Raw genomic sequence first — 57,671 nt, 5'->3', positions numbered from 1 at the left:
TACGCAAGTCCCGCGCCGGCGCGGCGCGCCATCAGGCGATACGCCGCGTCCGTGACGCCGGCCATCGGCGCCATGAGGTAGCGAGCCGCCTCGAGCCTGGATCGAAGGTCGCTCTCGCAGGGAAACGGGAAGATCTTCTCACCCAGCGCCGCCGCGGGGGAAAACTCGTCCAGCACCTCCGCGGGGGTCTGGGGCTGCATGGGCTCCGTCATTCGTCGTCCACCTTCAGCACGGCGAGGAACGCCTCCTGCGGCACCTCGACCGAGCCGATGGACTTCATGCGCTTCTTGCCCTCCTTCTGCTTCTCGAGCAGCTTGCGCTTGCGGCTGATGTCGCCGCCGTAGCACTTGGCGAGCACGTCCTTGCGGTGCGCCTTCACGGTCGAGCGGCTGATGATCTTGTTGCCGATGGCGCCCTGGATGGGCACCTCGAACTGCTGGCGCGGGATGATCTCCTTGAGCTTGTCGCACAGCGCGCGGGCCATGTCGTACGCCTTGTCGCGGTGCACGATGAAGCTGAGCGCGTCCACCACCTCGCCGGCAAGCAGGATGTCCAGCTTCACCAGGTCGCTCGCGCGGTACTCGCCCATCTCGTAGTCGAGCGAGGCGTAGCCCTTCGTGCGGCTCTTCAGCTGGTCGAAGAAGTCCAGGATCAGCTCGGCCAGCGGGATGTCGAAGTGCATCTCGACCGACTTTTCGGACAGGTACACCATGTCGCGGGTCTCTCCGCGGTGGTCGATCACCAGCTGCATCACGGCGCCCATGAAGTCGGGCGGCACGATGACCTTCGCCTTCAGGTACGGCTCCTCGATTCGCTCGATGCGCGTGACGTCGGGCAGGTCCTGCGGGCTCGTGATCTCTATCATGCTGCCGTCCGTCTTGTACACGTGGTAGTTCACGGACGGGCTCGTGGCGATGAGGTCCAGGCCAAACTCGCGCTCCAGGCGCTCCTTCACGACCTCCATGTGGAGAAGACCGAGGAATCCCACGCGGAAGCCAAAGCCAAGCGCGACGGACGTCTCGGGCGTCCACGTGAGCGACGGGTCGTTCACCTTTAGCTTCTCGAGCGCGTCGCGCAGGTTCTCGTACTGCTTGTTGTCGATGGGGAACAGGCCCGTGAACACCATGGGCTTCGCCTCGTGATAGCCGGGGCACGGCTCCGCGCACGGCCTGTCCTCGTACGTGATGGTGTCGCCGGTCTTCACGAGCGCCGGGTCCTTCAGGCCCGTGACGACATATCCCACCTCGCCCACGCCGAGCTCGTCGAGGGAGGTCTCCAGCGGTCGCTTGCAGCCGACGCCGTCGCACAGGAACGTGTCGCCCAGGGCCATCATCTTCAGGCGGTCGCCCTTGCGCATGACGCCGTCGAACACGCGGACCGTCGCGACGACGCCGCGGTACTCGTCGAAGTACGAGTCCAGGATGAGGGCCTTCAGCGGCGCGTTCGCGTCGCCCTTGGGGGGAGACACCAGGTAGACGATGGCCTCAAGCAGGTCATGGATGCCCTCGCCCGTCTTGCCGGACACGCAGACGGCGTCGTCGGCCGGGATGGCGAGGTCCTCCTCTATCTCCTCCTTCACCTCGTCCGGGTGGGCAGAGGGAAGGTCGATCTTGTTGATGCACGGCACGATGTCCAGGTTCGCGTTCATGGCAAGGTTCGCGTTCGAGACCGTCTGGGCCTCGACGCCCTGCGTGGCGTCCACCACGAGCACGGCGCCCTCGCACGCGGCGAGGGAGCGTGAGACCTCGTACGTGAAGTCCACGTGCCCCGGCGTGTCTATCAGGTTGAACTGGTAGGTGTTGCCGTCGTCGGCCGCGTACATCACGCGGACGGCGTTGCTCTTGATGGTGATGCCACGCTCCTGCTCGATGTCCATCGAGTCGAGCATCTGGGACGACAGGTCCCTCTCGTCCACCGTGTGGGTGAGCTCGAGTATCCTGTCCGAGATGGTCGACTTGCCGTGGTCGATGTGCGCAACGATCGAGAAGTTGCGAATGAGTGAAAGGTCTGTCTTGTTCATGCGACCCATCATAACCCACGAATGCGTTGGACAGAATGTGAATTTATGCCCGCACCTGCGCGCAGGCAAAATGCGCGGCGACACGCGGGGCGCCTTCTGCTATACTCCCTAAGTCGACCTCGCCGTGTCAGGTGTCGGATACCCCACATCCTTCACCTCAAAGAATAGAGGCCTCAAGGATCAGAACCGAAAGGAACCGCACGTGGCTAACATCAAGTCTCAGAAGAAGCGCATCATCACCGCCGAGAAGGCGCGCATGCGCAACAAGGCAGTCCGCTCCGAGCTGAAGACTGCCGTCAAGGACGTCCGCGCCGCCGTCACCGCCAAGGATGCCGACGCCGCACAGGCTGCCGCCAACAAGGCCAACCGCCTCCTCGACAAGGCAGCCTCCAAGGGCATCATCCACAAGAACCAGGCTTCCAACCGCAAGTCTGGCGTGCAGAAGCTGGTCAACTCCCTGAAGTAGGCCCGTTCGACAATCTGTCTTTTCGACCCCGCCCGGAAGGACGGGGTCTTTTTTTGTCTTTCTCATGCGGGAGGTCATCCCACGCAGGTGCCGTGGCGCCATGTCCCGCCAGCCCTGCTTGGCAGAAACAAACCGTGTCGGTAAGCTATGCCCGTCCGCACACGTAGAGGACGAGCAAGACGAACGTTGTCTCCGGGTCATCGCCACCCTTGAGCGCGCGCTCGCACCTCGCGCAGCGCTCGAGCGAGCCCTCGAGCTCGCCGTCCGCGAAGCGTCGTGCCCACGAAAGGTGGTTCTTCACCTGCCACTGCTGCTTGCCGAGCTCGGATGCGAGGAGCCCGCCCTCTCCCCTGGCCGCAAGCGACCTCGCGCACACCAGCTCGCGTATGCGCCCGCACAGAAGCGACGTGAGCGCAATCTGAGACGGGTTCTGCATCAGGTGGTACAGGCCGAGCGCCTTTGCGGCGTCGCGTGCGCACACCGCGTCCAGGAAGTCCCACGGCTTCACCTCGGCCGTCCGCGCGACGTTTCGCTCCACATCTGTGACGGTGATGCGCCCGCTTTCGCGACAGAGCGCCGCAAGGGACCTCAGCTGCGCGTCGATCATCGTGGTCGACTCGCCCACGCGGCTCACGAGCTCCGCCGCGGCCGCCTCGTCCGTCTGCATGCCGTAGTGCGCGGCCATGCGCACGACCGTCGGCGCCAGCTGCCAGCGCTTCTTCGGTGCGCAGTCGATTATCGAATGCTCGCCGACCGCCTTCACGGCCTTGTACAGGCGCGTCGACTTCGCGAGCGTCGTCGCCACGAGGCAGAGCGTGCAGCCGGGGTTCGGGTCCTTGAGGTAGGCGATGATCGCCTCCGATACGGGCTTCGGAAGCTTCTCGGCCTTCGTTATGAGCACGAGCCTGAAGCCCGTCCCCATGGGGATGGTGTTGAGCGAGGCCACGACGTCTCCGGGCACAAGGTCCGGCCCCGCCACGTGCTCGTCCAGGTTGAACGCGGCAAGCCCGGGCTCGAGCCTTCCCTTCAGCCTGGTCACGGCCTGTCGGCTCTTGAGTTCGTCCGAGCCCACTATGAGGTATGCGGGCAAGAGCGCCGCCTTCGCCATGCTTCCTCCCTTCGTCAGGACATCCATACTACACCCGACCGCGCTCACGGGGACCTTTCCGTAAAGACGCGCACGCCCCTCTCGCCCGGCTCCAGCGTCACCGTCCCAACGTCCATCGTGCACAGGAAGCGCGAGCCGGCCCGCTCCAGCACGTACCGGCACTCCGGCGACGGGTGGCCGTAGCGGTTGTGGGCGCCGGCGCTCGCGACGGAGACCTCCGGGGCAAGCTCGCGCGCCTCGTCCGGCGTGACGGAGACCTTCGATCCGTGGTGCCCCACCTTCAGGAAGTCGACGTCTCCCACCCTGCCCGCCGAGAGCGCGCCTGCGGTCTCGTCCTTCTCGGCATCGCCCGTGAGCAGCCCCGACATGGTTCTGGGCCCGTCGTCGTACGTCAGCGCAAGCTCGATGGAGTCCGCGTTCTCGCTTCCGTCCACCGGCTCCTCCGGCCATACCACGCACAGCCTGAAGTCGCCAACCTCAAGCTCGTCGCCCACGCCCACCTCGCGCACGTCCTCCTTCCCGCGTCTCTCGAGCTCCTCCCTGAGCTCGTCCGGAATGTTGCCGCGAACGCCCCTCGCCACAAACACGGCGTCGCACGGCACCTCGCCCAGTACGGCACCCACGCCCCCAAAGTGGTCGTCGTGCATGTGGGTCACCACGACGGCGTCGATGTGCATCACGTGCAGCCGGGCGAGCTCCGCGGCCGCAGCCTGGTCAGGACCGGCGTCCACGAGCACGGCGTAAGCTCCCTGCTGCACGAGGATCGCGTCCCCCTGGCCCACGTCCAGCACGCAGACGCGCGCGGGCGAGAAGAACCTCCACCTCAGCAGCAGGCAGAGCGACACGGCGGCAAGGGAGCCCGTCACCGCGAGCACGGGACCCCGCCTCACCGTCGGCCACCACACGAGGATCGCAGCCGTCACGCCAACCGTAATCATTCCGGCGACCACCATGTCGCAGCTCACGGCGACGCACGCGTACGGCAACCGGCTCATCCAGCCAAGCAACCAAGACACCGCCGTCCCCGCAACGTCGCACGGCACGAGCGGCACGGCCGCAAGCGGAGTCCCGGCAAGGCACGCGACCGTCATGCCGGCGCCCACCATGACCGTGAACGGCAGCGCAAGAGCGAGGTTTGCGAGCGGTGCCACAAGCGAGAGCTGCGAGAACATGGAGCACGTTATCGCCGCCGTCGCGAACTGCGCCACGAGGCACGCAGACAGCGTATCTCGCACGAAGTCCGCGCCACGGTCCACGGCGCACCTCACGGGGCGCGGCACCCGTGCTGGAAGTCGCGGGCGGGCCACTACCTGGCGCAGCACGTAGCCGAAGTAAGGCGAGAGCAGGCAGAGCCCCACGACAGAGGCGACGGACAGCACGAAGCCCACCTGACCCGTGACGGCGGGGTCGACCATCACCATTCCCAGCGCGACGGCGCACACGGCCGAGAGCGAGTGCCCACGACGTCCCGCGAGCCTCGAGCCAAAGGCGACCAGGCACATGAGCCACGAGCGCACCGCAGAGACAGGCGCGCCGCAGAACAGCACGAAGAGCCCCGTCGTCGCCAGCAGTACGAGCGTTCGCGGCACGGGACCGAGCCTGGTACCTCCCAGCAGCCGCTCCACGAGCGCACCCACGATCGCGATGTGGCCGCCGGACACCGCGACGAGGTGCGCGACGCCGCATGCGGCGAACACCTTGTCTATTCCCACCCTCGCCATGGCGTCCTTCGAGCCGCACACGCTGCCTGCCAGTATCGCGCGCGCGGCGGAGCGCTCCGGCTCCATGGCCGCAAGCGCCACCAGCCTCCTCTCGTTCACCCAGGCGCGAGGGCCGGATGCCGGCGTCACCTTCAGCGCGTGCACGACGTTAACCGTCCCGCACACGCCCTGCCGCTCCGACATGAGTCTCCACTCGCCGGTCCCCCTGCTGAACCTCCCCACCGCGCGGATTCGCGTCCCCATGTCGTATCGCTCCTCGCTGCGCACCCACACGTCGCCCAGGCGTGCTCCGCCGCGCCACACGTGGGCGCGGGCGCGGTATCCCTTCGTGCCGAGCGACGCGTCCGCGCACACCTCCAGCTCGCACGACGAGACGGCACTCCGCTCCAACGCGCGGGCGGTTCCTTCCGCCACTTCCACCTGCGCACAGGCAAGGCAGGCGCAGATGCCGCACGTCCCGGCCGCGAGCACGACGCGCGCTATCGCCGCCGTCGCGCGCGAGGCGCTCCCCATGCCGCGTGCCGCCAGCGCCATTGCGGTCACGCATGCCGCGACCGCCGCCCACGGGCGACCCATGCGCAGCCGAAGCGCAAGCACGACCTGCGCCGCCGCGCCGCACGCGCACAGCAGGTAGAGCGAGAAGGGCACGCACGGCCTGTTTGGAACCCACTCGTGGTCAGACACGTATCATCGCCCGCATCCGCTCGAACTTCTTCTCGCCTATGCCCGATACGCGCATGATGTCCTCCGGGCTTGCGAACGGTCCGTTCCTCGTCCGGTCCTCCACGATGGCCGCAGCCGTCGCCTCGCCCACGCCTGGCAGGCGCTGCAGCTCCGTCGCATCTGCGGTGTTGATGTCCACGGTGCCGGAGCCCGCGGAGTCCCCCGTCGCTCCAGCGGCGCCTCCCGCCGTCCCCGCGGCCGCGCCCTCCGTGCCGACGGCGTCTTGCGCCACGTCCTCGGACGCCTCCTCGCCCTGCCTCGGAACGTGCACCTTCTGTCCGTCTGAAAGCGATGCTGCCAGGTTGATCCTCGTGGTGTCCGCGTCCTCCTCAAGGCCACCCGCCGCGCTCACCGCGTCGTTCACCCTCGGGCTCGACGTGTATATCCTGTACACGCCCGGGTTCTCCACTGCCCCGTCTACGTGCACGATCACGGCCGCGACCTTCGTCTCCCCTGTCTTTGCCGCCGGGACGGAGCTTCCCTCGTCTTGTCCCCGCTCCTCGCCCTTGCGCGCGTCCCGTACTCCCTTCGCCCTCTTCTGCGTGACCGCGTCGCCTGCCTCCGCACGCGTCACCTCAAAGCCACCACCCCTTCCGGGAAGCAGCAGAGCGCCTACCACTGCCAGGCACGCCGCCGCCAGCGCCGCAGCAATGACGGGTCCCCTCCGCCCCCTCAGGCCGTATCGTTTAGAAAGCCCTCCCGCAGGCCCCCTTGCCCTTTGCGCCATAGCAAACCACCCCCAGTCCCATCATGGGACCGGGGGTGGCACATGCATCCTGCGTCTCAAATCGGCATTGCAGATGTCTTCCGCCTGTCTGCGCACGTCGCCCAAAGGCAGGTGCGAGAAGATCCGCTTGCCGAGCGCGCACCTACTCCGTGGCCGCGCCCTTCTCGCCCGTCGCGTCCTTATCGCCGCGGCGTTCGAACCGTGCCGGGGCAAGCTCGCGGTGGCGGGCCCTCAGCTGACGGGGCGGCTTGTACGAGGGGCACTGGTCGAAGTCGACGTACTCCACGCTCTGCACCAGCTCCTCGATCATGGCGTCGTGGTCGAAGGAGTCCCACGCCTCGTGCACCATGTCCGGCTTCGCGTGCGTCTCAGGGCGGCGCGGCATGAACAGCGTGCAGCAGTCCGCCGCGTCCTGCGCGGATATGTCGTACGTGCCGATCTCCTCCGCGCGGCGCATGATCTCCTGCTTGTCAGAGCCAATGAGCGGCCGCAGCACGGGCATGCTCACCATCTCGTTCACGACGGAGATGTTCTCGAGCGTCTGCGAGGCTACCTGGCCCAGCGACTCGCCCGTCACCAGCGCCTTCGCGCCCTCCATCCGTGCGATGCGCTCCGCCACGGCAAACATCACCCTGCGGTACGTGATGATGCGCAGGCTCTGCGGCACGCAGAGCGATATCTCGCGCTGCTTCTGGCCAAACGGCACCACGTACAGGCGGCCGACCATGCCGGACGGCGCCATTGCGTTGATGATGTCCTGGCACAGGTACTCGCTTGTGTCCGCCGTCATCGGACGGCCCGAGAAGTGCACGGGCACGCACACGGCGCCACGGCGACCGACCATCCACGTCGCGACGGGAGAGTCGAAGCCGCTGGAGAGCAGCGTCACGACCTTGCCGGCCGTCCCAACGGGAAGGCCGCCCACGCCGACGCCGGTGTCCGTGTACACGTACACGCTCGCGTTCACCACCATCACGATGACCGTGACGTCCGGGTGGTGCATCTCGACCTTCTTGTTGGGGAACTTCTCGCACAGGACGCTTCCCACGAGGCGGTTGATGTCCAGCGTGTGCAGCTCGTAGTTGGTGGACGACCTCCTGGCGTGCACTTTGAACGAGCCGAACTCCCCCGCCTCGCCAAGTGCCCTCACCGCGGCCGCGCAGTACTCCTCTGGGTCCTGGCGGCACACGTACGCAACGGACACCCGCGCGACTCCCGGCACGCGCGATATCGCATGTGCCATGTCGTCGGTGGCCATGCCGTCGGCGGCCGTCACCAGGATGTGGCCGGATATTCTCTTTATGTCCGCCACGTCGAACGACCTCAGGGCCCTGTGCAAGTTCGTAACCAGCTGGTTCTCGAACGTGGAGCGGTTCTTGCCCTTCAGGCCGATCTCGTGGTAGTGGACGAGGCAAACCCTGTCAGCCATGGCTTACAGGTTGTGGTCGACGAGTGCGTTCGAACCCTTGATTTCCTCGTCGAACTCGTCCTTGTCGTAGCCCAGCGTGCCGTCCTCGATCTCGTTCATCGCGACGGACACCGTGTCCTCGCCGCTCACCACGGTCGTGATGTCGTCGAAGTCCTGGATCGCGGTCACGCGCAGGTGCTGCCCGCGGATCATGTTGTTGATGTCGCAGGCGCGCTTGCTCGCAAGGGCGCACAGCAGGAAGGGGTTGTGCTCGGTCTTGGCGAGAAGATCGTCGATCTCTGGCTTGGTAACTGCCATTTAGGAGTTGCCTCCATCCATCTCGTAGCTTTCAAGAACGTTCGCGAGGTCCCTCACGGCGGTTGCGAGGTCGTCGTTCACCACGCGCGCGTCGTAGTCCTTCGCAAGGTCCATCTCGTGGCGGGCGTTCGCAAGGCGAAGCTCGATAGACGCCTCGTCCTCGGTGCCTCGCCCTCTCAGCCGCTGTTCGAGGACCTCCAGCGACGGCGGCTCTATGAACACCAGCACGGCGTCCGGGTAGATGCGCCTCACGTTGAACGCGCCCTGGACGTCGATCTCGAGGATGACGGACTTGCCGGCGGCCATGAGGCCGTCCACCTCGCTGCGCAGGGTACCGTACTTGTGCCCGTGCACGTCGGCCCACTCCAGGAAATCGCCTCTCTCGATGCGACGGTCAAACTCCTCCTCCGAGAGGAAGTGGTACGAGACGTCCGGAATGTCATGGGGCCGAGGCGGACGCGTCGTCGCAGAAACCGTCAGGCCCAGGTCCGGACGCTCTTCTCGCACTGCGGAGACGAGCGTTCCCTTTCCTGCGCCTGACGGTCCGGAGATGACGAATAAACGAGGCTTCCTCATCGCTTACTTGTTGAGCACCTCGAGGAGCTGCTCGCGCTGGCGGGCGCCCAGACCCTTGACGCGGCGCGTGGCAGAGATGCCAAGCTCGTCCATGATCTTGGAGGCCTTGGCCTTGCCATAGCCGGGAAGGGACTCGATGAGGGCGGAGACCTTCATGCGGCTCGCGATGGGATCCTCGGAGTCGAGAACATCCTCCAGGGAGATCTCGCCCTTCTTGATCTTGTCGCGAAGCTCAGCGCGCTCGTGGCGAGCCTGTGCGGCCTTCTCAAGTGCGGCCTTGCGCTGCTCGTCCGTAAGCTGAGGTAGTGCCATGGTTCCTCCAAACAGTAGGTTTCACATCAATGCATGCCCGTTCGCAAATGGGCAGCTCATCAATCGCAAGCACATAGTTTGCCAATTGGGTGCCCATTTTACAAGGGTATTGTTCCCAAATAGGTTCGCGCAGGGTCCTAAAACCACAATTGGGCCCTATTTCTCCACGTAAAGGCGGTAGTTACGCCTCGCAAAGCTCGCTCACGACGGCCTCGTAGGCCTCCACGGGGTCGTCCGCCTGGGTGATCGGCCTTCCGATCACGAGCATCGATGCGCCCGCGCCGATGGCGCTCGCCGGCGTGGCGATGCGCTTCTGGTCGCCCACGGCCGCGCCCTTAGGCCTCACGCCCGGCGTCACGATGAGCGCCTTCGGCCCCAGAAGCTCGCGCATCTGCGCGGCCTCCCGCGGCGAGCAAACGATGCCGTCTGCGCCCGCGCCCACGGACATCCCGGCCAGGCGCTCCACCTCGCGCTCCACGGGCACGTCGATGCCGATCTCTGCAAGCGCGTCCTGGTCCATGCTCGTCAGCACCGATATCGCGACCAGACGCGTCCTGTCACCGCCACGCCGCTCCGCAGAGTCCTCCACGCCGGCGCGCGCCTGGCGCACCATCTCGGACGAGCCCATGCCGTGGATGGAGAGCAGATCCGCCCCCGTGAGCGACGCGGAACGCGCCGCGCCCCTCACCTGGAACGGGATGTCGTGCAGCTTAAGGTCGAGAAACACCTTGAATCCGCGGTCGCGCATCTCCCTCACTATGGAGGGCCCCTCCGCGTAGAACAGCGTCATGCCCACCTTCACCCAGCGTGCCTTGCCCTGAAGGCGCGTCGCAAGGTCGATGGCGGTGTCGCGGTCGCAGTCGAGCGCGATGATGATGGACTCGCGCGCCTCGTCGTCACTTAGCATTCGAAGGCTCCAATCAGCTCGTTGATGTCACTCACGCCCTGGGACTCCGCCCAGGCCTCCAGCTCGCGCTCGACGCGGGGCGCGGCCGTCGGATCCACCAGGTTCGCCGTTCCCACAGATACCGCCGTCGCGCCCGCCAGGATGAACTCCGCCGCGTCCTCGCCGCTCGTGACGCCGCCGATGCCGCAGAGCGGGATGTCGACGGCCTTGTGCGCCTCCCACACCATGCGCACGGCGATCGCGTGTATGGCCGGGCCGGATACGCCCGCAGTCGGGCGCGAGAGCTTGCTTTTGCGCGTGCGCACGTCGATCGCCATCCCGGGGATCGTGTTGATGAGCGAGAGCGCGTCCGCGCCCTCCGCCTCGAGGGCCCGCGCGATCTCGCCCACGTCGTGCGGCGCCATCTTCACCACGATGGGCCGCTTCGTGACCGGCCTCACCGCGGCCATGACCTCAGCCGCGGCGGCGGGCGTAGCGCCCATGGCCGCACCGCCCTTGCTCACGTTCGGGCACGATATGTTGATCTCGAAGCCGGACGCGAACGGCGCCAGCTCCTCGAAGAGCTCCAGCGCCCGCACGTACTCCTCTACGGAGTGTCCGGCCACCTGGCAGATGACCCTGCAGCCGCGCCGCTCCAGTCCCGCGAGGTACTCGCCGTAGCTCGCAACGAAGGCGCTAACGCCGGGGTTCTGGAGCCCCACGGAGTTCATGATGCCCGAGGGCAGCTCGCACATCCTCGGCGCGGGGTTCCCGTCCCACGCCTTGGCCGCGCATCCCTTCGTCGTGATGGCTCCGAGCTCTCCCACGTCGTAGAACCCCTCGAACTGCCAGCCGTTTCCAAATGTGCCGGACGCGGTGTTCACGGGGTTCTTCATCCTTATGCCGCCCAGGTCGACGGCCATGGAGACCTTGCTCACCACGCCACCTCCTCCGCGTCGAACACCGGACCGTCCATGCAGCACGACTTGTAGCCGCCGGCGCGCATGGCGACGTTGCACGTGCTGCACGCGCCGAAGCCGCAGGTCATCATCCGCTCGAGCGACGCCTGGCACGCCACGTGCGCGGCCTCGGCCAGCCGGGCCACCCCGGCCATCATGACTGACGGGCCGCACGTCACCACGAGGTCGTAGTCTCGCTGGGCGAGAAGGTCTTCCATCGCCTGGGTCGTGAAGCCCCTCCGGCCGTACGAGCCGTCGTCGGTCGTGACCACGACGTCGCTCGCGCCGAGGTCGTGCGCGTCCTTCTCGCCCCAGAGGCGGTCCTTCGTCTGCGCACCGAGGATGACGTCCACGTCGCGCCCGGCCGCCACGAGCGCCCGCGCCGCCGCAATGACGGGGGGCGCGCCGACGCCCCCGGCCACGGCGAGCGCACGGCCGCCCGGCGCCACGCGCCAGCCGTTGCCGCACGGGCCCACCACGGTCGAGCCGGACCCCGCGCCCATCCGAGAAAGCCGGCGCGTTCCCTCGCCGACCGCCGCGTACACGAGCTCTATCGTCCCGGCGCCCGCGTCCGCGCCAGCGAACGACAGCGGGATCCTCACGATGTGCGACGCGTCGCCCGGCACGGCGATGTTCATGAACTGGCCGGGCGCGAGCTCGCCCGCGAGCTCCGGCGACTCCATCACCATGCGAAAGACGTCCCTGCCCACGGCCTCGTTCGAGCGCACGCTGAAGTCGTACAGGTGCACCTTGGCACTTGGCTGCACGGCGGCCTCCTTTCAAGAGAATGGTGGCGCGAGGCCCAGCGGCCCGCGCCACCATGATAGTGCGTTACTGGGCCACCACGCCGTTGGCGAGCGTGCGCTTGCCGTCGACGAAGACGTCCGAGGCGACGCCCATGAGCGTGTCGCCCAAAAACGCGGAGTTCTTGGACTTGCTCTCGAAGTAGTCCTCGGTCACGGTGATCTCCTTCTCGGGGTCGATCAGCGTGAGGTCGGCCTTGGAGCCCTTCTCGATCTTCACGTCGGCGAGCCTGAGCACGCGACGCGGGTTGACGGCCATGACCTCGACGAGCCTGCTCCAGCTGATCTCTCTGGTGCGGACCATGTTCGTGAGCATGAGGGGAAGCGAGGTCTCGAGGCCGATGGTCCCGAAGAACGCGATCTCCCACTCGCAGTCCTTCTCGTGCTGGGCGTGGGGCGCGTGGTCCGTCACGAGGCAGTCGATCGAGCCGTCGACGATGCCCTTGCGCAGGGCGAGCATGTCGCTCTTCAGGCGCAGCGGCGGGTTCATCTTCAGGTTGGTGTTGTAGGTGCTGTCGATGTCGTCCTCGTTCAGGAACAGGTGGTGCGGGGTGACCTCGCACGTGACGGGCAGCCCCTCGGCCTTCGCGGCCCTCACCAGGTCCAGGCCCTTCTCGGTGGAGATGTGCGCGATGTGCAGCGGGCAGCCGGTGAGTCGGCAGAGCTCGATGTCGCGGTAGATCTCGAGCTCCTCGCCCAGCGCCGGCCAGCCGAACATGCCAAGGCGCGTGGAGGCCTTGCCCTCGTTGATGACGCCGTGGGCCGTGAGGGACTCGTCCTCGCAGTGCGCGATCGCGACGCGGTCGAACTGCGACACGTAGCCCATGCAGGTGCGCATCATGCCGGCGCCCTGCACGCCGTGGCCGTCGTCGCTGAAGGCGCAGGCGCCCTCGAGCACCATGTCGCCGATCTCCGCGAGGGCCTCGCCCTTCTCGCCGCGGGTGAGCGCGCCGATCGGGCGGATGTGGCAGAGCCCGGCCGCTCGGCCGCGGTCGATCTGGTAGCGGATGCCCGTGCCCGTGTCGGTCACGGGGTCGGTGTTCGGCATGGTCGCCACGTCCGTGAAGCCGCCGTGCGTCGCCGCGCGAGAGCCGGTCTCGATGGTCTCCTTGTACTCGAAGCCGGGGTCGCGGAAGTGCACGTGCATGTCGACGAGGCCGGGAACCAGGTACTTGCCCGCGGCATCGATGACCTCGGCACCCTCGGGGGCCTCCAGGCCATGGCCCACCTCGACGATCTCCTTTCCGTCGAGAAGGACGTCGACTACCTCGTCGAGTCCTATCTGCGGGTCGACGGCGTGTGCGCCCTTAAGCAGAAATGCCATTGTTCTCTCCTCCCAGAAGCAGGTACATCTCGGCCATGCGGGTGAGGACACCGGCGTTGACCTGGTCAAGAATCCTGGAGCGTGCGCAGTCCGCGACGTCCGCGTTGATCTCCATGCCGCGGTTCATGGGGCCGGGGTGGCAGATGATCGCGTTGTCCTTCATGCGGCTGACGCGCTTCATGTCGAGGCCGTACAGGCGGTTGTACTCGCGACGGGACGGGATCGTCGCGCCCTCCATGCGCTCCAGCTGGACGCGGAGCATGTACACGACGTCGACGGAGTCGATGACCTCGTCGAGGCTCCACGTCTGCGGGCAGCCGAACCAGTCGGGGTCGTCCACCTGGAACGTCGGGGGCCCCACGAGCGTGACCTCGGCACCCATGGTCTTGAGCGCGGGGGCGAGCGAGCCGCACACGCGGCTGTGAGCGAGGTCGCCCACGATGGCGACCTTCAGGCCGTCGAGGTGGCCGAAGTGCTTGCGGATGGTGTACAGGTCGAGCATGGCCTGCGTCGGGTGCTGGTGCTTGCCGTCTCCCGCGTTGATGACCACGGCGTCGGTGTTCTCGGTGATCTTCTGCGGGGTGCCGGCGAGCCTCGCGCGGCAGATGAACATGTCGACGTTCATGGCGTCGATGGTCTGGATGGTGTCCGCCAGGCTCTCGCCCTTCACGACGGAGGACGTGCTGCCTCCCATGGACAGCGAGTCCGCGGACAGGCGCTTCTCGGCCAGCTCGAACGAGCTCTTCGTGCGCGTGGACGGCTCCAGGAACAGGTTCACGATCGTGCGACCGCGCAGCGCCGGCACCTTCTTGATCACGCGGCCATTGTTGACGGACTCGAACGCGGCCGCCGTGTCAAGGATCTGCGTGATGTCATCGGCGGTCAGGCTGTACGTGTCGATGAGGTTCTTGACGGATAGCATCTAGTTCGCACCTCCAGCTTTCTTTTCGACGTTGATGTCCCAGATCTCGACGGAGTTGTGATCGTCGAGAGGCTCTATGCACACGCGCACGTCCTCCTCGTGCGAGGACGGTACGTTCTTGCCAACGTAGTCGGCGCGGATGGGCAGCTCGCGGTGGCCGCGGTCCACCATGACCGCCAGCTGGACCGTCTTGGGGCGACCGTAGTCCGTGAGGGCGTTCAGCGCGGCGCGCACGGTGCGGCCCGTGTACAGCACGTCGTCCACCAGGACGATGTTCGCGCCGTCGATGTTGAAGGGGATGTTGGTGCCGTGCAGCACGGGGGCGACGTTGCGCATGAAGTCGTCGCGATAGAAGCTAATGTCGAGGGAGCCGACCTTCGGCCTATTTCCCTCTATGGCCTCGATCGCGTCCGCAAGCCTCGTCGCAAGCGTTTCTCCGCGGCGGATGATGCCGACGAGCGCGATGTCGTCGGAGCCCTCGTTGTGCTCGACGATCTCGTGGGCGATGCGGGTGATGGCCCTCTCCATCGCCTGGCCATCCATGATGACCGCCTTTGGCTTGTTCTCAGCCATGGCACTCCTTCCAAAAAAGACGCCAATGTCCCGTTGGTACACGGTACACAGGCGTCAGGAAGGCGTTCATGGCCCCGCAGGGCATATGTTCCTTGCCGGCGTCTCGCACCGTGCTTAAAGGGTTGCATTCAATATACGCGGAATTTCTTCCAACGCAACGACTAATTTTCCCGCACACGAAACGCGCGTCCGAAGGAACGGAAGGCACGCCTAGAAGCGCGACCTCACCACGCGGCGCACGCAGTTGACGAGCCCGCGCTGCCGCAGGTAGAACGCGGCGACGGTGCCCCTGCGCACGCAGGCGCCCGCGCGAGAGCCCGAAAGGCGGCCCCTCACGTCGCGAAGCACCGCGCCCGTGGCGCCGCCGGCGCCGCGCAGCCGCTCTTCTCCAAAGTAGTCCGCGAGCACGCCCAGGTAGTCGCTCCAGAACTTCGTCTGCTCCGCCTCGGGAAGCGCGCTTGCGTCCAGGAGCACGAGGTCCACGTCCCAGTCGAGCATGCGCCCCGCGCAGACGTCCTGCCACCCGCTCGACTTCCAGTCCGAAAGTATCGCCGCCACGGCGTCGCGGTGCCTGGAGAGCTTCTTCGCGAGGCTCGCCCCGCTCGCGGACGCGGCGTGCATCATGGATGCGTCGGTCATGCGGTACGCGTACAGCTGCCTGGAGCAGAGCAGGATCCTCCGCGCTCGAGGGTACACGTAGAACAGGAAGTACTGGTCGTCTCCGAGCGTGAGCGCCTCGTCGTAGCGCGCACCGACGCGCTCGCAGAACTCGCGCGATAGGGCGCACCGCCACGAGAAGGGCCTGACGTTCTCGGTGAAGAGCACCTCGGGATGGAAGCCCTCGATGAGCGCGTCGCGCGGGCGGAGCCTGTTTGCGATGGCCGCCGGCGTGCGGTCGGCCGGCACGCACGTGAAGCCGAAGCACATGACCTCGCAACCCGTTCGCGCAAAGGAGTCCGAAACGACCTCGCACGCGTCGGGCGCGAGCGTGTCGTCCGCGTCCACGCAGAGAAGGACGTCCCCCGTGGTCCGGTCCATGCCGGCGTTGCGCGCGGCGCCGGCACCGGCGTTTCTCTGGTGGATGACGCGCAGGCGCTCGTCGCGCGCCGCGCACTCGTCCAGGATGCGCGGCGAATCGTCCGTGGAGCCGTCGTCGACGCAGATGACCTCGAGGTCGCGCATGGTCTGTCCCAGCACGGACGCGAGGCACGCCCTAAGGTAGCGCTCCGCGTTGTACACGGGAATCACGATGGACATGCGCGGCATGGCTATCCCCTCCTGCCGCCGAGCGCCTGGGCGAGGCCGGCCGGCCCCGCGAGGTGCAGCGCGAAGCGGGCCTTGGCCGCGGCACCCGGCCCGTGGTAGCGGCTCCTGACGGCGAGGTAGTGGTCCGGGTCGCGAAGGATCGCCCTCAGGTTCGTGGCCTTCCACGCGTCCCAGGCGGGCCAGTCAATCTCTCCCCTGCTCGCGTACGCAGAGAACTCGCTCGCGATACGGTGCGCGAACTCCGGCGCAAGGTCGTCCTTCAGGCGGTCGAGGTTCCACAGGTACGCGTTCAGCTTCGACACCTGGAAGCCCAGACGCATCCTGTCGGCGAAGGCGTCGTCGGCATGCAGGGCGAGCCAGTGCTCTATCTCGTCGTACTCGCCGCAGACCGCGTACGCCTTGCTTTCCGAGTTGATGGAAGATCCCTCGTTGTCCTGGCGGTAGTGGACCACGGGCACGTCCAGAAACACCGCCCGGTCCGTTGAGCAGAGCGCCTTGAACATGAACGACGTGTCCTGGAACGCCGCGCCCGGCGTGGGCAGGAAGCGAATGCCCTCGCGAGAGAGCCACTCCGCGCGGTACAGGCAGCTCCAGTCCGTCGGCTTCAGCAGGTAGCAGAAGTCGTGCTCGCGCGGGCGCACCACCTTGCCCAGCAGCTGCTGCGGGACCTCGTGCTGCACCACGTCGCGGCCGTCGGCAGACCACCAGAGCGAGTACGTGCCCTTTGCGAGGTCCGCCCTGGCACCCTTCGCGGCACGAAGCAGTGTCTCGAGCGCATCCGGGTACATGACGTCGTCGGACTCCAGGATGCCCACGTACTCGCCGCGGGCCTCCTCGAGGCCGCGATTCAGCGTGTCGCCGTAGCCGGAGTTCGCCTTGCGTATCAGCCGGAAGCGCCCGTCCTTCTCGGCGAACTCCGCCGCGATTCCCGCTGAGCCATCGGTCGAGCCGTCGTCCAGGCAGAGGAACTCGTAGTCCCCCTCCTGCGCGCGGAGCGACTCCAGGCATGCCGGGAGGTACCTCTCGACGTTGTAGATGGGTACGAGGACGGATGCGGAAGGCATGGCGCTCCCCTAGTTCCCGAGGCTCTTGTACGCGGCGCACACCTCGTCGGTTGGGCCGACCATGCGCTCCTGGCCCTTCTCTATCCAACAGACGCGGTCGCACAGGCGCTCGACCTGGTCGATGTTGTGGCTGACGAGAAGGACGGTGACGTCGTCGGCGTCGACGAGCTCCTTGATGCGACGCTCGCACTTCTGCTGGAACAGGAAGTCGCCAACGGAGAGCGTCTCGTCGACGATGAGGATGTCCGGCTCCGTAATCGTGGCGATGGCGAAGGCGATGCGCGCCACCATGCCGGAAGAGTAGTTCTTGAGCGGCATGTCCATGAAGTTCTGCAGCTCTGCGAAGTCCACGATGTCCTGAAAGTGCTCGTCGATGAACTCCTTGCGGTAACCCAGGAGCGCACCGTTCAGGTAGATGTTCTCCTTTGCGGTGAGCTCCATATCGAAGCCGGCGCCGAGCTCGATGAGCGGGGCTATGGTGCCGCGCACCGTGCACGTGCCCTCCGACGCCTCGAGCACGCCCGCGATGATCTTGAGCATGGTGGACTTGCCGGAGCCGTTGGTGCCGACGAGGCCGAACGCCTCGCCGCGCTTGACCTTGAAGTTGATGTGGTTGAGCGCGCGGAACTCCTTGAACTTGAGCTCGTGGCGCGCAAGCGCGATGAAATACTCCTTGAGGGAGTTGAACTGCTCGGAGGCGATGTTGAAGATCATGGAGACGTCATCGACGTCGATGACGGTCTCCGCATCCTCGGGCGGGATGCTGGGACGCGTGAGGATTGGCTTTGCCATAGTTTGCACCGATCTGACGGGGACTAGATGTAGAGGATGAACTTGTGCTCGTTCTTGTGGAACACGGCGTAGCCGATGCCAAGCGCCACCAGTGCGAACCCCAGGCACGCAACGTGCATGCCGACGGAGGGCACCGTGTGGTACAGGATGACGTCGCGGATGTAGGTGATGTAGATGTACATGGGGTTGAACTTCTCGGCGACCTGCATCCAGTGCGGCAGGATCTTGAAGGGGTAGAAGAGCGGCGTCGCGTAGGTCCACGCCGTGAGCACGACGCCCCACAGGTGGATGACGTCGCGGAAGAACACGGAGAGCGCGGAGAGCAGAAGCGAGAGGCCGATGCAGAACACCACGAGCGTGAGCAGCGCGAAAGGCATGAGCACCGAGGTCCACGTGAGCGGCACGCGCTCCACGATCATGACGAGCGCGATCGCGATGAGCGAGAAGCCGTAGTTGACGCCGGCAAACAGCACCTTCTGCACGGGGAAGACGTAGCGGTTGATCTTGACCTTCTTCAGCAGCGACGACGCCCAGATGATGGAGCACATGCCCTGGTTCGTCGCGTCGCTCATGAGCTGGAACGCGGTGTTTCCCAGGATGAGGTAGACCGCATAGTTGCCGAGCGACGGGTCGTTGTAGCGCATGAACGAGCCAAACACCGCCGCCATGACGAGCATCATGAGCAGCGGGTTCAGCACGCTCCACACGACGCCGAGTGTGCTCCTGCGATACTTGAGCTTGAAGTCCTTGGAGACGAGCTGCCTCAGGATGAACCAGTCGCGCCTTGACGGTGGGTACCACGCGTCCTTTGCAGAGACTGCCCCGGTATTCTTCTCGGCGTTCAATTTGCCTCCGAAAACGTTGGTCTGCATGACAGGAAAATGCTAGCACAGCCGTGTCCTCGCCATACAAAGAGCGGAGACTCCAAATCGGCAAGGCGCAGGCGAGAAGGGCCAGACAACAAGAAAGGCCGGAAGATCTTCTCTTCCGGCCTCTGATCTGCTGGCTCCCCGGGCAGGGTTCGAACCTGCGACACGCTGATTAACAGTCAGCTGCGCTACCACTGCGCCACCGGGGAAGATGGCTCCCCGGGCAGGGTTCGAACCTGCGACACGCTGATTAACAGTCAGCTGCGCTACCACTGCGCCACCGGGGAATGTCTTAGTGCGGTAGAAACTATAACAGACATCTTGCCGCATGCAAGCAAGAATCGCGGATTTTTTTGCGTCAAAGAGCCTCCACAAACGCGCCTGCGCGTGCGCGTCCGCATCCTCAAAGTCGTGGACGCGCGCCCGCCAACCGGTGCACCGGCGCGCTAATTGTGAAAAGCGGACCAACATATCCGCAGGTCAATGCGGTATAACACGCCCAAGCGCACAGGCGCGTCAATCCGCCGGCACCCGGCAGGCGGAACGTCCGAGTAGGTTTGCTATGGGTCGCAGGCCAATCAGGGTCGTACAGTATGGTTGCGGAAAGATGGCGAAGTATACCATTCGCTACCTGCACGAGCATGGCGCGCAGCTTGTGGTCGCCATCGACACGAACCCCGCTGTCATCGGCATGTACGCGTGAGACTTCGCGGGGCTTCCCGTCAAGCTCGGCGTGAAGCTCTCGGACGACGCGGACGCCGTCCTCGACGGATGCGCCCCCGGCATCGCGATCCTGACGCTCTTCAGCCTGGTGGACGACATCGCTCCCTGCACCACCATCGTGCAGCGCATCCCGACCGTGCTCGCCGCGCCATCCGGCTACCACACCGTTGACGAGCTTGAGCCACTGCGCTACCAGACCGAGCCGATGATGGTCGAGGACCTCGCGTTCTAGCGTCTGCACTGCCGCGTTCCTTGCGCAGGATGGCGTAGCCGCCCCATCGTCGCAAGTAACGAGCCCGATGCAGAGAAGGACCCGCCCCCGTGCATGGGAGCGGGTCCTTCTCGCCTGATGACGCATGTGGTCGGCGCACGGACGCTAGTCCTCGATATAGTCCTTCAGGCGGCCGGAGCGCGACGGATGGCGCAGCTTTGCCAGCGTCTTGCTCTCGATCTGGCGGATGCGCTCGCGCGTTACGCCAAACTCGCGGCCGACCTCCTCGAGCGTGCGAGGATGCCCGTCCTCGAGGCCAAAGCGGAACTTGATGACCTTGCGCTCGCGGTCCGCGAGGCTGTCAAGCACCTGCTCAAGCTGCTCGCGAAGCATGGAGTCGCTCGCGGCCTCCGGAGGCGCGACGGCCGTGGAGTCCTCGATGAAGTCGCCGAGCTGGGAGTCCTCCTCCTCGCCGATTGGCGTCTCGAGCGAGACGGGCTCCTGGCTGATCTTCTGGATCTCGCGCACGCGGTCCGCGGAGATGCCCATCTCCGCGCCGATCTCCTCGGGGGTGGGGTCGCGTCCGAGGTCCTGCAGAAGCTGCCTCTGCACGCGGACGAGCTTGTTGATGGTCTCGACCATGTGGACGGGGATGCGGATGGTGCGCGCCTGGTCCGCGATGGCGCGGGTGATCGCCTGGCGGATCCACCACGTGGCATAGGTGGAGAACTTGAAGCCCTTCGTGTAGTCGAACTTCTCGACCGCACGGATGAGGCCGAGGTTGCCCTCCTGGATGAGGTCGAGGAACAGCATGCCGCGGCCGACGTAGCGCTTGGCGATGGAGACCGTGAGGCGGAGGTTGGCGCTGATGAGCGACTGCTTGGCCTCGAGGCCCACCTGCTCGATGCGCATGAGGCGACGCTGCTCGGCGCGGGTGAGCTCGATCTCGCCGTTCTCCGCGGCCTCGAGCTTCTTGGAGGCCTCGGTGCCGGCCTCGATCTTCATGGCGAGGTTGACCTCCTCTTGGGCGGTCAGCAGGTCTACCTTGCCAATCTCCTTCAGGTACATGCGCACCGGGTCGCCGGTCAGCATCACGGTCGAGCTGTCCGTGCGGCGCGAGCGCGCCCTGGAAGAGCGCTTGCGGGTCTTGCTCTTAGGGGTGGAGGAGCGCAGGATCTCGCTTGCGGCGCGGGCCTCCTTGCGGGCCTCCGCCAGCTCCTCGTCCTCCTCGTCGAGGTCGTCCCCGTCCTCGAGCTCGTCCTCGTCGTCCTCGTCGTCGAGGTCGTCGGACTCGCCCATGGCGGAGCCGCCGTCCTCCGCGTTCGCGATGTCGACGCCCTTGGCGCGGATGGCGTCGTACATGTCCGAAAGCTCGTCGTCGTCCACGTCCACCTCGGCGATGGCCAGCTGGATGTCGTCCTCGGTGATGCTGTTGTTGGAGCCGGACGCCTGCTTCACGAGCTTCTGGACGATGCCGTCAAGCTCGTCAGACAGCTGCGAGGAGCCCTCGGCAGTAGCCTTGTTGTTAGCCACGTATTTCCTTTCTACGCAGATGCGATAGGGAGTTTACCCAAAAATGCCGCCTACACAACGGCAGAAACGCTATTTGACAGCTCATTAATACGCTTTTGGAGCTCCGTCGCCCTCCTGAAGAGCTCTATCTGCCCCTCGTCGGGCACCGTGGACGACGACAGGCGCAGCCTTGCCTTTATCTCGCGCACCTCGCGGCGCTTGCTCCACAGCTCCACGACGTCGAGCAGGAAGTTCGCCCGCTGGTCGGCGGGCATGCGCGACGTGACCTCGAGCCTGCCGCCCGCAAGTATCTGCGGGGCCTCGGCCACTACGCCCGCCGCCGCGCGCACCACGTCCGCGGGCGGCGTGCCCGCGGGGGTCGCGAGCATGGCCCACGCCATGGCCTCGTAGCGCGAGTCGGACCACGTGAACGTGGCGATGCGCTCCCCGTGGCCGCGCATCACGTCCGGGTGCGACGCAATCATGGCGAGAAGCTCGCGCTCCGCGGCCGACTGCATCCTCTCGTCGTTCGAGAGCGCCGCGGTCGAGACGCCCTGCCCTTCTCGCCCAGCGCCTCCGTCCGCGGGCGCGTACGGACCGTCGTAGGCATCGTACGCGCCGTCATCGTAGCCGCTGCCATAGCCGCCTTCCTCATGGTAGGTGGGCGCGTCGTACGGCGGCACGTCACGCGACGACGCGCCTGTCGGCTGCCGGCGCCCATCCGCGCGCCCTCCCCCGTCGCGCTGGCCGGCCTTGCGGCGCTCCGTGGCGGCACGCTCGCGAATGACCTGCTTCACCCGCGCCACGTCGAACCCCAGCATGTCGCCCAGCTGCAGCGCGTAGCCGTCCAGCAGCATGCTGTCGCCCAGGGGCGCAAGGACGCCCGCCATGTCGTTCAGCGCTGCGACGCGCTTTCCGGGGACGGAGAGGTCGTAGCCGGCGAGCCGCTTGCCAAACACGAAGTCCATGAGCGGCTGGGCCGCCTCCAGGATGGGCCGAAGCGCGTCCGCGCCCCGGGCGGAGAGGAACTCCATCGGGTCCAGGTTGTCCGGCAGCACCACGCACAGCATCTCGACGCTCGTCTTGTCGATGTACTGCACGGCGCGCTCCGCGGCGCGCTGCCCGGCCTCGTCGCCGTCGAACATGCAGATGATGCGCCGCTTCGCGAAGCGCTCTATCAGCTTCACGTGGTCCATCGTGAGCGCGGTGCCCAGCGTGGCCACCGTGTTGGCGAACCCCGCCTCGTGCATCGCCATGACATCCGTGTAGCCCTCGCACACGATGCACGTGCCCGTGGCGGCCATGGACTCCTTCGCGCGGTCGAACGCGAACAGGTGCTTGCGCTTCGAGAAGACCGCGGTCTCCTTGGTGTTGAGGTACTTGGGCTTCGCGTCGCCCATGACCCTGCCGCCAAACGCTATGGTACGGCCCTGCTCGTCGTGGATGGGAAACATCACGCGGTCGAAGAACCTGTCGCGGAGCCTTCCGCCCTGCCCCTGCAGCGCAAGGTCCGAAGCCAGGATCTCCTGCATGGAGAAGCCGAGCTTGCGCAGGTGCTCCACGAGCGTCTGGTGCCCGGCCGCGAACCCCAGGCCCCAGCGGCGGCACACGTCCGAGCCAAAGCCGCGGCCGGCCAGGTAGGCGCGCCCGGCGTCCGGCCCCTCGCCGCGGCCGCGCAGCAGCATGGTGTTGTAGAACCGCTCCGCCTCGGTCAGGCACTCTATCAGGCGGTTGCGCCGCGGCCCCTTGCGGGCGGCGCCGCGCTCCTCCGTAAGCTCGATGCCCGCCTTGTCGGCCAGGTAGCGTATGGAGTCGGGAAAGTCCAGGCTCTCGCGCTTCATGACGTAGGCGAACACGTCTCCCCCGGCGCCGCAGCCAAAGCACTTCCACAGCCCCGTGGTGGGGTTCACGTGAAACGACGGGCTCTTCTCGTGGTGGAACGGACAGCAGCCCCAATAGTCCGCGCCGCGGCGCTTCAGCTCCACGGTCTCGCCCACGAGCTGCAGGATGTCCGTCGCCTGCCGCACGCGCTCCTTGTCCTCGTCCGTTATCAAGCGTCCACCCCCACTCCGCAAGAGCCTAGGTTAATTCGTACCCAGTCTATGTTGCCAAGAACCACACGCTCCAGCTCCTCGGTCGAATCGAAGGGCCTGGAGGCGCGCAGCCACCGCGCGAAGAGGACGCTCACCTCGCTTCCGTACAGGTCGCCGGCAAACCCCACGAGGTTCGCCTCGAGGAAGTTGTCCTCCGGCGCGCTGAACGTGGGCGGCTTCCCCACGTTGACCGCCGCCGGCCACGCCGTCCTCCCGTCGCACACCACACACGCGTACACGCCCGCCCTTGGCATGCAGTCCACGGGAGAAGTGCGCACGTTCGCCGTCGGAAAGCCAAACGCGGTGCCCTCGCCGCGGCCGTGCTCCACGGTGCCGCGCACGAAGTGCAGGCGCTCGAGGAGCCCGGCGGCGTCCTCCACCGCGCCCTTGTGCAGAAGGCTGCGGATCCTGGTGCTGGAGACCGGGCTTCCGCCCCGAGTCACGAGGTCGTGGCCGTGCACGGCGCAGCCCAGGCCGTCGCAGAACGCCGCGAGCGCACGCACGTCCCCCCTGCCTCCGGCGCCGACCCTGAAGTTGGTGCCGACGTGGATTGAGGCCGGGCGAACGACCCCGCCAAGCACCTGCGTGACGAAGTCCTGGTAGCCGGTCTGCTCAAGCTCCTCGTCAAAGCGCAGCACCACGACGGCGTCCGCGCCCAGGGACTCGATGGCGCGCACCCTGTCCGCCGTGGCAAGGAGCCTGGTGGACGGCTCCTCCCCCACCAGTAGCACGTCCGGGTCCGGGTCGAACGTCACGACCACGCACGGCAGGCCCCGCTCGTCCGCCTCGCGCCGCGCCGCCGCAATGAGCGCGCGGTGCCCGGCGTGCAGCCCGTCGAACGCGCCGATGGAGATGACGGCGTCGCACCCCGCGGGCAGCTCCGAGCCCTGGCGCACGTAGGCCGTGCCATGCCGCACGTCGCGGCGCACGTACGCCCCGCGGCGCATAAACAGGCCGCCGCGTACCAGGCCGGCGAGCGACTCTTCGTCAAGCGGCAGCTCTTGGCCCAGGACCTCCTCGCTCACCGCGCCACCCCCGTGACGCCGGAGGGGAAGTTGATCTGGCAGCGAAGCCGCTCGCCCTCGCGCTCCCATATGCCCACCAGGGCGTCGCCAAACGTCAGGCACACGCGGCCGCCCTCGGGCAGCCCCGCGTCCGTGCACGTAACGCGCTTGCCGCAGCGCACGTCCGCAAGCTCGTCCACCGTTAGCTCGCGCGCGGGAAGCCCCAGCTTCCGCACGGGGTCGAGCGCGCACTCCGCAAGCGCCCCCGCGCCGCGCCGCTCGAGCTCTTCCAGGGCGATGCAGTCCGCGAGACCGATGCCCCCGGACGCCGTGCGCCTGAGCTCCACCAGGTGCGCGGCGCTCCCGAGCGAGGCGCCCAGGTCGCGCGCGATGCTGCGCACGTACGTGCCCTTCGACACGGTGAACGCGCAGTCCCAGCACGGCTGGCCGTCCGGCCCCTCCGCGACCACGTCCAGAAGCACCGAGCTCATGATCGTCACGTGCCGGCTCTTCAGCTCGACCTCCTGGCCCTTGCGCGCGCGTTCGTACGCCCTGACGCCCCCGACCGATATGGCCGAGAAGGACGGCGGCACCTGGTCCTGCTCGCCCTCGAGCCCGGCCACGACGCCGGCCGCGAACTCGCGCGAGAGGACGTCCGCCGGCGCATCCCTGCGCAGCACGACCTCGCCCTCGGCATCGTCCGTGGCGGTCTGCGTGCCGAACGCGATGCGCGCGACGTAGGACTTCGTGTCCGCCGTCAGCAGGCCCATGAGCCGCGTGCCCTGGCCCACGCCCACGACGAGCACGCCGGACGCGAGCGGGTCCAGCGTGCCGGCATGGCCGACGCGCTTCTCGCCCAGCGCCCTGCGCACGTGGTTCACTACGTCATGGCTGCTCAGGCCCACCGGCTTGTCTATGGCCAGCAGGCAGTTTATTCCGCTTTGTCCTCGCTTCAACTACTCACCGCTTCCAGCCTGCGCGGCCCTGCGCGCCGCGCGGTCAGCCTCGATCAGCCGGGGGTCCAGCCGCTCTCCGATGATGGTGCCGTCCGGGTCGACGTACTCGAACAGCGAGCGCAGCGGCGGCAGCACCGCCGCGAGCGCCTGGTCGATGTCGCCGTCGAACGTGAACCCGGCAGCGGCCTTGTGACCGCCGCCCCCAAGGAGCCTCGCGATCTGCGAGACGTCCTTGTCCGTCTTCGAGCGGATGTTTCCGCGCACCTTGCCGCCGGGCACCTCCTTAAGGAACAGCGCGACCTCAGAGCCGGACACGCTGCGCACGACGTCCACGAGGCCGTCGCACTCGTCCAGGCTCGCGCCCGTGCGCTCCAGGTCCGCGGACGTGGCGTAGCTGTACGTGATCTTTCCGCCCGCGAAGCTCGTGATGCGGCCCATCACGAGCGCCTCGAGGTGCAGGAACGACAGGCTGAAGTTCTGGTACACGTTGAGCGAGAGCTCTGACGGCGACGCGCCGCAGTCCACGAGCAGCGACGCGACGGAGAACGCCTCCGGGTCCGCGTTCTGGTACTGGAAGCGGCCGGTGTCCGTCGCGATGGCGCAGTACAGGCATCGCGCGACGTCGCTCGTAATCTCGACGCCGAGGTACAGGGCAAACTCCGCGACGAGCACGCCCGTGGCGGCCGCGCTCGGGCGGATGAGGCTCGCGTCGGCGTACGGCTCCTCGCACGGGTGGTGGTCGATGATCGCCGTGCGGGCAGACCTGCGCATCACGGGCTCCGCGTCGTTCAGCCTGTGGGCGACGGAGAGGTCGACGCTGACGAACAGGTCGGGGTCGCCCTCGTAGTCGCATGCGCGGACGAGTCCGGCGCTGCCCGGGAGGTACGAGTAGATCCTGGGCACGTCGTCCGCATCCGCCAGCAGTCCGCAGACGCGCTTCTCGGGCCAGCGCATGCCAATGACCCGGGCGAGCCCCAGGGTGGATCCCAGGGCGTCGCCGTCGGGATTGGTGTGCGCGCAGATCGCGATGGTCGAGCTCTTCTCTATGAGGCGCGCTATCTCCGCGAAGCGCGCCTCCTGCTCGGGGTTCTTGCTAAGACCCATGGCCGGGCTACTCGCCTCTCTCCTCGTCGCCCGCGGGCGCCTCGCCTAGGGGATAGCCGTTCTCGTCCTTCTCGACCGAGAGCGTGGGCGGAACGTTCTCGAGCGCGATGGCGATGCGCTCGGCCTCGTCCGCCGTGGTGTCGATCTGGAAGATGAGCTCCGGCGTCACCCGCCAGCCCAGGGCGTGGCCCAAGAGGCTGCGGATGCGGCCCTTCGCCCGCTGGAGGGCGGCCGCCACGGACTCGTAGCGGTCGCGGTCGCAGCTGACGTAGGCCTTCAGCACGGACTTGTCGACCGAGACCTCCACGCCCGTGAGGGTTACGAGCGCGAGGTCGGGGTCGGAAACCTCGAACAGGAGGATGTTGGCGAGCTTCTCGCGCGCGAGGTTGTTCGCGCGTCGGGAATTCTGGTTCTGCTTCATGTCTCTACTCCGTACGTGCTACTTCCTCGATGCGGTAGGACTCGATGACGTCGCCCACGTGGATGTCCTGGAAGTTCTCGAGGCCGATGCCGCACTCGAAGCCGGCCTTGACGGACTTCACGTCGTCCTTGTAGCGGCGCAGCGACGCGAGCTTGCCCTCGTACACGACGATGCCGTCGCGGACGAGCCTGCAGAGGTCGTCGCGCGAGACCTCGCCGTCCTGGACCATGCAGCCCGCGGCGATGCCGACCTTCGGCACCTTGAACGTGTTGCGGACCTCGATGGTCGCGGTCTGGACCTCCTGCTCCGTCGGCTTGAGCATGCCGATGCGGGCGGCGTCGATGTCCTCGATGGCCTTGTAGATGACGCTGTAGGTACGGATCTCGACGCCGTCGCGCTCCGCAGCGGCTTTCGCCTTGGCATCCGGACGCACGCCGAAGCCGATGATGATCGCGTTCGAGGCGTCCGCCAGGGTGACGTCGGTCTCCGTGATGGCACCGACGGCGGAGTGGATCGTGTTGATGCGCACCTCGGACTGGTCCATCTTGTCCAGCGAGTCCTGAAGGGCCTCGATCGAGCCCTGGACGTCCGCCTTGATGATGAGGTTGAGCTCCTTCACCTCGGCGTCGGCCATGGTGTCGAACAGGTTCTCGAGCGTGACGTGCTTGACCTTGTTCTGCTCCTCGATGCGGGCCTTGAGGGCGCGCTCGTCAGCGAGGCTGCGCGCCTCGCGCTCGTCCTGGAACACGCGGAACTCGTCGCCGGCCATGGGGACGCTCTGCAGGCCGAGCACCTCGACCGGCGTCGACGGCGTGGCCTCCTTCACGTTGTTGCCGCGCGAGTCGATCATGGCGCGGATCTTGCCGTAGGACATGCCCGCGACGATCGCGTCACCCACGCGCAGCGTGCCGCGGTTGACCAGCAGCGTCGCGACGGAGCCGCGACCGCGGTCGAGCTTCGCCTCGAGGACGTTGCCGGACGCGAACGTGTCCGGGTTCGCCTTGAGCTCGAGCACGTCGGCCTCGAGCAGGACGGCCTCGAGCAGGTCGTCGATGCCGATCTTCTTCTTCGCGGAGATGTCGACGAACATGTTCTGTCCGCCCCACTCCTCCGGGATGATGCCGTACTCGGTCAGCTCCTGGCGCACGCGCGTCGGGTCGGCACCGGGCTTGTCGATCTTGTTGACGGCCACGATGATGGGGACCTCGGCGGCCTTCGCGTGGTTGATGGACTCGATGGTCTGCGGCATGACGCCGTCGTCGGCGGCGACGATCAGGATGACGATGTCCGTCACCTTCGCGCCACGCGCACGCATGGCGGTGAACGTCTCGTGACCCGGCGTGTCGATGAACGTGATCGTGCGACCGTTGATCTGCACCTGCGAGGCGCCGATGGCCTGCGTGATGCCGCCGGCCTCGCCCGCGGCGACGCCGGTGTGGCGAATCGCGTCCAGAAGCGACGTCTTGCCGTGGTCGACGTGGCCCATGACCGTGACGACGGGCGGACGCGGCTTCAGGTCCTTCGGGTCGTCGTAGAACGAGAAGGAGTTCTCCTCCTCCTTCGTCATGATCTTGATCTCGCGGCCGAGGTCGTCGGCGACGAGCTCGATGAGGTCGTCGGACATGGACTCCGTCACCGTGAGCGGCGTGCCGAGCAGGAACAGGCGCTTGATGATGTCGTTCGCGGGAACGCCGAGAAGATCGGCGAGCTCCGCGACGGTGGAGCCCTGCGGGACCTTGACCGTGTCGAGCTGGGACAGGTCCTGGTCGTTTGCGATGGCCTCCTCTATGCGCTTCTCCTCAGCCTTCTCGGCCTGCTGCTTCTTCCTGCGCTCCTTGCGCTTCTTGCGGCGTCCGGTGGACTCGCGCGTCGCCTCCTCGACGGCCTCGCGCGCCTCCTCCAGGACCTGGTTGTACTCCTCCGCCTCGCGGGCCATGCGGCTGTAGCGGTCCTCGCCCTGGCCGCCGCGGCGCTGGCCCTTGCGGCCGCCCTTGCCGTGACCCTTGCCGGAGTGATCGGACTCGCCCTCCATCTCACCGGGGGCGACGGGAGCCCTGTGGGAGCTCCTGTGCTGGGACTCCGCGCCCTTCTCGCCGCGGCGGTCCCTGCGCGGCCCCCTGCTCTCCTCCTTCTTCTTCGCCTGCTCCTCGGCCTGCTCCTTCAGGATCTCCTCCTGCTGGGCGATCTGGTCGAGCAGGCTCGTGAAGGACGGGATGGACTTCGGGGCGTTGTCGCGCACGCGGTTGCGCTCCTCTTCCTCCTTGCGGCGCTTCTCCTCCGCAAGGCGCTCCTCCTCGGCCTTCTTGCGCGCGGCCTCCTCGGCGGCGCGGCGCCTCTCCTCCTCGGCGCGCTCCTTCTCGCGGCGCTTCTCGGCGGCGATGCGCTCCTTCTCGGCCTTGGCGGCCTCCTCGCGCTCCTTCTTCGCCTTCGCCTCTGCCTCGGCGCGCTTCTGCGCCTCGATCTCGGCGGCGCGCGCCTCCAGGATCGGCTTCAGCTTCTTGCGAATGATGGAGACGTACGCGTCCTCGAGCGTGGACGAGGGCGACTTCGCGGGTATCTTCATCTCGGCAAGGTGACCAAGCATCTCCTTGCTCGTCATTCCATATTCCTTGGCCAGATCATGCACACGAGTCTTTGCCATAAAACCAACCTTCCAGAGTGGGACGGGAAACGTTCATATTCTTTCGACTCGCAGCTAGATCAGGGAGTCGGGATCGTCGGACACGGTGGAGTCCGCGTACTGCGCGAGCTTCTCGTGGATGCCGCAGAAGCGCGAGCCCGGGCGCGCCATGTTGCGGCACTGGATGCCGGTCGGCCCGGTGTACTCGCAGCGGTGCTCGCCCTCCTCCGCGACGACGTCCACGTCCTCGGGCATCTCGCTCATGACCTTGCGCGCAAGCGACTCGTTCTTGATGTCGATGTGCATGCCCGTGAGCCTCGCGGCCAGCCGGGCGTTCTGGCCCTCCTTGCCGATGGCGAGGGACAGCTGGTCGTCCGGAACGATGACCGTGGCGTAGTTGTCCTCGTCGTCCACCAGCACGCGCGAGACGCGCGCCGGGGACAGCGCGTTCGCGACGCACTTCGCGGGGTCGTCGCTCCAGAGCACCACGTCCACGCGCTCGCCGCGCAGCTCGGACACGACGGCACGCACGCGGCTGCCCTTCGGGCCGACGCAGGCGCCCACCGGGTCGAGGCGGTCGTCAAGCGAGCTCACGGCCACCTTCGAGCGGACGCCGGCCTCGCGCGCGATGGAGCGGATCTCGACGACTCCGTCGTAGACCTCTGGCACCTCGAGCTCGAACATCCTGCGGATGAGGTCCGGATGGGTGCGGGACACCACGATGGACGGGCGCTGGCGCTCGCCGCGCACGGGCTGCTGGTTGCTGTTGGGGTCGCGCACGTCGATGATGATCGCGCGGATCTGCTGGTGGTGGGAGTAGCGCTCGCCCGCGGGGCGCTCGTTCAGCTCGTCCGGGTAGCGGCGCTGGTCGAAGTACGGCAGCTCCGCCTCGACGCCCTCGCGTATCTTGATGATGGCGAAGTCCGGCGTCGTCTGCAGCACGGTGCCCGTGATGATGTCGCCGATGCGCTTCGAGAACTCCTCGTAGATCTGCTGGCGCCCGGCGTTGCGCACTATGTCGTTGATGACGGACTTCGCGTGCGTGTACGCGGTGCGGCTCGTGTCCTTAGGCGTCACGTCCACCTCGTCGAAGTCGGTGTACAGGCCGGTCTCGTCGTCCCAGGACTCCTCCTTCGGGACGAGCTTGTACACGTAGACCTTGCCCGTCTCGCGGTCGATCGTCACACGCGCGCCGTCCTGCAGGTGCATGACCTCGGCATAGCTCTTCGCCAGGGACTGCTCGAGCTGGTCGATCAGGTACAGCTCGTCGATGTGCTTCTCCTGGCACAGTGCCATAAGTGCTTCCATCATCTCTGATGCCATGGTGCTTCCTCTCACGAGTTAAGATTCGAAATCCAATGCCGGCGCCCGCCGGCCGCGTTGCCTAGAACCTTGGCTTTATCTTGCAGCTCTTGATGTCGTCAAGACCGAACGAGAACTCCTCGCCGTCGCACTCCACGACGACCCTGCCGTCCACGAGCCCCTTCAGCGTGCCCGTGTAGTGCCTGCGTCCCTCGCGGTCGAACGTGTTCAGCGACACGTCCTCGCCCGCGAAGCGCTCGAAGTCGTGCGCGCGGCGCAGCGGCCTCGACAGGCCGGGGCTCGATATCTCGAGCGTGTACGAGCCCGGGAACGGGTCCCTCTCGTCGATGACCGCGTTCACCCAGTCGCTCTGGGCCGTGACCTCGTCCAGCGTTATCGTGGGCAGTGACTCGTCCGCATGGTCGAGCCTCACGCGCACGACCGGCGCCTTCGACGCGCCGACGACCTCGACGTCCACCACGTCGATGCCGTGCTCCGGGGCGGCCGCCTCGAGCGCGGCAAGCAGCTCCCTCTCGATATCCGTGGACGCCATGGGTCCTCCTTCCCGGGCTGCGGCCCGACATACAGAAAGGAAGCGGGGCGAGAAAATCCACCCCACTTCCTCGAACAATCACGATTAAGCTATAGATACTCTAGCACGTCGGCCCCGCGCCCGCCAGACGCGTCGGGCCGACACAATTTCTTCGCAACCCCGGCGCGTCCGTCGCCGTCCGCGGCAGCCGCGGACGCAGCGCGGCAGGACACGCGCTACAGCGCGACGATGTTCACGAGCCTCCCGGGCACCACGATGACCTTCTTGATGTCCTTGCCCTCAAGCTGCGCGGCTACGGCCTCCCTCGCGGCCGCCTCGAGCTCGTCCTTCTTCGCGTCGGCCGGGACGTTGATGCGGGCGCGCACCTTGCCCTTGATCTGCACGGCAATCTCGACGGTGTCGCTCTTCGCCTGCGCGGCGTCGAACTCGGGCCAGGGCTCGTTGTACACGGAGCCCGTCATGCCAAGCGCCTCGTGGAACAGCTCCTCCGCCCAGTGCGGGCAGATCGGCGCGAGCATGGTCACGATGTCGTGGGCGACGCGGTGGCACAGCGCGCCGTCGCGCTTCTCGGCGTCCACGTCGTTCACGTACTTGCTCGCGGCGTTCGTCAGCTCCATCACCGCAGAGATAGCGGTGTTGAACTGGCCACGGTCGAAGTCGTTCGTGCACTTGATGCCCATCTCGTGCAGGACGCGGTTCAGCTCCTTCGCATCCGCGTCGAGCGCCTTCGCGTCCACCTCGCCGGCCTTGGCGCCGTCGACGAGCTGCCACACCACGCGCCACGCACGCTTGATGAAGCGGTTCGCGCCGGCAACGGCCTCGGGATCCCAGTCGAAGTCCTTCTCGGGCGGCGCCACGAACAGGATCGCCAGGCGCATGGTGTCAGCGCCGTACGGGTCGATCACGCTTGAGGGCGGCACGACGTTGCCCTTGGACTTGCTCATGGTGTCGCCGTTCTCGTCCTTCACCATGCCCTGGCACAGCAGGTTCGTGAACGGCTCGTCCACGTCGACCATGCCAAGGTCGCGCAGGACCTTCGTCCAGAAGCGGCTGTACAGCAGGTGTAGGATGGCGTGCTCGATGCCGCCGATGTAGTTGTCCACCGGCATCCAGCGGTCCACGGCCTCCTTAGAGAACGGCGCCTCGTCGTTGTGGGGGTCGCAGTAGCGCAGGTAGTACCAGCTGGAGCACGTGAACGTGTCCATCGTGTCCGTGATGCGCTTCGCGGGGCGGCCGCACTTGGGGCACGTCGTCTCGTAGAACGGCGCATACTCCGCCAGCGTGTCGCCGGCGCCCAGGTCGAGGTTCTCGGGGAGAAGGACCGGGAGCTCGTCCTCGGGGACGGGCACGTCACCGCAGTGGTCGCAGTGGATCATGGGGATGGGGTTGCCCCAGTAGCGCTGGCGGCTGATGAGCCAGTCGCGCAGGCGGAACTGCACCGTCGGGCGGCCGCAGTCGTGCTCCTTCAGCCACGCGGTGATCGCGTCGACCGCCTCGGAGTGCTTGCCGCCCTTCAGGCCCGTGAACTCGCCGGACTGCACGAGGTATCCCTCGGCCACCATGGCCTTGTCCCAGTCCACGGAGCGTACGCGGAGCTCCTTCTCGTCCTTGAGCTCCTCGTACAGGGGGTCGTCCTTCTCGCAGATGATCGGCGCGATCTCCAGGCCGTACTTGCGGGCGAAGTCGAAGTCGCGCTGGTCGCCGCAGGGCACGCCCATGACGGCGCCAGTGCCGTAGTCCATGAGGACGTAGTCCGCGACCCACACGGGCGCGGGCCGGCCGTTGATCGGGTTGATGACGTAGCGGCCGGTGAAGACGCCGTGCTTCTCGCGCTCCGAGCCCTGGCGGTCGACGGCCGAGACCTTCTCGGTCGCGGCCTTCAGCGCCTTGAAGTCGGCCTCGTACTTCGTGCCGGCAACCAGCTCCGCCGCGAGGTCGCTCTCGGGCGGCAGAACCATGAAGCTCACGCCAAACAGCGTGTCGGCGCGCGTGGTGAACACGGTCACCTTGCGGTCCGTGGGGGTCACGCCGTCCTCGGCGGCGAGGCGGAAGTCAATCTCGGCTCCCTCGGAGCGGCCGATCCAGTTGCGCTGCTGCGCCTTCACGTTCTCCGGCCAGCCGGTGAGCTTGTCGAGGTCGTCTAGCAGCTCCTGCGCGTAGTCCGTGATCTTGAGGTACCACTGGCTGAGGTTGCGCTTCTCGGGCACGGAGCCGCAGCGCCAGCACCTGCCATCGACGACCTGCTCGTTCGCGAGCACGGTCTTGCACGTCGGACACCAGTTCACGGGGCTCGTGGCGCGGTACGCCAGGCCCTTCTTCCACATCTGGATGAACATCCACTGGCCCCACTTGTAGTACTCGGGGTCGCAGGTGTTGAACATGCGGTCGTAGTCGTAGCTGAAGCCCATGCGCTTCATGGTCTTGACGGCCTGCGCGATGTTCTGGTGCGTCCACTTGGACGCCTGCGTGTTGTGCTTGATGGCCGCGTTCTCGGCGGGGAGGCCGAACGCGTCGAAGCCCATGGGATGCAGCACGTCGTAGCCGCGCATGCGGGCCTGGCGCGCCATCGCGTCGCCGATGGTGTAGTTGCGCGCGTGGCCCATGTGCAGGTCGCCCGAGGGGTACGGGAACATCTCGAGCACGTACTTCTTCGGCTTCGCCGGGTCCGTGTCCGTCTTGTAGAGGTCCTCTTCCTCCCAGATCCTCTGCCACTTGGTCTCTATCGCCTGCGCGTCGTACGCCGGGAACGTGCCCTCGGCGGCGTCGTTGTTGTCAGCCATTTGGTTCCTCTCCTAGCAATGCACACTAGCTGCAATTTAGCACGCCCTAGTATAGCGAAACGCACCGGACAGCATGCCGGCGCGTTACGCGGCGTAAACGTTGTCGCCACAACGTGGCCCCAGGACGCCCCAACCGCTGCGGCCCTGCCGCTCGCAGACCAATTAGCACCGCCGCGCGACGACCCCGCGCGCGCGGTTGCTGTTCAATTTCTGAACGGGTTTCGTTGGCCTGGAGGCTGCATGGCGCAGCAAACGCCCGATCAAAGGAGAAGCGCATGTCAAGGAACGCCATTGCCATCGTGTCGGCCGCGGCCATCGCCCTGTCGCTTGGGGCGTGCTCGGGAGGTGTTATCTCGCCGGGTTCTGGGTCCGACGGCTCCGTGGGGGCCTCCGTAAGGGTGCCGTATGACCCCGCGAAGGTCGACGAAAGGGTCGCGAAGGCCGGCAAGAGGGTCATGGACGACACCGACGCCTACGTCGAGGCGTACAAGAAGCAGGAGGCCGCGTCCGTCGACACGAGCATGGAGCTCGCAACGAAGACGCGGTCGAAGCTCGAGGCGCTGAGCAAGTCGCTGGAGAAGTTGAACAAGGCGTACGACGCGAAGGACGACTGGAACACTGACACCCAGCAGTACTACATCGACCTCATGGCATACGAGAGCGAGCGCGCCGTCGAGGTGAGGCCCGCGAGCTCCGACGACGGGTCCTACAGCTGATGTGCGCGTATGCCTAGATCACGTAGCACCACGCCGGCTCTGCGTCGTCCGGCTTGTGGACGATGGTCTCCTGGTTAAGGATGACGCGCGCGTTCTGCGGGACGGACTCGCACACGAAGGCGGAGCCGCTGATGACGGCACCGCTTCCGATGACGGTCTCGCCTCCCAGGATGGACGCGTTCGAGTACACCGTGACGTAGTCCCCGAGCGTGGGGTGGCGCTTCTTTCCCGAGAGGAGCTGGCCCTTGCGGGTGGAGAGCGCGCCGAGCGTGACGCCCTGGTAGATCTTCACGTGATCGCCGATGTCGGTGGTCTCGCCGATGACGACGCCCGTGCCGTGGTCGATGAAGAAGTACTTGCCGATGTTTGCGCCGGGATTGATGTCGATTCCCGTCTTGCTGTGGGCGTGCTCGCTCATCAGTCGCGGGATAAGGGGCACGTTAAGCCCGTACAGAACGTGGGCGATGCGATAGACGAAGATTGCGTACAGGCCGGGATATGCGACGAGCACCTCTTCGAGACTTCCTGCCGCGGGGTCTCCGTCGTAGAGCGCCTGGATGTCCGTCATCAGGAGCTCGAGGACCTGGGGCAGGCTGTCGAGAAAAACGTTCGCCACGTGGGAGGCGCGCTTTCCCGCCTCGTCGCGGCTCAGGTCGCCGTCGTCGAACAGCAGCGCCTCGAGCACCTGCCCCTGCAGCACGCGCTCGATGTGCAGGATGCGCTCGCGCGTGAGGTAATCGTTGCTCTCCCCCGCCGCGCTCTCGTTGTCGAAGTAGCCGGGAAACAGCAGGCGACGTATGTCCGAGATCAGCTCGACGCAGGCGCTCCTGCTTGGAAAGTGACGCCGCGTGCCGCCGAAGAAGCTCTTCTCGGCAGCGTACTCCACGTTCATGGCAGCCAGTCGCTCCGCCACACCGCAACTCTTCATGCTCATCACCCCATCGTCCGCGCGCGGACGTCGTCCCAAACAAAAACCCACCGCCACGCTATGAGTTGGCGGTGGGTCAATGCTACATCAGTCGGGCGCCCGCGGCTAGACGCGGATTTGCACTACGACCTGAAGTTCGTGCTGGAGTCGGAGTCCTTCAGGATGACGTCGTGCGCGCCGCCCTCGACGAGCGAGGTGGAAGAGACGAGCGTGATCTTCGCCTTGTCGCGCAGCTCCTCGAGCGTAAGCGCGCCGCAGTTGCACATCGTGGAGCGGACCTTGGTGAGCGACTGGTCCACGTTGTCCTTCAGCGGGCCGGCGTACGGGACGTAGGAGTCGACGCCCTCGACGAACGAGAGCTTCTTCGCGCCACCCATGTCGTAGCGGGCCCAGTTGCGGGCACGTGCGGAGCCCTCGCCCCAGTACTCCTTCACGTAGTTGCCGTTCACGTTCAGGCGACGGGTCGGGGACTCGTCGAAGCGCGCGAAGTAGCGGCCGAGCATGAGGAAGTCCGCGCCCATGGCGAGCGCAAGCGTCATGTGGTAGTCGTACACGATGCCACCGTCGGAGCAAACGGGGACGTACACTCCCGTCTCCTTGAAGTACTCGTCACGCGCGCGGCACACGTCGATGAGGGCGGACGCCTGTCCGCGGCCGATGCCCTTCTGCTCGCGGGTAATGCAGATGGAGCCGCCGCCGATGCCGACCTTTACGAAGTCCGCGCCTGCCTCAGCGAGGTAGCGGAAGCCATCGGCATCGACGACGTTGCCCGCGCCGACCTTGACCGCGTCGCCGTAGCGCTCGCGAATCCAGTCCAGGGTGAGCTTCTGCCACTCGGAGTAGCCCTCGGAGGAGTCGATGCACAGCACGTCCGCGCCGGCCTCCACCAGCAGGGGCACGCGCTCCTCATAGTCGCGCGTGTTGATGCCGGCGCCGACGACGTAGCGCTTGTGCTCGTCGAGCAGCTCGTCCGGACGGGACTTGTGGGAGTCGTAGTCCTTGCGGAACACGAGCGAGGACAGGTTGCCGTTCTTGTCGACGACGGGCAGCGTGTTGATCTTGTGGTCCCAGATGATGTCGTTGCAGATCTTGAGCGACGTGCTCGTGTCAGTCGTCACGCACTCGGCCGCCGGCGTCATGAACTCCGCGACCTTCTTGTTGCGGTCGTCGCGGGAGACGCGGTAGTCACGGGAGGTGACGATGCCGCAGAACTTGCCGTGCGGCGTGCCGTCCGCGGTGACGGGCATCGTGGTGTGACCCGTGCGGTCGCGGATGTCGAGCACGTCCTGCAGCGTCATGTCAGGGGTGAGCGTGGAGTCGGACACCACGAAGCCGGCCTTGTACGTCTTCACCTCGCGCACCATCGCGGCCTCGTCCTCCGGGGTCTGCGACTGGTAGATGAACGAGATGCCGCCCTGCTGGGCGAGGGCGATGGCCAGGCGCGGGCCGGAAACTGCCTGCATGACCGCGGACACCATGGGGATGTGCATCTTGATGGCCGGCTCCTCGCCGCGCTTGAACTTCACGAGCGGGGTCTCGAGCGAGACGTTTGCCGGGATGTTCTCCCGAGAGGAATAACCAGGGACGAGTAGGTACTCAGAGAAGGTGTGGGATTCCCCCTCGAAGAACGTTGCCATGCGCAATCTCCTTTACTCCATATGCCGTTTGTCGACTCGTTTGCTCACGCCGCCGATACGATTTGACCGATTGTAGCACCTTGTGGCAGGTACGAACTACCTTGTGCCACCGTCACTCACCACCTCATCAAAGTTAACCGCGATGTCGTGCTTCACGGGCACCCAGTCGACCTTCTTGAACAGGGCCACCACGTTGATGGGGATGTACGAGAGCTCGAATATGGGGAACGTGAATACGTTCGCGATCACGCGCCAGCGGCTGCGCGCGTGGATGTGTCTGCGCTCCGATATCGTGGTGACGAGCCCCATGAGGAAGAACATCCCATACGAGGACACGAGCGTGGTCACGATAGACCCCACGCACGCGCCGAGCTCGCTCTGCGTCGCGATGAAGCCGCGGCTCGCCGTGCCGATGATGAGGTACGCGAGGTTCACGAACACGGAGATGATGGTGAGGAACATCGCGGGCGACATGGTCATGAGCATGTCGTACGACGCGAAGAAGTGCCCCCTGAAGATGCCGCGCACGAGGTCTCGCCAGTACGAGAAGAACACCTGGTATCCGCCGCGCGACCACCTCATGCGCTGCGTCCACGACGTCTTGAAGTCAGTCGGCTGCTCGTCGAAGAACTCCGCCGGCGCATAGCCGATCCTTATGTTGTGAGAAGCGCAGAACGCCGTGAACTGGAGGTCCTCCGTGAGCGTGTGGAACATCCAGCCGTGCATCCCGCGGATGATGGACGCCGAGACGAGCCAGCCGGACCCCGAGATCGCGCAGCTCGTCCCCAGCAGCATGCGCGCGTTGTTGAGGTAGCGCGACTCGCGCATGAACCAGAGCGAGTAGCCCGCGCTCACCCAGCTTGAGTCGAAGTTCTTGGAGTTGCGGTAGCTCGTGCAGACGAGGAACCCCTGGTCGAAGGCCTTGTTCATGATCTCGACGTAGTCCGGCGAGATCACGTTGTCGGCATCCATCACGAAGAAGCCCTCGTACGGGCACTCCTGCTGGTTCAGTATCCTGTCGAACGCGAAGTCCAACACCCAGCTCTTGCCACGTCGTGCGAGGTCGTTTCGCTCCCACACGATGGCGCCGGCCTCCCGGGCGACCTCCACCGTCCGGTCCGTGCACGCGTCCGCTACGACGTAGCAGTCTATGAGGCCGTCGTAGCGCTGCGCCTTGATGGAGCGCACGAGGTTGCCGATGACCGACTCCTCGTTGTGCGCCGCGATGACGAACGCGTACGAGTGGCTCCTCTTCGCGACGGGCAGCTTCACCTCTCCGCGAATCATGACCCAGATGGTATAGAAGACCTGGTAGAGGTATGCGAGCGTGAAGAGGGCCCCCACGAGGTTGTTGAAGACTGTGATGGGGGTCGTCCCGAGCCTGGCCAGTTCCACGCGGCATCCTTCCACAACTGATGGTGGCCCTAGGACCCTGCCACGAGCAGGGGGCAGATCTTCTCCCCCGCTTGGGTGCGGCCCATAGAGCGGTCATGTAGCGATTCTAGTACAGACGAGAGGTCGGGGGGCAGGCGGTCCGCAAGCTCGATGGTCTCTCCAGTAACGGGGTGGTCGAAGCGGATGTGCCACGAGTGCAGGAACTGGCGACGCAACCCCATGTTGGTGCGGTCGTCGCCGCGGCCGTAGAGCTGGTCCCCAACGCAGGGATGGCCCGCGTGACGCATGTGCACGCGGATCTGGTGCGTGCGCCCGGTGTAGAGGTGGCACTCCAGAAGCGAGAAGCCCTCGTCGAACCTGCCGGCCTCGAAGCGCTCGAGCGTGCGGAACGTCGTGATGGCCTCGCGCGCACCCGGGTCGTCCGAGACCGTCATGCGGAGCCGGTCGCGACGCGAGCGCGCGATGCCCGTGGTGATGGTACCGGAGTCCGGCGCGACGTAGCCGTGCACGAGCGTGACGTAGCGCCTGTCGAGCACGCGCAGGCGGATGAGGTCCTGCAGCGCCTTCTGCGTGGCGTCGTCCTTAGCGCACACCATGAGGCCGGAGGTGTCCATGTCGAGCCGGTGCACGATGCCGGGCCTGTCGTCCCCCTGCAGCATGCCGAGGTGCCCGTAGCCGCAGCGCGCGACGAGCGCGTTCGCGAGCGTGTCGTCCACGTGGCCCGGGCTGGGGTGGCACACGAGCCCCGCCTGCTTGGAAAGCACGATGAGGTGGTCGTCCTCGAAGCGCACGTCGAGCGGGATGGACGGGTTGGGCGCGAGCGCCCCGTCCTCGGGCTCCGGATCGGGAAGGCGCGCCTGGATGCGGTCCCCAAGGCACACGGTCTCGCTCTTGGACGTCGCGAGCGTCGAGTTTATGGTGACCTCGCCTGCCGCGACGAGCTTTGCGCACGCACTGCGAGAAGGGCATCCGTCCACGCTCGCGAGGAACGTGTCGAGTCTCAGCCCGTCTGACTCCGGGCCCACGAGGGCGTTCACGATGACGGCCATGTCCTTCTCACCCGTTCCTCTCCTTTGCACGGGCGTGGGCCCGGACGAAGCCGGACCCACGCCTTGGGCTTGCGTTGTGTCTTGACGCCCGCTACCTGCCGCCGGCGTCCGCGTTTGCGCGCTCGCGCCCGGACTCCCACACGTTGTACGCGACAAGCGCGCACACGATGCCGCACGTCACGAAGATGTCGGCGACGTTGAACACCGGGAAGTCGACGAACGAGGTCGCGAGGAAGTCCGTGACGTAGCCGGCGCACAGTCTGTCGACCATGTTGCCGACGCCGCCACCCGCGACGCACGCGACGGGCAGCACGAGCGACAGGGGTATGTCCTCGCGCCACACGTACGCGAACGCCACGCACACGACGGCGGCCGCGATGAGCACGAACAGCGGTCCCGCCCCACGACCGAGGCTGAAGGCCGCGCCGTCGTTCTTCACGTACAGGAGGTCCAGCACCCCCGGGACGAGGGTCTGGCGCTCCCCCACGCGCAGGACGGAGCGCACCGCGAGCTTTGTGGTCTGGTCAAGCACCAGCACGAGGCACACGGCGACCCAGAACACGATCGCCCGGGTGCCCCTTGCCGAAACCTTGCTCGTCGCTACCACGCTACCGCTACTCCTCGTCCGCGAGCTGCGCCACGACGTCGTGGCACCTCTCGCACAGGCCGTCCTCGCCGAGCTCGCGCCAGTTCCAGCAGCGCGGGCACTTCTCGCCGTTGGCGGGAAGCACCTCGCAGGAAAGCTCCTCGCCGGCGTGCATGCACACGTCGGAGCACACGAAAGCCTCCGCCAGGTCGCAACCGGTCTGCGCGAGCACGTCGTACTGCTCCTGCGGGAGCGTCAGCTCCGCGCGGGCCGCCTGCGTCGTCTTCTCCTCGAAGACGCCGGACGCCGCGGCCTCCTCGTAGGCCTTGGTGAACGCGCCGCGCGCCTCGACGAGCGCCCGGTACGCGGGCAGAAGGCCCTGGTACACGTCCTCGTCGACGGGGTTCTGGTACCAGTCCAGAAGGGCGGCGTACGTCTGGCCGTCGCGCATGGACTCCGGCAGGTACTGCATGATCTCGTCCGTGGTGTACACGAGGACGGGCTGCAGGTCGTGGACGAGCATCGTGAGGATGTGCGCCCACGTCGTCTGCGCGGACAGGCGCTCGTGCGTGCCCTTTCCGCCGCAGTACGTGCGGTCCTTTGTGGCGTTGAGGTAGCCGTTGGACAGCTCCGTCACGTAGTCGTACAGGTTGCGGTACACCACGTTGAAGCGGTACTCGGAGTATGCCTTCGTCACGACGTCGTGGACCTCGCACATGTGGGCGAGCGTCAGCTTGTCGAACGGCTCGAGCTCGTCGAACGGCAGGCCGTCCGTCGCCGGGTCGAACTGGCCCTCGAGCTCACCGAGCAGGAAGCGCAGGGTGTTGCGGATCTTGCGGTACGCGTCGCCGACGTGCGAGAGGATCGTGTCATCGCACGGGACGTCCACGGAGGTGTCGACGGACGCGAGCCACAGGCGCAGGACGTCGGCGCCCTCGTTGTCGCACACGCTGTTCGGGTCGATGACGTTGCCGAGCGACTTGCTCATCTTGCGGCCCTGGCCGTCGAGCGTGAAGCCCTGGCTGATGACGGCCTTGTACGGCGCCTTGTCGTACGCGCCGACCGACGTCATGAGCGAGCTCATGAACCAGCCGCGGTGCTGGTCGGAGCCCTCCAGGTACACGTCCGCCGGGAACTTGAGGTAGCCGCGGTGCTTGCAGACGGCGGTGTGGCTGACGCCGGAGTCCCACCAGACGTCGAGGATGTCCTTGTTCGCCTTCAGGTGGTGGCTGCCGCACTTGGGGCATACGCAGGCGTCGCCCAGGTAGCTCGCGGGGTCCTCGGTGAACCAGGCGTCGGAGCCCTCCCTGCGGAAGAGCTCGATCACCTTGTCGAGCGTGTCGTCGTTCATGACGGTCTCGCCGCAGTCCTGACAGGTGAAGGCAGGGATGGGCACGCCCCAGTTGCGCTGGCGAGAAATGCACCAGTCAGGCCTGCCCTCGACCATAGAGGTGATGCGGTTGCGGGAGTGCGCGGGGTAGAACTTGACCTTCTCGAGCTCGCGGAGGGCATCCTTGCGCAGGCCGGTCTTGTCCATCGAGACGAACCACTGGCTCGTGGCGCGGAAGATGACGGGCTGCTTGCAGCGCCAGCAGTGCGGGTAGCTGTGCGTGATGTCCTCGTGCAGGATGAGCGTGCCGCGCTCCTGGAGCCACTCGATGATCTTGGGGTTCGCGTCGTTCACGTTCATTCCGGACCACGGGCCGCCCGTGCCCATGCCGTCGCCCCTGTAGAAGTTGCCGTCGTCGTCGACGGGCATCACGACGGGGATGTTGAAGCGCATGCCCGCGTTGTAGTCGTCGACGCCGTGACCGGGCGCGGTGTGGACGATGCCGGTGCCGTCGTCGAGCGTGACATAGTCCGCATAGATGAACTCGCCCTCGACGCCCTGGCCGCCAAAGATCGGCTGCTTGTACTTGTTGTGGCAGAGGTCCGTTCCGGACATGCGCCACACCTCGCCGTCGGCGCGGCGGGCGAGCTCGAAGGACTCGTAGCCAAACTTCTCGCAGTCCTTCTCGACGAGCGCCTCCGCCATGATCTCGGCGCGGCCGTCCACGACGACCGCGACGTAGTCTGCCTCGGGGTGCAGGATGACGGCGTCGTCGGCGGGAAGGGTCCACGGGGTCGTCGTCCAGATGTCGACCCAGAGCCTGCCCTCGTAGGCCTCGAGGCCCTCGGGAACCGTCGTCATCTCGAAGCGCACGAAGATGGCGGGGCTGACCTCGTCGCCGTACTCGATCTCGGCCTCGGCGAGCGCCGTGTGGCAATGCGTGCACCAGTGCACGGGCTTGCGGCCGCGGTAGATGGCGCCCTTGTCGAAGATCGCCTTGAAGATCTCCACGTCGGTCGCGTCGTAGTCGTGCGTGTAGGTGAGGTAGGGGTTTCCCCACTCGCCCAGGACGCCCAGGCGCTTGAAGCCCTGGCGCTGGGTGTCGACCTGCTCTACGGCCATCTTGCGGCACAGCTCGCGGATCTTCACCGTGGGGAGCTGGTTGAACTTATCGGTCCCGAGCATCTGCTCGACCTTGTGCTCGATCGGCTGTCCGTGGCAGTCCCAGCCGGGCACGTACGGCGTCTGGTATCCACGCATCGACCAGTAGCGGTTGATGATGTCCTTAGAGATCTTGTTCTGGGCGTGGCCAAGGTGGATCGGGCCGTTGGCGTACGGGGGTCCGTCGTGGAGCACGAACTTCTCGTGCCCCTCATTCTTCTTGAGCAGCTGGCCATAGACGTCGTTCTCGTCCCAGCCCTTGAGCCTCTCGGGCTCGTGCTGGGCGAGGCCGGCCCGCATCGAGAACTTGGTCTTGGGCAAGTTCATCGTCTTCTTGTACTTGTTTGCCACCTCGTGTCCTTCCCTTTCCTGGGCACCCACGAAAAGGAGCGCCCGTCCCTCCTGCTGGGACGAAGCGCTCCGATTACACTTCGCTTGTGACCACCCAGCGAGCGGATTTCCGCCTTACTCGGTAGACCTGTGTCGGCGGTCTCTCCGGCGGCGCCTACTTGCCGGCGCCACCGGCTTTCGGACCGCAGCTCCGGGGTGATCTTCCCCTGAACGCGACCGCGGGCTCCCACCGTCCCCGCTCTCTCTTGGCCGCCCCGTCCAAGGTACTCTCCCCATCAACGCAGCACGCCGAATGATAGCACTTGCCGGCCGTTCGCGGAACAATCGTGGCGCGGGCCGACAACTAAATTGACATTCTGCATACCCGGGGCTAGCGCCGGGCGAGAAGGACTGTCCCTCTCGCCCAGACAAAAACGGGGTCCCGCACGCCGCGGGGCCCCGTCTAAGTCTCTGCGCCTGCGCCCCCCTGCCGAGGGGTCCGGGCTACTGCTCGCTTCCGTACTTCGGTGCGAAGCCGTCGTCGCGGTTGAGGATGTTCATGAACTCCTCGCCCGTAATGGTCTCCTTCTTCTGGAGGTAGTGCGCGATCTCGTGGAGCTTGAAGCGGTTGTCGCGCAGGGTCTTCAGGGCAGTCTGATGGCCCTTCTCCACGATGGCCGTCACCTCGTTGTCGATCTCGGTCGCCGTCGCGTCGGAACACGTGAGCTCCGTGCCTCCGCCGAGGTAGCGGTTGCGGGACTCGCCGAGCGCCACCATGCCGAACTTGTCGGACATGCCGAGCTGCGTCACCATGGCGCGCGCGATCTTCGTCGCCTTCTCGATGTCGTTCGCGGCACCGGACGTCATGTGTCCGAAGATGAGCTCCTCTGCTGCGCGGCCGCCGCACAGCACCGCGATGCGCTGCTCGTACTCCTCGCGCGTCGTGAGGTAGTGCTCGTCCTCCTCCGCCTGCATGGTGAAGCCGAGCGCTCCGGACGTGCGCGGAACGATCGTGATCTTCGAGACGGGCGTCTTGCCGTCCTGGACGGCCGCGACGATGGCGTGGCCGGTCTCGTGATACGCGACGACCTCCTTCTCGTGGTCGTTCAGCACCGTGGACTTCTTCTTCTCGCCCGCGATGACCACGTCGACGGACTCCGTGATGTCCTCCTGCGTCACGCGGGAGCGGCCCATGCGGACGGCCCTGAGAGCCGCCTCGTTGATGATGTTCGCGAGGTCGGCGCCGGAGGCTCCCGGCGTGGTGCGCGCCACGAAGCCGAAGTCGATGCCGGGCTCCATCTTCACGTCGTTCGCGTGAAGCTTCAGGATCGCCTCGCGGCCCACGAGGTCCGGTAGCTCGACGGGGATGCGACGGTCGAAGCGGCCGGGGCGCAGCAGCGCCGGGTCCAGCACGTCGGGCTGGTTCGTCGCGGCGAGCACGACGATGCCCTTGTGGTTGTCGAAGCCGTCCATCTCGGTCAGGAGCTGGTTGAGCGTCTGCTCGCGCTCGTCGTTCGAGTTGATCGAGACGCCGCGCTTCTTGCCGATGGTGTCGATCTCGTCGATGAACACGATGCACGGTGCCTTCTCGTTTGCCTGCTTGAAGAGGTCGCGCACCTTCGCGGCACCGCGGCCCACGAACATCTCGACGAACTCGGAACCCGAGATCTGGAAGAACGGGACGTCCGCCTCGCCGGCGACCGCCTTCGCAAGCAGCGTCTTGCCCGTGCCCGGAGGACCAACGAGCAGCGCGCCGCGCGGGCAGCGGGCGCCGATGGCCGCGTACTTCTCGGGGTGGGCGAGGAAGTTCACGATCTCCTGCAGCGACTCCTTCGCCTCATCCTGCCCGGCGACGTCCTTGAACGTGACGCCGGTCTCCTTGCCCTTGACCTCCTTGGCGTTCGAGCGGCCGAGCCCTCCGCCCATGCCGAAGCCGCCGCCGAAGTTCATGGAGGGTCCGTCGTCACCCATCTGCTTGCGCAGCCTCCTGTTCAGGAGGTAGCCGCCGCCGAAGATGATCGCGATGGGAAGGATGTAGCTCAAGATCATGTACAGCCACAGGTCGTCGCTGTCGTCGGGAATCTCGGCCGAGAACTTCACGCCGGCATTGCGCAGGCGCTTCACGAGCCCCGAGTCGTTCGGGAACTGCGTGGTCTCGTAGGTCACGCCCTCCTTGTCGGTCGTGAACCTGATCTTGCTGTCGCCGGTGTTCAGCTTGACGGTCTTCACGTCCCCGTCGTCCACCATGTCGATGAACTGGCTGTAGCTCACCTCTTGTACCTGGGACTGCGTGATGCTGGGGTACAGGTACGCACGCAGGCCGATTGCAAGCGCGATGGCGATGATCAGGTACACGATCATCGATTGTCGCTTCTTCTTGTCGTCCATATCCGTCCTAATCGGTTTGTCCGCACTGTGCGGCCACCCTGCGGGCCGCACGACTTTTCCCATTCATACCCAAAGGTAGGGTCTTTAGCCACGACGGCGCGCAAACAGCTCCCAGAACGCAACCGCGGAGCTTGCCGCTACGTTGAGCGAGTCCACCCCGCGCGCCATGGGGATGATTACGGTCCGGTCCACGCCGTCGAGCACCGGCCGCGTGAGCCCCGTGCCCTCCGTCCCGAAGAAGAGCGCCGTCCCCTGGCTCTTCCGAAGCGACGGGTTCCGAAGCGACGGGTCGTCCATGCGCACGGCCCTCTCGTCCAGCGCCATCGCAACCGTTTCGAACCCCCTCTGGCGAAGCTCGCCCAGAAGCGCCCCCGGCCACGGGCGAGGAGCGACGGCCCATGGCACCAGGAACACGTTCCCCATTGACACACGCACCGCGCGCCTGTTGAGGGGGTCTGCGCACTCCGGCGCGAGCACGATGCCGTCAACGCCCAGGGCGGCCGCGTTCCTGAAGATCGCCCCCAGGTTGCTCACGTCCACAAGGCCCTCGAGCACCGCGACGGACCGCGCGCCCTCGAGCACGTCGCGAAGGCCCCTCGCGGCCGGCCGGCGCGCGGCCGCCATGTAGCCCCTCGTGACGTTGAAGCCCGTCACCTGGCTCAGCAGGCCCCTATCCGCGACCAGGACGTCCACGTCCTTCTCGCCCAGGCGGGGAACGGCGCGCTCCAGCGCGTCCACGTGGCGCTCGTCCACCAGAACCGACACCACGTCCAATCCCCTCTCGAACGCGAGCTTGATCACGAACAGGGATTCCAGTATCACGAGGGCCTCGTCCGGATGAAGGACGCTCCTGAGCTGACGCTCGGAAAGGCGCAGGTAGGGATCGAGCCGACTGTCGGAGAGGTCTTTGATGCGTGAAATTGCCATTGAGTTCGTCACCATTCGTTAGAGGCCGAGCCGTTTGGATAGAATTGTAACCCTGAGAATCCGCGGCCCCAAAGGAGCCGCATCGACCATGGAATCAGAGGCATAACGTGACCGACAAGCAGAGACCGCAGCGCCAGCGCATCGACGTCATCAACGCGCGGGGCGAGAAGGTCGTACAACCCTCGTCGCGGCAAGGAGCCAAGCCCTCTGGCAGGGCAGCGCGCGGCTCGCACTTCAGCCAGCCCGCAAACGGGACCCGGGCGGGAAGGACCACCACGAAACCGGCACCCGCGATGCCCGCGACGGGCGCCGTCGCGGCGCATGACCCGCACCTTGACCAGGAGGCGATGCGCATCCACGAGCAGGGCACTGCCTCGCGCGGCCGCAAAGGCGGCCACGGAAAGGCGGTGGCTATCGCCTTGGGAGCCGTCTGCGCTGTCTATCTGGGCGGATGCGCCCTTTGGTCCCACATTTACATGCCGAACACCACCATCAACGGCGAGTCCGTCGCGTTCAAGACCACGGATGCCGTCGCGAGGGAGATGTCCGACAAGCTGAGCAGCTACTCGCTTTCCGCCAGCGGGGACAACGTGAGCCTCTCGCTCACGGGCAAGGACATCGACCTTAAGTTCGACACCTCGGCGTACGCCGCGGACACCATGTCGAAGGTGAACGTCTGGGCATGGCCCGTGAGCATCTTCACCGGAAACGACCTCTCGGCGAAGGCGGACGTGAGCTACAGCAAGGAGAAGCTCGCGGCGATCGTGAAGGCGGCTGTCGACTCCGCGAACCAGAGCGCGACGCAGCCGCAGAGCGCCACCGCATCCTTCGACGAGAAGCAGGGCAAGTTCGTCATCGTGAAGGAGAAGGCCGGGACCGCCGTGGATGCGGACGCCGTCTTGAAGGCTGTTCGCAAGGCGATCCTGCAGGGCAAGTCCGACCTCGGGCTTGGCGAGTCCGAGCTCGTTCAGCCGAAGTACACCTCCGAGAGCACCGAGCTCGCCAAGGCCATCGAGACCGCGAACAAGTACGTCGCCGCGAAGCAGACGCTCACCGCTAACGGCAAGGACGTCACGACGGTGGAGCCCAAGACCATCGCGCAGTGGATTACGTTCGGCGACGACCTGTCCGTCTCGCTCAACACCGACGCCATTAAGCAGTGGGCCTCCGGCGACCTCGCGAAGTCGCTCAACACCGTCGGTGCGGAGCGCAAGTACCAGCGCGCGGACGGCAAGCAGGTCACGGTCTCCGGGGGAACCTACGGATGGAGCGTCGACGGCGACAAGCTCGCCTCCACACTCGCGTCCAACATCGAGGGTGCGAAGGAGGCCAGCTTCGACGTGCCGTGGTCCCAGAAGGCCTCCGAATGGAATCCCGGCGGAGCCGACTGGGGAAGCAGGTACCTGGACGTCGACCTCACCGAGCAGCACGTGCGCTTCTACGACGGAGGCAAGGTCATCTGGGAGAGCGACTTCGTCTCTGGCGACCCGACCGAGGACCACGCAACCCCCACTGGCGTCTACTCCATCAACGGCAACAAGGGCACGAACCAGACGCTGAAGGGACTGGACGAGAACCACGACGGAGAGCCCGACTACACGAGCCACGTGAACTATTGGATGCCGTTCATAACCAACCTGGTGGCATTCCACGACGCCCCGTGGAGGGCTACGTTTGGAGGCACCGTCTACCAGGGCAACGGTAGTCACGGATGCATCAACCTCCCCGCTGCCGCCGCAAAGCAGCTGTACGACATGACTAAGGTTGGCGACGTCGTGGTGGTGCACTCCTAGAAGAAGGTTGCGCAGGACGAGCTGCGAGCCCAGCGAGGTGGTCGGATCCATAAGGTTCCGACCGCCTCTTTTGCAAGCGTGCGTCTCGGCCCGCCAGCGCTGCACGCACACGGCCCGACCTTGCAGAATCGTGCGAACTTGGTGCGGGTGCGTACCCGCGGCCTGAACGCCCCCGCACACACCGGGGGCGACATTGCGGAAGCGTGCAAACTCGCCGCGGGTGCGTACCCGCGGCACCCCCGCCTCCACGCACACACCCGCGGATGATCTTGAGTGACACTCACAACAAAAGACGGGCCGAACCCCCCAACGGGAGATTCGGTCCGCCATAGCAGCTGAACTCTTGGGAGCGCACCGAACTAGAACGGCATCTTTCCGCCCATGCCCATGTTGCGCATCATGTTGGTCATCTGGCGGCGCGCCTTGCGGGAGTTGCCGCCTCCGTTGGTGAGCTGTCGCATCTTGCCCATCATCTTTTCCATCTCGGACCACTGCTTCAGGAGCTGGTTCACCTCCTGGACGGACCTGCCGGAGCCCTTTGCGATGCGCTTGCGCCTCTGGCCGTTTATGGTCTTGGGCTTCGCGCGCTCCTGCTTCGTCATGGAGTGGATCATGGCCTCGATGCGCGTGATCTGCTCGTCGGAGACGGCGCCACCCGCCTGCTCGAGGGCGCGCTCCCCGCCCGGGAGTGATGCCAGGATCTTCTTGAGTCCGCCCATCTTCCGGATCTGCTGCATCTGGGTGAGCATGTCGTCCATCGTGAAGCCCTCGCGCAGCATGCGCTCGGCGTCGTCGATGTCCTTCTGGTCCGTTACCCTCTGGGCCTCCTCGATGATGCTGACGACGTCGCCCATTCCGAGGATGCGCTTCGCCATGCGGTCGGGGTGGAACACCTCGAGGGAGTCGGGCTTCTCGCCCATCGAGACGAACTTGATGGGTTTGCCGGTGACCTCGCGGACCGAGAGGGCGCCGCCGCCACGGGCGTCGCCGTCGAGCTTGGACATGATGACGCCGTCGAAGTCGACGCGGTTCGCGAACTCGCTCACCACGTTCACGATGTCCTGGCCGGTCATGGCATCCACCACCATGAGGACCTGATCGGGCTTCACCGCGTTCTTGATGTCGACGGCCTCCTGCATCATCTGCTCGTCTATCTGCAGGCGGCCGGCCGTGTCCACGATCACGATGTCGTTCAGCCCGTCGACGGCGCTCTGGATGGACTCGCGGGCGACCTTGACCGCGTCCTTGCCGTCGCCGCGATAGACCTTCACGCCAATCTCGTTGCCAAGGGTCTCGAGCTGGTCGGCGGCTGCGGGACGATGCACGTCGCACGCGGCCAGAAGCGGGCTGTGGCCCTGACGCTTCAGCAGGAACGCGAGCTTCGCCGCGGCGGTCGTCTTGCCGGAGCCCTGCAGGCCCACGAGCATGATCACGTTCGGGGTGCGGTTCTGCGCGAGGACGAGCTTCGACTCGGTCGTGCCAAGGAGCTCGGTCAGCTGGTCCAGCACGATGCGCACGACGTTCTGCGCGGGCGAGAGCGATTCGAGCACCTCGGCGGTCATGCACTTTTCCTTGCATTCCGCCACGAACTTCTTCACGACACGGTAGTTCACGTCCGCCTCGAGAAGCGCCATGCGGATCTCGCGCATGGCGGTGTTGATGTCGTCCTCCGTCAGGCGGCCCTTGCCGCGTAGCTTGCCGAACGTGTCCTGAAGTCGGTCGGAAAGGCTGTTGAACATGAGGTCTTACTCCCCCTCTCCCTCGCCCACGAGTGCGCGGGCGAAGTCCATGGCGTCAAAGGTCTGAAGGTCGTCGATCCCCTCTCCCACGCCGATGCGGTAGATGGGGAGGTTGAGGTCGTGCGATATCGCGACGGCGATGCCGCCCTTCGCGGTGCCGTCCAGCTTCGTGACAATGAGCCCGTCCAGGTCGAGCGCCGAGTTGAACTCCTTCGCCTGGTTCAGGCCGTTCTGGCCGGTCGTCGCGTCGATCACGAGCACGACCCGCACGGGGATGCTCGCGCGCTTGCGCGTCACGCGCACGACCTTCTCCAGCTCACGCATGAGCTCCGGGCTCGTGTGGAGCCTGCCCGCCGTATCGATAAGCACCAGCTGGGTGCCGTCCTTCTCGGCACGGTCCAGCACGTCGTAGCACACGCTCGCGGGGTCGGCCCCGCGCTCGCGCGTGACGACCTCGACGCCGGAGCGCTGGCCCCACACCTCGAGCTGCTCGATCGCGGCCGCGCGGAACGTGTCGGCGCCGCCGATGAGGCAGCTCTTGCCCTCGGACCTCGCGACGCCGGCGAGCTTGCCGACCGTCGTGGTCTTGCCCGCGCCGTTGATGCCCACGAACAGCACGCAGGACGGCACGTCCTCGAACGGGTCGCACTCCGCCTTGGCGAACTCCGCTGCCAGGCGCCTCGCGAGCGCGTCGCGCAGCTGGCGCGCGGACTTCAGGCCCTCGCGTGCCGCCTGCTCGCGCAGGTCGTCGGTCACCTGCATGGCGACCTCGGCACCCATGTCGCCCATGACCAGCCGGTCCTCGAGGTCCTCCCAGAAGTCCTCGTCCACCTCGCCGCCCATGTAGAACACTTCCGAGAGCGCCTCGCGCGATCGCGCAAGGCCGCGCTTAAGACTGTCGAACATGCCCATGTCAGGCCTCGACCACCTTTCCTGTCTCCTTGTCCAGGCGCTGGCTCACGACGTGGCTCACGCCGTCCGCCTGCATGGACACGCCATACAGCACGTCGGCCTGCTCCATGGTGCGCCTCTGGTGGGAAATGACTATCAGCTGGGTCGTCTCCTTCAGCCGCTCGATCGCGTCGAGCAGCTTCGAGAGGTTCGAGTCGTCCAGCGCCGCCTCGACCTCGTCGAACACGTAGAACGGAACCGTCCTGGTGCGGTACACCGCGAAGAGGAGCGCAAGCGCCGTGAGCGACTTCTCGCCGCCACTCATGAGCGTCATCTTCTGGATGCGCTTGCCCTGCGGCTGCGCAACGATCTCGACGCCCGTCTCGTCCAGGTGGTCCGGGTCCGTCATCTCCAGGTGGGCCTTGCCGCCCGGGAAGAGGAGCGAGAATATCTCCGAGAAGTTCGCGTTCACCTGGTCGAAGACAATCAGGAACTGCCGGCGCATCTTCCGCTCGATGGCCGCGGTGATCTTCGTGAGCGCCTTGCGCGCCTGCTCCAGGTCGGCCACCTGCTCGCCGATGTAGTCGCTGCGCCTCTTCAGGCGCTCGTACTCGTCCATCGCGACCTCGTTCACGGGCCCGATGTTCTGGAGCTCGCGCCTCAGGCGAGAAACGACGCGCTCCGTCTCCGCGCGGTCCTCCGGCTCGGGAAGCGCGAGCGCGTCCTCGAGCACGTAGCCGCGGGACACTATGTCGTTGATGGCGTTCTCCACCTGGACCTCGACCTTGCCCACCTCGACCCTCACGTCGCTCGCGGCCGTCTTCGCGCCCTCGAGCTCCGTCGAGGCGCGGTTCACGGCCTCGCGCGCGTCCGCGATGGTCTTCTTCAGCGAGTCGGAGTCCGCCTCGGCAAGAGAGGCACGGTCCTTCAGGCGCGCGGCCCACGCGAGCGCGCGCTCCTGCACGGCCTCGTAGCGCGCGTGCAGCGGCTCCACGCGCAGGCGCAGCACGTCCAGCGCGCGCGAGCTCTCCTCGGTCTGCCTGCGACGCCTCTCCAGGTCCGCCACCTGGCGGGCAAGCTGCTCCTCGCGCACGGCCAGGTGGTTCCTGCGCTCGACTATGGTCGCGAGCTTCAGCTTCGCGTCGGAGAGCTTGCCCTCCGTCTCGCTCTCCTCGCGAGACGCCTTCTGCCGCTCGGAGCTCGCCTCCTCAAGCTGGCGCGACAGGTCGCTCGTGCGATCCTCCGCCTCCTGGGCGGCTCGCTTGTGGCGCTCGACCTCCTCGCGCGCCTTGCTCGCGCGCTCCGCTGCCGCGGCGCGGTTCTTGCTCACCTGCGCGCGCTCGCTCTCCGCCTGCCTCAGCTGCGCCTCCAGGCGCCCCACCTCTGACGTGGCGGAAGAGAGCTCGCCGTTCAGCCTCGCGACGTCGCCCTTCACGCGTGCGCTCTCGTCGCGCGCGTCGGAAAGCTTGCGCTCGGCCACGGCGATGGACTCCCCGGCCTTCGACAGCGCGTCCTCGAGCCCCGGCATCGCCTCGCGCAGCGCACGGATTCTGCGTTTGCGCTCGAGCGCGCCCTGCTCCGCGCCGGAGGCCGCGCCCACGGTCGTGCGCCCGTCCGGCAGCACGGTCACCCCCTGCGGCGTCACGTACGTGAACGCGGGCGCCTCCGCGTGCGCCTCCACGGCCTCGCGGACGCCGTCCACGAGCCTCACGTCCCCCAGCAGGGCGTCCACCAGGGCGTGCGCGCCGTCCCTCACCGTGAGCGCCTCCGCGACGCCCCTGCCCGGGGCACCTGAAGCGTCCGCCGTCCCCGGCGCCGCGTCGAGCGACACGATCGTGGCCGCGCCCTTCGCGCTCTTGCCAAGGGCCTCCTCCACAAGGCCCACCACGCCGTCGGCGTCGCGCGCCACGAGTGCGGAGAGATCCTCGCCCAAGAGCGACTCCACGACGCCCTCCAGCTCGGCCGGAGCCTCGAACAGGTCCGCCACGCGGCACTCGATCGCGTCCGGCCGCGCCTTCGCGAGCGCCGCCACAAGGGCGCTCGCGTTCTGAGTCTGGCGGTCCACGGCCTCCAGAGCGGAAAGCGTCGCCTTCGAGGAGGACAGCCTCCCCCGCGCGTCACCCTCGGCGGAGCGTGCCCTCGACACCGCCTCCTTGCACTCGCGGATGCGCCGAGAAACGCCTTCCTCCCGCTCGCGGGCCTCTGCCAGCGCCGCCTCCGTCCTATCCCGTTCCGCGCGCCTGCTCTCGAGCGCCTCCGTCGCCGTCTGGGCGCCGTCCTCGATCTGCTTCAGGCGACTCTGGAACATCTGGTCCTCGACCTCGGCGTTCAAGATCTGGTCGCGCAGCTTCGCGAACGCGAGCGTCTCGGCGTCCGCCGTGCGCTGCGACGCACGCACGTCTCCCGTGAGCTGCGCCACGCGCTTGCCCAGCTGTCGCCGGCGCTCCGCCGCCTCGCGAGCCGCGGGCCCAAGCTCGCTCACGCGCTTCTGCAGGTCGTCCGCCTCCACGCGTGCGTCTGAGTACTCGCCCTCCACGCGCTCGTGCTCCTCGGCGGCCTCGCGCGACTGTCGCTCCATGGCAGACAGGTTCATGCGCATCTCGGAGAGGCGCTCCACCATGTTCTTGCCCTTTTCCTCCAGAAGGCGCATGTCAGAGTCCATGCGTCCCAGCAGGTCCTGCATGCGGCGGCGCTGCTCGCCTAGGTCCCCCACGAAGATGCCCTTCTGCTCGAGTAGGGACTGGTACTTCTCGAGGTCTCGGTTCTTCTCGTCCAGGCGGTACTGCGCCAGCTCGATCGCGGCGTCCGCCTCCTTGCCGCGCGCGGCGAGCGTGCCGTAGCGGTCCTGCAGCCGCCGCAGGTCGTCCACAAGAAGCGTCGTCTCGAGCTCCTGCAGCTGCCTCGTGACGTCGCGGTGGTGGCGCGCCTTGTCCACCTGGCGCTCCAGCGGGCGCAGCTGGCGGTTGATCTCGCGCTCGATGTCCTTCGCGCGCGTCAGGTTGTCCTGCATCGCCTTCAGCTTTCGCTCCGAGCGCTCCTTGCGGCGGCGGTGCTTCGATATGCCGGCGGCCTCCTCCACCAGCTCGCGGCGCTCCTCGGGGCGGCTCGCCAGGATGGAGTCCAGCTTGCCCTGACTGATGATGGAGTGGGTGTCCTTGCCGAGGCCGGAGTCGTGCAGGATGTCCGTGATGTCGCGCAGCCGCGACGGCGCGCCGTTGATGAGGTACTCGGACTCCCCGGAGCGGTACATCCTGCGCGTGATCGCGATCTCCGAGAAGTCGATCGGCAGCGTGTGGTCGGTGTTGTCCAGTACGATCGTCACCTCGGCCAGGCCGACGGCCTGCCTGCCGGACGACCCCGAGAAGATCACGTCCTCCATCGCCTGGCCGCGCAGCATCTTCGCGCTCTGCTCGCCCAGCACCCACAGGATCGAGTCCGATATGTTCGACTTGCCGCTACCGTTAGGCCCGACCACGACCGTGAGGCCGGGGTCGAACACCAGCTGCGTCTTGTCCGCGAAGGACTTGAATCCTTTGAGCGTGAGCGACTTCAGATACACGTCGTGCTTGGCCTTTCCGGGCCGCGGTCCGCGGCGCCTACTCCCCTGCCTGCTGGTAGCCCATGCGCTCGAGCGCGTCGAGCGCCGCCGCGGACTCTGACTCCTTCTTCGAGCAGCCCGTGCCGCGGCCCACGCGCTTGCCGTCCACAAGCACGACGGAGGTGAACGTCGGCTTGTGCGCCGGACCCTCCTCGCCCTCGAGCTTGTACTCCGGGGCGCAGCGCATGTCGCGCTGCGTCACCTCCTGCAGGCGCGACTTCGGCGATATCGGCCTCTCGGCCAGCTTCGGCGAGATGTACGGCGACAGCGTGCGCCGCACGAAGTCGTGCGTTGCCTCGTAGCCGGCGTCCAGGTACAGCGCGCCCACGATGGACTCGTACACGTTCTCGAGCGCGGAGTGCATGCCGCGCGCGCCGGTGCCCTTCTCGGACTCGCCGAACACGATGACGTCTCCCACGCCCAGGCTGCCGGCGACCTCCGAGAGCGTCTTCCCGCTCACGAGCGAGATCTTCATCCGCGTGAGCCCGCCCTCGTCCAGGGCCGGGAACGCCTCGAACAGGTCCGTCGCCACCATGGCGCCCAGGATCGAGTCCCCGAGGAACTCGAGCCGCTCGTAGGAGGCGCTCACGGGCTGCCCCTCCACGGCCGAGGGGTGGGTGATTGCAGAAGTTATGAGCGTCCTGTCCTTGAACTCGTGGCCGCAGATCTTCTCCGCCGCCGCGACCCTCTGATGCATCTTCAAGCGCCGCTCCCTAGAGCTGGGCCTGCACGAGGTCGACCGTCTGGCCGATCGTGTCCACCGACTTTATGTCGCCGCCGTCGAGGGCGTCCTCCAGCGAGATGCCGAACTCCTCCTCCAGCGCGACCATGATCTCGAGCTGGTCAAACGAGTCGGCGCCCAGGTCCTTCAGCGTCGTCGCCTCGGAGAGCTCGGCGTCGTCCGCCAGGCCCAGCGAGTCCTTGACGCAGGCGATGACCTTATCGGTAATCTCGGCGCGTTCCATGTTCGCTCCTTACGTTGCAAAATTCCCTATGCGAGAAAAGCCTGTGGGGCCAATTGTACCCCGCCCGGCAACCCTACTGGTCCTCGGCCACCGCGCGTGCGATTTTGTCCACAAGCTCGCCGCGCACGGCCGCGGCGCAGGCCAGCGTGCCGTGCTTCACGGCGTCCACGGACGTCGCCCCGTGCCCGATGAACACCGGGGCCTTCACGCCCAGGAGCGCCGCGCCGCCGTACTCGTCGCCGGAGAGCCCGGCCGCGACCCTCTTGAGCGAGGGCTTCAGCAGGCCCGCGCCCAGAAGCGCGCGCTTCGACTCCTGCGTCGCGCGCTTCACCTCGGCCAGGATGTACTTCGCCGTGCCCTCGATGGTCTTCACGGCGATGTTGCCCGCGAACCCGTCCGTCACGATCACGTCGAAGCGACCGGTCAGGATGTCCGTGCCCTCGCAGTTGCCCGCGAACCACGTGTCGCCTCCCGCCTTTGCGAGCGCCTCGTGCTCCGCCACGACGGCCTCGGAGCCCTTCGTGTCCTCGGAGCCGTTGGAGAGCAGGGCCACCTTCGGGTCCTCCACCCCAAGCGTGATCCTCGAGTACGCGCGCCCCATGTGCGCAAACTGCACCAGCATCTCCGGGCGCACGTCCGCGTTCGCCCCCATGTCCAGGAACACGGAGTGCCTGCCGTCCAGCCCCGGCACCGGGCATGCGATGGCCGGGCGCTTGATGCCGCGGATCCTGCCCACGCCAAACGTGGCGGCCGCGAAGATGGCGCCCGTGGAGCCGGCCGAGAAGAACCCGTCAGCCTCGCCCGCGTGCACCGCGGCAAGCCCGCGCACGATGCTCGAGTCCTTCTTGGCGCGGATGGCCTCGGTGGGATGCTCGCCCATCTCGATCGTCTGCGTCGTCACGAGCGCCCTCGCGCGCTCGTGCTTCGCGCAGAACGGCACGACGACGTCCTCGTTTCCCGCGACGAGCACGCCGAGCTCGCCGTCGGCCTCGAGCGCGGCCGCCACTCCCCCAAGCACGACCTCGGGCTCGCAGTCGCCGCCCATGGCGTCGATGCAGATAGTTGTCATGTGTCCTCCTCGCGGTCCTGCGGCTGCGCATTCCCTGCATACGAAAGGAGACCGACCCCCAGAAGGGACCGGCCTCCTAGGCCTCGTCTTTCAACGCGACTACTCGGTGACAACGACCTCGCGGTCCTTGTAGTAGCCACACTTGGGGCACACGTGGTGCGGAAGCTTAGGTGCGCCACACTGCGGGCAAACGGAGCGTGCCGGAGCGGCGAGCTTGCTGTTGGCCGAACGACGAGTGTGCGTGGCGCCGCGGCCCTTTTTCTGCTTGGGTACTGCCATCTTGAACCTCTCTTAGACTCACTTATTGTCAGGCGCTTACACCTGAGCGGTCTTCCGTAAAACACACGAGAAGAGACTATACCACGACGAGGGCAATTGGTCGACGGAACAGCAATTCTTCACGTCAAAAAACTTCTACGACACGTCCTTGCCACACGCCGGCCCAACATATCGCCGGCCGGGCGTCTCGCGCCGGGCCGAGAGGCACCCTACTCGCCGTCGCCCAGGTCCAGGTTCCTGAGCGCCGCGAACGGGCTCGCGTCCAGCCTGTCCTGCTCGCGCTCCGCCTCGACCTGCGCCGCGTGCCCGCAGTCGACCTCGTTGAGGTTCGCGCCGCATACGGGGCACAGGCCCTTGCAGTCCTCGCGGCACAGCACCACGAACGGCGTCTCCATCAACAGGGCCGAGCTGAGCGCGTCCGTGAGGTCTATCGTGCTGTCGTCCCCCACCAGGGCGAAGTCGACGTCGTCGTCCTCGTCGTCTGCCATGGGCTCCGCGGGTGCCTTGAACAGGTAGTACTCGTCCACCTCTCCCGCGACGTCGAACTCCGCCTTGCCCAGGCAGCGGTCGCACGTGCCCTCCACGTGCGCCTTCAGCATGCCGGTGGCGAGGATGCCCTCGCCGGCGTTCGTGAGCACGAGGTCGTAGTCGATGCCGTCGGGCAGCACGAAGTCGTGACCGCCGAGGGAGTAGCCCTTCTCGTCCACATGGCCCGATACCGGCATGGTGTCGCCGGGGTTCGCGAGGCGGGCGTCCAGAATCTGCTTAATCTGC

The 57,671-nt window shown here is 66.6% G+C and carries 50 protein-coding genes and 2 tRNA genes (2 of these 52 cut by a window edge); 5 read left to right on the top strand and 47 right to left on the bottom strand.

From position 1 onward, the window contains the following. Together HF885_RS03380 and lepA are read right to left on the bottom strand one after the other, a co-directional pair. Positions 1-212, bottom strand: the beginning of a protein-coding gene (locus HF885_RS03380) for a tRNA dihydrouridine synthase (protein WP_235927271.1). Its footprint begins 874 nt before the window's first position; only the first 212 of its 1,086 coding nucleotides appear in the window; the start codon lies at positions 210-212; its stop codon lies beyond the left edge, outside the window. After that, complete coding sequence (lepA, locus tag HF885_RS03375) at positions 209-2,020, bottom strand: translation elongation factor 4 (protein WP_090845635.1); 1,812 nt, start codon at positions 2,018-2,020, stop codon at positions 209-211. The genes HF885_RS03380 and lepA overlap by 4 nt, the downstream gene beginning before the upstream one ends. 202 nt (positions 2,021-2,222) lie before the next feature. Here lepA and rpsT point away from each other — a divergent pair, with 202 nt between their 5' ends. Next, complete coding sequence (gene rpsT, locus HF885_RS03370) at positions 2,223-2,486, top strand: 30S ribosomal protein S20 (RefSeq protein WP_090845637.1); 264 nt, start codon at positions 2,223-2,225, stop codon at positions 2,484-2,486. A gap of 145 nt (positions 2,487-2,631) precedes the next feature. Here the strand turns inward: rpsT and holA are convergent, their stop codons facing one another. The 19 genes from holA to HF885_RS03275 form a co-directional block, all read right to left on the bottom strand. After that, complete coding sequence (gene holA, locus HF885_RS03365; RefSeq protein ID WP_170103531.1) at positions 2,632-3,594, bottom strand: DNA polymerase III subunit delta; 963 nt, start codon at positions 3,592-3,594, stop codon at positions 2,632-2,634. Between the two features lie 44 nt (positions 3,595-3,638). Next, positions 3,639-5,999, bottom strand: coding sequence for a ComEC/Rec2 family competence protein (locus HF885_RS03360; protein WP_170103530.1), 2,361 nt, complete (start codon positions 5,997-5,999; stop codon positions 3,639-3,641). Beyond that, on the bottom strand, positions 5,992-6,612 hold the full coding sequence (locus HF885_RS03355) for a helix-hairpin-helix domain-containing protein (protein ID WP_170103529.1): 621 nt from the start codon (positions 6,610-6,612) through the stop codon (positions 5,992-5,994). The genes HF885_RS03360 and HF885_RS03355 overlap by 8 nt, the downstream gene beginning before the upstream one ends. Before the next feature lie 295 nt (positions 6,613-6,907). After that, positions 6,908-8,194 (bottom strand): tRNA uracil 4-sulfurtransferase ThiI, encoded by a 1,287-nt coding sequence (thiI, locus tag HF885_RS03350; RefSeq protein WP_090845645.1) that lies wholly within the window; start codon positions 8,192-8,194, stop codon positions 6,908-6,910. A gap of 3 nt (positions 8,195-8,197) precedes the next feature. Further along, a complete protein-coding gene (locus HF885_RS03345) occupies positions 8,198-8,491 on the bottom strand; it encodes a DNA-directed RNA polymerase subunit omega (RefSeq protein ID WP_090845647.1) in 294 nt (97 codons plus the stop codon). Next, entirely contained in the window at positions 8,492-9,067 is a 576-nt protein-coding gene (gmk, locus tag HF885_RS03340) for a guanylate kinase (protein ID WP_090845648.1), read from the bottom strand. It abuts the gene before it with no gap. A gap of 3 nt (positions 9,068-9,070) precedes the next feature. Beyond that, entirely contained in the window at positions 9,071-9,379 is a 309-nt protein-coding gene (gene mihF / locus HF885_RS03335) for an integration host factor, actinobacterial type (protein ID WP_090845650.1), read from the bottom strand. A gap of 181 nt (positions 9,380-9,560) precedes the next feature. Continuing rightward, positions 9,561-10,286 carry an orotidine-5'-phosphate decarboxylase gene (gene pyrF / locus HF885_RS03330; protein ID WP_170103528.1) on the bottom strand — a complete coding sequence of 242 codons (726 nt, stop codon included), beginning with the start codon at positions 10,284-10,286 and terminating at the stop codon, positions 9,561-9,563. Next, positions 10,280-11,188 (bottom strand): dihydroorotate dehydrogenase, encoded by a 909-nt coding sequence (locus HF885_RS03325; protein ID WP_170103604.1) that lies wholly within the window; start codon positions 11,186-11,188, stop codon positions 10,280-10,282. The genes pyrF and HF885_RS03325 overlap by 7 nt, the downstream gene beginning before the upstream one ends. A gap of 11 nt (positions 11,189-11,199) precedes the next feature. Beyond that, positions 11,200-11,991 carry a dihydroorotate dehydrogenase electron transfer subunit gene (locus HF885_RS03320; protein ID WP_328804320.1) on the bottom strand — a complete coding sequence of 264 codons (792 nt, stop codon included), beginning with the start codon at positions 11,989-11,991 and terminating at the stop codon, positions 11,200-11,202. 64 nt (positions 11,992-12,055) lie between these two features. Beyond that, positions 12,056-13,351 (bottom strand): dihydroorotase, encoded by a 1,296-nt coding sequence (locus HF885_RS03315; RefSeq protein ID WP_170103527.1) that lies wholly within the window; start codon positions 13,349-13,351, stop codon positions 12,056-12,058. Further along, the gene (locus HF885_RS03310; protein ID WP_090845656.1) at positions 13,335-14,273 is read right to left on the bottom strand and encodes an aspartate carbamoyltransferase catalytic subunit; all 939 of its coding nucleotides are present in this window, start codon (positions 14,271-14,273) and stop codon (positions 13,335-13,337) included. The genes HF885_RS03315 and HF885_RS03310 overlap by 17 nt, the downstream gene beginning before the upstream one ends. After that, positions 14,274-14,846: a bifunctional pyr operon transcriptional regulator/uracil phosphoribosyltransferase PyrR gene (gene pyrR / locus HF885_RS03305; protein WP_170103526.1), complete on the bottom strand. Its 573-nt coding sequence runs from the start codon at positions 14,844-14,846 to the stop codon at positions 14,274-14,276. A 210-nt stretch (positions 14,847-15,056) separates the two neighbouring features. Then, positions 15,057-16,112 carry a glycosyltransferase family 2 protein gene (locus HF885_RS03300; protein ID WP_170103525.1) on the bottom strand — a complete coding sequence of 352 codons (1,056 nt, stop codon included), beginning with the start codon at positions 16,110-16,112 and terminating at the stop codon, positions 15,057-15,059. Between the two features lie 2 nt (positions 16,113-16,114). Beyond that, positions 16,115-17,176 carry a glycosyltransferase family 2 protein gene (locus HF885_RS03295; protein ID WP_170103524.1) on the bottom strand — a complete coding sequence of 354 codons (1,062 nt, stop codon included), beginning with the start codon at positions 17,174-17,176 and terminating at the stop codon, positions 16,115-16,117. 9 nt (positions 17,177-17,185) lie between these two features. After that, positions 17,186-17,968 carry an ABC transporter ATP-binding protein gene (locus tag HF885_RS03290; RefSeq protein WP_170103523.1) on the bottom strand — a complete coding sequence of 261 codons (783 nt, stop codon included), beginning with the start codon at positions 17,966-17,968 and terminating at the stop codon, positions 17,186-17,188. Positions 17,969-17,991: 23 nt separating this feature from the next. After that, on the bottom strand, positions 17,992-18,840 hold the full coding sequence (locus HF885_RS03285; RefSeq protein WP_170103522.1) for an ABC transporter permease: 849 nt from the start codon (positions 18,838-18,840) through the stop codon (positions 17,992-17,994). A 131-nt stretch (positions 18,841-18,971) separates the two neighbouring features. Beyond that, positions 18,972-19,046 (bottom strand) — tRNA-Asn (locus tag HF885_RS03280). A gap of 3 nt (positions 19,047-19,049) precedes the next feature. Further along, a tRNA-Asn gene (locus tag HF885_RS03275) sits at positions 19,050-19,124 on the bottom strand. Positions 19,125-19,399: 275 nt separating this feature from the next. Here HF885_RS03275 and HF885_RS10305 point away from each other — a divergent pair. Further along, entirely contained in the window at positions 19,400-19,540 is a 141-nt protein-coding gene (locus HF885_RS10305; protein WP_206109746.1) for a hypothetical protein, read from the top strand. 30 nt (positions 19,541-19,570) lie between these two features. Next, entirely contained in the window at positions 19,571-19,792 is a 222-nt protein-coding gene (locus HF885_RS10300) for a hypothetical protein (RefSeq protein WP_206109745.1), read from the top strand. 144 nt (positions 19,793-19,936) lie between these two features. On the opposite strand, the gene rpoD is transcribed toward HF885_RS10300, so the two are convergent. The 10 genes from rpoD to leuS form a co-directional block, all read right to left on the bottom strand. Then, the gene (rpoD, locus tag HF885_RS03265) at positions 19,937-21,304 is read right to left on the bottom strand and encodes an RNA polymerase sigma factor RpoD (protein WP_170103521.1); all 1,368 of its coding nucleotides are present in this window, start codon (positions 21,302-21,304) and stop codon (positions 19,937-19,939) included. Positions 21,305-21,354: 50 nt separating this feature from the next. Then, a complete protein-coding gene (dnaG, locus tag HF885_RS03260; RefSeq protein ID WP_170103520.1) occupies positions 21,355-23,337 on the bottom strand; it encodes a DNA primase in 1,983 nt (660 codons plus the stop codon). Next, positions 23,334-24,401 (bottom strand): riboflavin biosynthesis protein RibF, encoded by a 1,068-nt coding sequence (gene ribF / locus HF885_RS03255; protein WP_170103519.1) that lies wholly within the window; start codon positions 24,399-24,401, stop codon positions 23,334-23,336. Before ribF ends, dnaG begins: the two co-directional genes overlap by 4 nt. Next, positions 24,398-25,336 carry a tRNA pseudouridine(55) synthase TruB gene (gene truB / locus HF885_RS03250; protein WP_170103518.1) on the bottom strand — a complete coding sequence of 313 codons (939 nt, stop codon included), beginning with the start codon at positions 25,334-25,336 and terminating at the stop codon, positions 24,398-24,400. Before truB ends, ribF begins: the two co-directional genes overlap by 4 nt. Continuing rightward, entirely contained in the window at positions 25,337-26,440 is a 1,104-nt protein-coding gene (locus HF885_RS03245) for a DHH family phosphoesterase (protein ID WP_170103517.1), read from the bottom strand. A 7-nt stretch (positions 26,441-26,447) separates the two neighbouring features. Further along, the gene (rbfA, locus tag HF885_RS03240) at positions 26,448-26,861 is read right to left on the bottom strand and encodes a 30S ribosome-binding factor RbfA (protein ID WP_170103516.1); all 414 of its coding nucleotides are present in this window, start codon (positions 26,859-26,861) and stop codon (positions 26,448-26,450) included. Positions 26,862-26,865: 4 nt separating this feature from the next. Continuing rightward, positions 26,866-29,502, bottom strand: coding sequence for a translation initiation factor IF-2 (gene infB / locus HF885_RS03235; RefSeq protein WP_170103515.1), 2,637 nt, complete (start codon positions 29,500-29,502; stop codon positions 26,866-26,868). Between the two features lie 54 nt (positions 29,503-29,556). Beyond that, positions 29,557-30,804 (bottom strand): transcription termination factor NusA, encoded by a 1,248-nt coding sequence (gene nusA / locus HF885_RS03230; protein WP_170103514.1) that lies wholly within the window; start codon positions 30,802-30,804, stop codon positions 29,557-29,559. A 61-nt stretch (positions 30,805-30,865) separates the two neighbouring features. Then, the gene (rimP, locus tag HF885_RS03225; protein WP_170103513.1) at positions 30,866-31,336 is read right to left on the bottom strand and encodes a ribosome maturation factor RimP; all 471 of its coding nucleotides are present in this window, start codon (positions 31,334-31,336) and stop codon (positions 30,866-30,868) included. Between the two features lie 215 nt (positions 31,337-31,551). After that, positions 31,552-34,116, bottom strand: coding sequence for a leucine--tRNA ligase (gene leuS / locus HF885_RS03220; RefSeq protein WP_170103512.1), 2,565 nt, complete (start codon positions 34,114-34,116; stop codon positions 31,552-31,554). A gap of 275 nt (positions 34,117-34,391) precedes the next feature. Between leuS and HF885_RS03215 the strand changes: the two genes are divergently transcribed. Then, the gene (locus tag HF885_RS03215; RefSeq protein WP_170103511.1) at positions 34,392-34,832 is read left to right on the top strand and encodes a hypothetical protein; all 441 of its coding nucleotides are present in this window, start codon (positions 34,392-34,394) and stop codon (positions 34,830-34,832) included. 13 nt (positions 34,833-34,845) lie between these two features. Here the strand turns inward: HF885_RS03215 and HF885_RS03210 are convergent, their stop codons facing one another. The 8 genes from HF885_RS03210 to HF885_RS03175 all read right to left on the bottom strand — a co-directional run bounded on the left by HF885_RS03210 (position 34,846) and on the right by HF885_RS03175 (position 46,563). Further along, positions 34,846-35,760: a serine O-acetyltransferase gene (locus HF885_RS03210; RefSeq protein WP_170103510.1), complete on the bottom strand. Its 915-nt coding sequence runs from the start codon at positions 35,758-35,760 to the stop codon at positions 34,846-34,848. A 122-nt stretch (positions 35,761-35,882) separates the two neighbouring features. Beyond that, complete coding sequence (locus HF885_RS03205) at positions 35,883-37,397, bottom strand: IMP dehydrogenase (protein WP_170103509.1); 1,515 nt, start codon at positions 37,395-37,397, stop codon at positions 35,883-35,885. 96 nt (positions 37,398-37,493) lie between these two features. Beyond that, on the bottom strand, positions 37,494-38,792 hold the full coding sequence (locus HF885_RS03200) for a glycosyltransferase family 2 protein (protein WP_170103508.1): 1,299 nt from the start codon (positions 38,790-38,792) through the stop codon (positions 37,494-37,496). 29 nt (positions 38,793-38,821) lie between these two features. Next, positions 38,822-39,841, bottom strand: coding sequence for an RluA family pseudouridine synthase (locus HF885_RS03195; protein ID WP_170103603.1), 1,020 nt, complete (start codon positions 39,839-39,841; stop codon positions 38,822-38,824). Between the two features lie 91 nt (positions 39,842-39,932). Further along, complete coding sequence (lspA, locus tag HF885_RS03190) at positions 39,933-40,448, bottom strand: signal peptidase II (RefSeq protein WP_170103507.1); 516 nt, start codon at positions 40,446-40,448, stop codon at positions 39,933-39,935. 7 nt (positions 40,449-40,455) lie between these two features. After that, positions 40,456-43,269 (bottom strand): isoleucine--tRNA ligase, encoded by a 2,814-nt coding sequence (ileS, locus tag HF885_RS03185; protein WP_170103506.1) that lies wholly within the window; start codon positions 43,267-43,269, stop codon positions 40,456-40,458. Between the two features lie 483 nt (positions 43,270-43,752). Continuing rightward, complete coding sequence (gene ftsH / locus HF885_RS03180; RefSeq protein ID WP_170103505.1) at positions 43,753-45,636, bottom strand: ATP-dependent zinc metalloprotease FtsH; 1,884 nt, start codon at positions 45,634-45,636, stop codon at positions 43,753-43,755. A gap of 84 nt (positions 45,637-45,720) precedes the next feature. Next, a complete protein-coding gene (locus HF885_RS03175; RefSeq protein WP_170103504.1) occupies positions 45,721-46,563 on the bottom strand; it encodes a TrmH family RNA methyltransferase in 843 nt (280 codons plus the stop codon). 107 nt (positions 46,564-46,670) lie between these two features. Here HF885_RS03175 and HF885_RS03170 point away from each other — a divergent pair, with 107 nt between their 5' ends. Further along, positions 46,671-48,356 carry a L,D-transpeptidase family protein gene (locus tag HF885_RS03170; protein WP_170103503.1) on the top strand — a complete coding sequence of 562 codons (1,686 nt, stop codon included), beginning with the start codon at positions 46,671-46,673 and terminating at the stop codon, positions 48,354-48,356. A gap of 359 nt (positions 48,357-48,715) precedes the next feature. Here the strand turns inward: HF885_RS03170 and ffh are convergent, their stop codons facing one another. From ffh to HF885_RS03130, 8 genes are all read right to left on the bottom strand, one after another. Further along, a complete protein-coding gene (ffh, locus tag HF885_RS03165) occupies positions 48,716-50,095 on the bottom strand; it encodes a signal recognition particle protein (RefSeq protein ID WP_170103502.1) in 1,380 nt (459 codons plus the stop codon). Positions 50,096-50,101: 6 nt separating this feature from the next. Then, the gene (gene ftsY / locus HF885_RS03160) at positions 50,102-51,007 is read right to left on the bottom strand and encodes a signal recognition particle-docking protein FtsY (protein WP_170103501.1); all 906 of its coding nucleotides are present in this window, start codon (positions 51,005-51,007) and stop codon (positions 50,102-50,104) included. A gap of 1 nt (position 51,008) precedes the next feature. Beyond that, entirely contained in the window at positions 51,009-54,545 is a 3,537-nt protein-coding gene (gene smc, locus HF885_RS03155; RefSeq protein WP_170103500.1) for a chromosome segregation protein SMC, read from the bottom strand. Between the two features lie 37 nt (positions 54,546-54,582). Next, complete coding sequence (rnc, locus tag HF885_RS03150) at positions 54,583-55,287, bottom strand: ribonuclease III (RefSeq protein WP_170103499.1); 705 nt, start codon at positions 55,285-55,287, stop codon at positions 54,583-54,585. 10 nt (positions 55,288-55,297) lie between these two features. Next, positions 55,298-55,549 (bottom strand): phosphopantetheine-binding protein, encoded by a 252-nt coding sequence (locus HF885_RS03145; RefSeq protein ID WP_170103498.1) that lies wholly within the window; start codon positions 55,547-55,549, stop codon positions 55,298-55,300. 73 nt (positions 55,550-55,622) lie between these two features. Next, positions 55,623-56,618 carry a phosphate acyltransferase PlsX gene (gene plsX, locus HF885_RS03140; RefSeq protein ID WP_170103497.1) on the bottom strand — a complete coding sequence of 332 codons (996 nt, stop codon included), beginning with the start codon at positions 56,616-56,618 and terminating at the stop codon, positions 55,623-55,625. 99 nt (positions 56,619-56,717) lie between these two features. After that, positions 56,718-56,897 (bottom strand): 50S ribosomal protein L32, encoded by a 180-nt coding sequence (gene rpmF, locus HF885_RS03135; RefSeq protein ID WP_090845737.1) that lies wholly within the window; start codon positions 56,895-56,897, stop codon positions 56,718-56,720. A 209-nt stretch (positions 56,898-57,106) separates the two neighbouring features. Next, positions 57,107-57,671: the 3' portion of a YceD family protein gene (locus tag HF885_RS03130; protein WP_170103496.1), read on the bottom strand. 5 nt of this gene lie beyond the right edge of the window; only the last 565 of its 570 coding nucleotides appear in the window; its start codon lies off the right edge, out of view — the gene reads right to left on this strand; its stop codon occupies positions 57,107-57,109.

Source organism: Parafannyhessea umbonata (assembly GCF_012844235.1).
GTDB lineage: Bacteria > Actinomycetota > Coriobacteriia > Coriobacteriales > Atopobiaceae > Parafannyhessea.
This window is presented reverse-complemented; position numbering and strand designations above follow the sequence as displayed.

Coding starts and splice junctions, on each gene's coding strand:
- rpmF (WP_090845737.1), bottom strand. CDS start 56,897: ATGGCAGTACCCAAGCAGAAAAAGGGCCGCGGCGCCACGCACACTCGT.
- HF885_RS10305 (WP_206109746.1), top strand. CDS start 19,400: ATGGGTCGCAGGCCAATCAGGGTCGTACAGTATGGTTGCGGAAAGATG.
- HF885_RS03245 (WP_170103517.1), bottom strand. CDS start 26,440: ATGGGTCTTAGCAAGAACCCCGAGCAGGAGGCGCGCTTCGCGGAGATA.
- HF885_RS03145 (WP_170103498.1), bottom strand. CDS start 55,549: ATGGAACGCGCCGAGATTACCGATAAGGTCATCGCCTGCGTCAAGGAC.
- HF885_RS03210 (WP_170103510.1), bottom strand. CDS start 35,760: ATGAAGAGTTGCGGTGTGGCGGAGCGACTGGCTGCCATGAACGTGGAG.
- gmk (WP_090845648.1), bottom strand. CDS start 9,067: ATGAGGAAGCCTCGTTTATTCGTCATCTCCGGACCGTCAGGCGCAGGA.
- pyrF (WP_170103528.1), bottom strand. CDS start 10,286: ATGCTAAGTGACGACGAGGCGCGCGAGTCCATCATCATCGCGCTCGAC.
- HF885_RS03325 (WP_170103604.1), bottom strand. CDS start 11,188: ATGGCCGTCGACCTGGGCGGCATAAGGATGAAGAACCCCGTGAACACC.
- ftsY (WP_170103501.1), bottom strand. CDS start 51,007: ATGGGCATGTTCGACAGTCTTAAGCGCGGCCTTGCGCGATCGCGCGAG.
- HF885_RS03195 (WP_170103603.1), bottom strand. CDS start 39,841: ATGGCCGTCATCGTGAACGCCCTCGTGGGCCCGGAGTCAGACGGGCTG.
- rbfA (WP_170103516.1), bottom strand. CDS start 26,861: ATGAAGCAGAACCAGAATTCCCGACGCGCGAACAACCTCGCGCGCGAG.
- pyrR (WP_170103526.1), bottom strand. CDS start 14,846: ATGGCTGAGAACAAGCCAAAGGCGGTCATCATGGATGGCCAGGCGATG.
- HF885_RS03345 (WP_090845647.1), bottom strand. CDS start 8,491: ATGGCAGTTACCAAGCCAGAGATCGACGATCTTCTCGCCAAGACCGAG.
- HF885_RS03295 (WP_170103524.1), bottom strand. CDS start 17,176: ATGCCTTCCGCATCCGTCCTCGTACCCATCTACAACGTCGAGAGGTAC.
- HF885_RS03310 (WP_090845656.1), bottom strand. CDS start 14,273: ATGCTATCCGTCAAGAACCTCATCGACACGTACAGCCTGACCGCCGAT.
- HF885_RS03300 (WP_170103525.1), bottom strand. CDS start 16,112: ATGCCGCGCATGTCCATCGTGATTCCCGTGTACAACGCGGAGCGCTAC.
- HF885_RS03315 (WP_170103527.1), bottom strand. CDS start 13,351: ATGGCATTTCTGCTTAAGGGCGCACACGCCGTCGACCCGCAGATAGGA.
- leuS (WP_170103512.1), bottom strand. CDS start 34,116: ATGGCTGACAACAACGACGCCGCCGAGGGCACGTTCCCGGCGTACGAC.
- plsX (WP_170103497.1), bottom strand. CDS start 56,618: ATGACAACTATCTGCATCGACGCCATGGGCGGCGACTGCGAGCCCGAG.
- mihF (WP_090845650.1), bottom strand. CDS start 9,379: ATGGCACTACCTCAGCTTACGGACGAGCAGCGCAAGGCCGCACTTGAG.
- HF885_RS03215 (WP_170103511.1), top strand. CDS start 34,392: ATGTCAAGGAACGCCATTGCCATCGTGTCGGCCGCGGCCATCGCCCTG.
- rimP (WP_170103513.1), bottom strand. CDS start 31,336: ATGGCGTCCACGGATATCGAGAGGGAGCTGCTTGCCGCGCTCGAGGCG.
- lepA (WP_090845635.1), bottom strand. CDS start 2,020: ATGAACAAGACAGACCTTTCACTCATTCGCAACTTCTCGATCGTTGCG.
- nusA (WP_170103514.1), bottom strand. CDS start 30,804: ATGGCATCAGAGATGATGGAAGCACTTATGGCACTGTGCCAGGAGAAG.
- ffh (WP_170103502.1), bottom strand. CDS start 50,095: ATGTTCAACAGCCTTTCCGACCGACTTCAGGACACGTTCGGCAAGCTA.
- holA (WP_170103531.1), bottom strand. CDS start 3,594: ATGGCGAAGGCGGCGCTCTTGCCCGCATACCTCATAGTGGGCTCGGAC.
- thiI (WP_090845645.1), bottom strand. CDS start 8,194: ATGGCTGACAGGGTTTGCCTCGTCCACTACCACGAGATCGGCCTGAAG.
- HF885_RS03290 (WP_170103523.1), bottom strand. CDS start 17,968: ATGGCAAAGCCAATCCTCACGCGTCCCAGCATCCCGCCCGAGGATGCG.
- ftsH (WP_170103505.1), bottom strand. CDS start 45,636: ATGGACGACAAGAAGAAGCGACAATCGATGATCGTGTACCTGATCATC.
- HF885_RS03285 (WP_170103522.1), bottom strand. CDS start 18,840: ATGCAGACCAACGTTTTCGGAGGCAAATTGAACGCCGAGAAGAATACC.
- infB (WP_170103515.1), bottom strand. CDS start 29,502: ATGGCAAAGACTCGTGTGCATGATCTGGCCAAGGAATATGGAATGACG.
- HF885_RS03205 (WP_170103509.1), bottom strand. CDS start 37,397: ATGGCAACGTTCTTCGAGGGGGAATCCCACACCTTCTCTGAGTACCTA.
- HF885_RS03175 (WP_170103504.1), bottom strand. CDS start 46,563: ATGGCAATTTCACGCATCAAAGACCTCTCCGACAGTCGGCTCGATCCC.